The 56521-nt window shown below is 66.2% G+C and carries 51 protein-coding genes and 2 tRNA genes (1 of these 53 cut by a window edge); 24 read left to right on the top strand and 29 right to left on the bottom strand.

Going from position 1 to position 56521, the window contains the following annotated elements; all coding sequences use genetic code 11:
• The 5 genes from ACW177_RS09690 to udk all read right to left on the bottom strand — a co-directional run.
• Positions 1–61, bottom strand: the 5' end (the start) of a protein-coding gene (locus ACW177_RS09690) for a dihydrofolate reductase (protein WP_492025518.1). The gene continues 467 nt to the left of window position 1, outside the view; 61 of the gene's 528 nt are visible here — the first part of the coding sequence; it begins with the start codon at positions 59–61; its stop codon lies off the left edge, out of view.
• Positions 58–369, bottom strand: a complete 312-nt coding sequence (locus ACW177_RS09685; RefSeq protein WP_492025517.1) for a phosphoribosyl-ATP pyrophosphohydrolase — start codon at positions 367–369, stop codon at positions 58–60. Before ACW177_RS09685 ends, ACW177_RS09690 begins: the two co-directional genes overlap by 4 nt.
• Positions 366–1193: a nucleotide-binding protein gene (locus ACW177_RS09680; protein ID WP_492025516.1), complete on the bottom strand. Its 828-nt coding sequence runs from the start codon at positions 1191–1193 to the stop codon at positions 366–368. The genes ACW177_RS09685 and ACW177_RS09680 overlap by 4 nt, the downstream gene beginning before the upstream one ends.
• A 44-nt stretch (positions 1194–1237) precedes the next feature.
• Positions 1238–2098: a thymidylate synthase gene (locus ACW177_RS09675; RefSeq protein WP_492025515.1), complete on the bottom strand. Its 861-nt coding sequence runs from the start codon at positions 2096–2098 to the stop codon at positions 1238–1240.
• Positions 2099–2201: 103 nt separating this feature from the next.
• Positions 2202–2849 carry a uridine kinase gene (gene udk / locus ACW177_RS09670; protein ID WP_492025514.1) on the bottom strand — a complete coding sequence of 216 codons (648 nt, stop codon included), beginning with the start codon at positions 2847–2849 and terminating at the stop codon, positions 2202–2204.
• Positions 2850–3008: 159 nt separating this feature from the next.
• On the opposite strand from udk, the gene ACW177_RS09665 reads away from it, so the two are divergent.
• Both ACW177_RS09665 and ACW177_RS09660 read left to right on the top strand, forming a co-directional pair.
• Positions 3009–4643 carry a long-chain-fatty-acid--CoA ligase gene (locus ACW177_RS09665; protein ID WP_492025513.1) on the top strand — a complete coding sequence of 545 codons (1635 nt, stop codon included), beginning with the start codon at positions 3009–3011 and terminating at the stop codon, positions 4641–4643.
• 31 nt (positions 4644–4674) lie between these two features.
• Positions 4675–5361 carry a DUF1499 domain-containing protein gene (locus ACW177_RS09660; protein WP_492025512.1) on the top strand — a complete coding sequence of 229 codons (687 nt, stop codon included), beginning with the start codon at positions 4675–4677 and terminating at the stop codon, positions 5359–5361.
• On the opposite strand, the gene ACW177_RS09655 is transcribed toward ACW177_RS09660, so the two are convergent.
• Positions 5358–6260 carry an MBL fold metallo-hydrolase gene (locus ACW177_RS09655; protein ID WP_492025511.1) on the bottom strand — a complete coding sequence of 301 codons (903 nt, stop codon included), beginning with the start codon at positions 6258–6260 and terminating at the stop codon, positions 5358–5360. The two genes, ACW177_RS09660 and ACW177_RS09655, sit on opposite strands and share 4 nt — an antisense overlap.
• Positions 6261–6659: 399 nt before the next feature.
• Here ACW177_RS09655 and ACW177_RS09650 point away from each other — a divergent pair, with 399 nt between their 5' ends.
• Positions 6660–9530 (top strand): TonB-dependent receptor plug domain-containing protein, encoded by a 2871-nt coding sequence (locus ACW177_RS09650; RefSeq protein WP_492025510.1) that lies wholly within the window; start codon positions 6660–6662, stop codon positions 9528–9530.
• A gap of 139 nt (positions 9531–9669) precedes the next feature.
• Positions 9670–10242, top strand: coding sequence for a hypothetical protein (locus ACW177_RS09645; RefSeq protein ID WP_492025509.1), 573 nt, complete (start codon positions 9670–9672; stop codon positions 10240–10242).
• 41 nt (positions 10243–10283) lie between these two features.
• On the opposite strand, the gene metH is transcribed toward ACW177_RS09645, so the two are convergent.
• The 4 genes from metH to ACW177_RS09625 all read right to left on the bottom strand — a co-directional run bounded on the left by metH (position 10284) and on the right by ACW177_RS09625 (position 16302).
• On the bottom strand, positions 10284–12950 hold the full coding sequence (gene metH, locus ACW177_RS09640) for a methionine synthase (RefSeq protein WP_492025508.1): 2667 nt from the start codon (positions 12948–12950) through the stop codon (positions 10284–10286).
• A 151-nt stretch (positions 12951–13101) separates the two neighbouring features.
• Entirely contained in the window at positions 13102–14184 is a 1083-nt protein-coding gene (locus ACW177_RS09635) for a homocysteine S-methyltransferase family protein (RefSeq protein WP_492025507.1), read from the bottom strand.
• A gap of 172 nt (positions 14185–14356) precedes the next feature.
• Complete coding sequence (gene metF / locus ACW177_RS09630; protein ID WP_492025506.1) at positions 14357–15328, bottom strand: methylenetetrahydrofolate reductase [NAD(P)H]; 972 nt, start codon at positions 15326–15328, stop codon at positions 14357–14359.
• Positions 15328–16302: an ArsR/SmtB family transcription factor gene (locus tag ACW177_RS09625; protein ID WP_492025505.1), complete on the bottom strand. Its 975-nt coding sequence runs from the start codon at positions 16300–16302 to the stop codon at positions 15328–15330. The genes metF and ACW177_RS09625 overlap by 1 nt, the downstream gene beginning before the upstream one ends.
• Positions 16303–16419: 117 nt before the next feature.
• Between ACW177_RS09625 and ACW177_RS09620 the strand changes: the two genes are divergently transcribed.
• Positions 16420–16821: an EF-hand domain-containing protein gene (locus ACW177_RS09620; protein ID WP_492025504.1), complete on the top strand. Its 402-nt coding sequence runs from the start codon at positions 16420–16422 to the stop codon at positions 16819–16821.
• Here the strand turns inward: ACW177_RS09620 and ACW177_RS09615 are convergent, their stop codons facing one another.
• The 8 genes from ACW177_RS09615 to metC form a co-directional block, all read right to left on the bottom strand.
• The gene (locus ACW177_RS09615; protein ID WP_492025503.1) at positions 16822–17748 is read right to left on the bottom strand and encodes a 2-hydroxyacid dehydrogenase; all 927 of its coding nucleotides are present in this window, start codon (positions 17746–17748) and stop codon (positions 16822–16824) included.
• Positions 17745–18077 (bottom strand): DUF5615 family PIN-like protein, encoded by a 333-nt coding sequence (locus ACW177_RS09610; RefSeq protein WP_492025502.1) that lies wholly within the window; start codon positions 18075–18077, stop codon positions 17745–17747. The genes ACW177_RS09615 and ACW177_RS09610 overlap by 4 nt, the downstream gene beginning before the upstream one ends.
• Complete coding sequence (locus tag ACW177_RS09605; protein WP_492025501.1) at positions 18074–18304, bottom strand: DUF433 domain-containing protein; 231 nt, start codon at positions 18302–18304, stop codon at positions 18074–18076. The genes ACW177_RS09610 and ACW177_RS09605 overlap by 4 nt, the downstream gene beginning before the upstream one ends.
• A gap of 24 nt (positions 18305–18328) precedes the next feature.
• On the bottom strand, positions 18329–19996 hold the full coding sequence (gene ettA, locus ACW177_RS09600; protein WP_492025500.1) for an energy-dependent translational throttle protein EttA: 1668 nt from the start codon (positions 19994–19996) through the stop codon (positions 18329–18331).
• A 951-nt stretch (positions 19997–20947) separates the two neighbouring features.
• The gene (locus ACW177_RS09595; protein ID WP_492025499.1) at positions 20948–22360 is read right to left on the bottom strand and encodes an FAD-binding oxidoreductase; all 1413 of its coding nucleotides are present in this window, start codon (positions 22358–22360) and stop codon (positions 20948–20950) included.
• Between the two features lie 213 nt (positions 22361–22573).
• Entirely contained in the window at positions 22574–24670 is a 2097-nt protein-coding gene (locus tag ACW177_RS09590) for a DNA topoisomerase IV subunit B (protein WP_492025498.1), read from the bottom strand.
• Positions 24645–25994, bottom strand: coding sequence for an O-antigen ligase family protein (locus ACW177_RS09585; protein ID WP_492025497.1), 1350 nt, complete (start codon positions 25992–25994; stop codon positions 24645–24647). The genes ACW177_RS09590 and ACW177_RS09585 overlap by 26 nt, the downstream gene beginning before the upstream one ends.
• Before the next feature lie 23 nt (positions 25995–26017).
• Positions 26018–27196 carry a cystathionine beta-lyase gene (gene metC, locus ACW177_RS09580; protein WP_492025496.1) on the bottom strand — a complete coding sequence of 393 codons (1179 nt, stop codon included), beginning with the start codon at positions 27194–27196 and terminating at the stop codon, positions 26018–26020.
• A gap of 81 nt (positions 27197–27277) precedes the next feature.
• Here metC and ACW177_RS09575 point away from each other — a divergent pair, with 81 nt between their 5' ends.
• Positions 27278–28372 carry an amino acid ABC transporter substrate-binding protein gene (locus tag ACW177_RS09575; protein ID WP_492025495.1) on the top strand — a complete coding sequence of 365 codons (1095 nt, stop codon included), beginning with the start codon at positions 27278–27280 and terminating at the stop codon, positions 28370–28372.
• A gap of 33 nt (positions 28373–28405) precedes the next feature.
• Positions 28406–29734, top strand: a complete 1329-nt coding sequence (locus ACW177_RS09570; RefSeq protein WP_492025494.1) for a dicarboxylate/amino acid:cation symporter — start codon at positions 28406–28408, stop codon at positions 29732–29734.
• Positions 29735–29740: 6 nt separating this feature from the next.
• Here the strand turns inward: ACW177_RS09570 and sseA are convergent, their stop codons facing one another.
• The 3 genes from sseA to ACW177_RS09555 are packed head-to-tail and all read right to left on the bottom strand — an operon-like array spanning position 29741 to position 33296.
• On the bottom strand, positions 29741–30580 hold the full coding sequence (gene sseA, locus ACW177_RS09565; RefSeq protein WP_492025493.1) for a 3-mercaptopyruvate sulfurtransferase: 840 nt from the start codon (positions 30578–30580) through the stop codon (positions 29741–29743).
• A gap of 15 nt (positions 30581–30595) precedes the next feature.
• Positions 30596–31816: a class I SAM-dependent methyltransferase gene (locus ACW177_RS09560; protein WP_492025492.1), complete on the bottom strand. Its 1221-nt coding sequence runs from the start codon at positions 31814–31816 to the stop codon at positions 30596–30598.
• 22 nt (positions 31817–31838) lie between these two features.
• The gene (locus ACW177_RS09555) at positions 31839–33296 is read right to left on the bottom strand and encodes a cryptochrome/photolyase family protein (protein ID WP_492025491.1); all 1458 of its coding nucleotides are present in this window, start codon (positions 33294–33296) and stop codon (positions 31839–31841) included.
• Between the two features lie 97 nt (positions 33297–33393).
• Here ACW177_RS09555 and kdsA point away from each other — a divergent pair, with 97 nt between their 5' ends.
• The 7 genes from kdsA to ACW177_RS09520 all read left to right on the top strand — a co-directional run bounded on the left by kdsA (position 33394) and on the right by ACW177_RS09520 (position 40825).
• Positions 33394–34272, top strand: coding sequence for a 3-deoxy-8-phosphooctulonate synthase (gene kdsA, locus ACW177_RS09550; RefSeq protein WP_492025490.1), 879 nt, complete (start codon positions 33394–33396; stop codon positions 34270–34272).
• Between the two features lie 18 nt (positions 34273–34290).
• Positions 34291–35745 (top strand): D-glycero-beta-D-manno-heptose 1-phosphate adenylyltransferase, encoded by a 1455-nt coding sequence (gene rfaE2 / locus ACW177_RS09545; RefSeq protein WP_492025489.1) that lies wholly within the window; start codon positions 34291–34293, stop codon positions 35743–35745.
• 8 nt (positions 35746–35753) lie between these two features.
• Positions 35754–36743, top strand: a complete 990-nt coding sequence (gene rfaD, locus ACW177_RS09540) for an ADP-glyceromanno-heptose 6-epimerase (protein ID WP_492025488.1) — start codon at positions 35754–35756, stop codon at positions 36741–36743.
• Entirely contained in the window at positions 36740–37837 is a 1098-nt protein-coding gene (locus tag ACW177_RS09535) for a DUF3089 domain-containing protein (protein ID WP_492025487.1), read from the top strand. The genes rfaD and ACW177_RS09535 overlap by 4 nt, the downstream gene beginning before the upstream one ends.
• 77 nt (positions 37838–37914) lie before the next feature.
• Complete coding sequence (locus ACW177_RS09530) at positions 37915–38895, top strand: SPFH domain-containing protein (RefSeq protein ID WP_492025486.1); 981 nt, start codon at positions 37915–37917, stop codon at positions 38893–38895.
• A gap of 15 nt (positions 38896–38910) precedes the next feature.
• Complete coding sequence (locus ACW177_RS09525) at positions 38911–39369, top strand: NfeD family protein (protein WP_492025485.1); 459 nt, start codon at positions 38911–38913, stop codon at positions 39367–39369.
• Positions 39370–39415: 46 nt separating this feature from the next.
• Positions 39416–40825, top strand: coding sequence for an MFS transporter (locus ACW177_RS09520; RefSeq protein WP_492025484.1), 1410 nt, complete (start codon positions 39416–39418; stop codon positions 40823–40825).
• On the opposite strand, the gene rnhA is transcribed toward ACW177_RS09520, so the two are convergent.
• Complete coding sequence (gene rnhA / locus ACW177_RS09515) at positions 40822–41274, bottom strand: ribonuclease HI (protein WP_492025483.1); 453 nt, start codon at positions 41272–41274, stop codon at positions 40822–40824. The two genes, ACW177_RS09520 and rnhA, sit on opposite strands and share 4 nt — an antisense overlap.
• Before the next feature lie 109 nt (positions 41275–41383).
• On the opposite strand from rnhA, the gene ACW177_RS09510 reads away from it, so the two are divergent.
• From ACW177_RS09510 to tatC, 3 genes are read left to right on the top strand one after another with little or no spacing between them, the layout of a single operon-like run.
• Positions 41384–41602: a twin-arginine translocase TatA/TatE family subunit gene (locus tag ACW177_RS09510; RefSeq protein WP_346495245.1), complete on the top strand. Its 219-nt coding sequence runs from the start codon at positions 41384–41386 to the stop codon at positions 41600–41602.
• A gap of 23 nt (positions 41603–41625) precedes the next feature.
• The gene (gene tatB, locus ACW177_RS09505) at positions 41626–42171 is read left to right on the top strand and encodes a Sec-independent protein translocase protein TatB (RefSeq protein WP_492025482.1); all 546 of its coding nucleotides are present in this window, start codon (positions 41626–41628) and stop codon (positions 42169–42171) included.
• The gene (gene tatC, locus ACW177_RS09500; RefSeq protein WP_492025481.1) at positions 42168–43055 is read left to right on the top strand and encodes a twin-arginine translocase subunit TatC; all 888 of its coding nucleotides are present in this window, start codon (positions 42168–42170) and stop codon (positions 43053–43055) included. The genes tatB and tatC overlap by 4 nt, the downstream gene beginning before the upstream one ends.
• Before the next feature lie 8 nt (positions 43056–43063).
• Here the strand turns inward: tatC and ACW177_RS09495 are convergent, their stop codons facing one another.
• The 3 genes from ACW177_RS09495 to ACW177_RS09485 all read right to left on the bottom strand — a co-directional run bounded on the left by ACW177_RS09495 (position 43064) and on the right by ACW177_RS09485 (position 45901).
• A complete protein-coding gene (locus ACW177_RS09495; protein ID WP_492025480.1) occupies positions 43064–43915 on the bottom strand; it encodes a DUF6065 family protein in 852 nt (283 codons plus the stop codon).
• 156 nt (positions 43916–44071) lie between these two features.
• Positions 44072–45478 carry a type I glutamate--ammonia ligase gene (glnA, locus tag ACW177_RS09490; protein WP_492025479.1) on the bottom strand — a complete coding sequence of 469 codons (1407 nt, stop codon included), beginning with the start codon at positions 45476–45478 and terminating at the stop codon, positions 44072–44074.
• 84 nt (positions 45479–45562) lie between these two features.
• A complete protein-coding gene (locus tag ACW177_RS09485) occupies positions 45563–45901 on the bottom strand; it encodes a P-II family nitrogen regulator (protein WP_008261682.1) in 339 nt (112 codons plus the stop codon).
• A 114-nt stretch (positions 45902–46015) separates the two neighbouring features.
• Between ACW177_RS09485 and ACW177_RS09480 the strand changes: the two genes are divergently transcribed.
• Entirely contained in the window at positions 46016–46855 is an 840-nt protein-coding gene (locus tag ACW177_RS09480) for an NAD(P)H-hydrate dehydratase (RefSeq protein ID WP_492025478.1), read from the top strand.
• Between the two features lie 101 nt (positions 46856–46956).
• Here the strand turns inward: ACW177_RS09480 and ACW177_RS09475 are convergent, their stop codons facing one another.
• The 3 genes from ACW177_RS09475 to ACW177_RS09465 all read right to left on the bottom strand — a co-directional run bounded on the left by ACW177_RS09475 (position 46957) and on the right by ACW177_RS09465 (position 48316).
• On the bottom strand, positions 46957–47595 hold the full coding sequence (locus ACW177_RS09475; protein WP_492025477.1) for a hypothetical protein: 639 nt from the start codon (positions 47593–47595) through the stop codon (positions 46957–46959).
• A gap of 45 nt (positions 47596–47640) precedes the next feature.
• Positions 47641–47988 (bottom strand): hypothetical protein, encoded by a 348-nt coding sequence (locus ACW177_RS09470; protein WP_492025476.1) that lies wholly within the window; start codon positions 47986–47988, stop codon positions 47641–47643.
• Between the two features lie 253 nt (positions 47989–48241).
• Positions 48242–48316: transfer RNA gene (locus ACW177_RS09465), tRNA-Asn, on the bottom strand.
• Positions 48317–48378: 62 nt separating this feature from the next.
• On the opposite strand from ACW177_RS09465, the gene ACW177_RS09460 reads away from it, so the two are divergent.
• On the top strand, positions 48379–49212 hold the full coding sequence (locus tag ACW177_RS09460; protein WP_492025475.1) for a TrmH family RNA methyltransferase: 834 nt from the start codon (positions 48379–48381) through the stop codon (positions 49210–49212).
• Positions 49213–49472: 260 nt separating this feature from the next.
• On the opposite strand, the gene ACW177_RS09455 is transcribed toward ACW177_RS09460, so the two are convergent.
• Positions 49473–49546: transfer RNA gene (locus tag ACW177_RS09455), tRNA-Cys, on the bottom strand.
• Positions 49547–49681: 135 nt separating this feature from the next.
• Here ACW177_RS09455 and ACW177_RS09450 point away from each other — a divergent pair.
• The 5 genes from ACW177_RS09450 to ACW177_RS09430 all read left to right on the top strand — a co-directional run bounded on the left by ACW177_RS09450 (position 49682) and on the right by ACW177_RS09430 (position 56418).
• Positions 49682–50311 (top strand): protein-L-isoaspartate O-methyltransferase family protein, encoded by a 630-nt coding sequence (locus ACW177_RS09450; RefSeq protein ID WP_492025474.1) that lies wholly within the window; start codon positions 49682–49684, stop codon positions 50309–50311.
• Positions 50312–50434: 123 nt separating this feature from the next.
• Positions 50435–51931: a TolC family outer membrane protein gene (locus ACW177_RS09445; protein ID WP_492025473.1), complete on the top strand. Its 1497-nt coding sequence runs from the start codon at positions 50435–50437 to the stop codon at positions 51929–51931.
• 170 nt (positions 51932–52101) lie between these two features.
• Positions 52102–52725, top strand: a complete 624-nt coding sequence (locus ACW177_RS09440) for a DUF2497 domain-containing protein (RefSeq protein ID WP_492025472.1) — start codon at positions 52102–52104, stop codon at positions 52723–52725.
• A 103-nt stretch (positions 52726–52828) separates the two neighbouring features.
• A complete protein-coding gene (locus ACW177_RS09435) occupies positions 52829–55654 on the top strand; it encodes a valine--tRNA ligase (protein WP_492025471.1) in 2826 nt (941 codons plus the stop codon).
• A gap of 32 nt (positions 55655–55686) precedes the next feature.
• The gene (locus ACW177_RS09430; protein ID WP_492025470.1) at positions 55687–56418 is read left to right on the top strand and encodes a TlyA family RNA methyltransferase; all 732 of its coding nucleotides are present in this window, start codon (positions 55687–55689) and stop codon (positions 56416–56418) included.
• Positions 56419–56521 lie beyond the last annotated feature (103 nt).

Below are 56521 nucleotides of genomic sequence, written 5' to 3'. Positions count from 1 at the left end.
CGCGGCCGATGACGCCGTTGCGTCCGCGCGCGACGACCAGGGAGATCAGGGGAATGCTCATGGCGTGTCTTCCGTCTGGGGTTCGAGCCATTTGAGCCATTTGCGCCGCATGGCCGTTTCCAGATCAACGCCTGCGCCCGCGCAATAGATCAGTAGCATGCCCAGAACATCGGCCGCCTCGTCGCCCAGGGCGTCAGCGTCGGGCGTTCCGCGCGCCCGTCCGGATAGACGCAGATGCTCGGCCGTCAGTTCGCCCAGCTCTTCCTGGAGCTTCAACAGAGCCCAGTCGCGGTCTCGGTCGATGCTGTGGGCTTCAGCGTAGATGTCGGAGATGCGCAGGACGGCGGTGGTTAGGTCTGAGAGGATCACAGCGTATCCTTCCGCCAGTGGCGGTCCAACTGCGCGATCGCCGGCAATGGATCCCATGCTTCGTCAGCGAGATTCAGCGGCGCAAGATAGGTGAAGGCCTGTGTCCAAATCTGGCGGACTGGTTTCTCAAAAATCGGACGAGCTTCATCTTCGACGATCCCGCCAGCCAACAAGGCTTCTGCCATTGTATTCAGGAAGTAGAAGATATTCCTGACCGCCTCTGTCGCCAAACCATCCTCGTCTTCAAGAAGATGCATTGGAATCGGGGAACTCAGACGTTTTCTAAAGGGCGCTAGCTCCACCCCGTTCCAGTCGTCAATAAAACGTCTGGTGAGGCGGTGGATGTCGAGGGTGACAGCAGACAGAGCGGGACGATCAGGTTCACGCTCGGCTGATCTTGCCCGAAGCCTCCCTGAACGACGCACAACCGACAGGATTTCATGGCTCGCTGGCCCTAAGGCTGCTCGTAGCCGACCGTCCCTACGATCTGCAGTGTAGCGAAGCGGCTCGAGTCCAAGGAGGTCGGTGGGCAGGTGGAAGTTGGCTGCATCGCGTGGAGCGACGATGAAGCAACGCTCCACGCCCAAGGCGCCGATAAAAAGCCCTAGCTCGAATAGGACGTTATCTCGCACAATGGCTTTGGTCTCACCTCGGATGTCGGCTACATCGTCGGGCGCGAAGACGAAAACGGCGAAATCAGTTTGTGTCGCCTCGTCGGTCAGGTCGACCAGTGTCTGACGCATGGGACGGAAAATTCCCTGATCCCAAACTGTTGGATCGGACTCATACTCAAGATTTTTCTGTAGCGCATAGGCGACGTCCATCGCCTCTCGCGAAGATCCGATAAAAAGAGACGGGCGCTCCACGCTTACTTGGACACTTTGGCAGCGATGTGCGGGTGAGCAAGATAACCTTCGATCTCGATATCTGAGATCTGGAATTCAAAGATGTCTCGTAGGCGGCGCTTGAACGCCAACTGTGGAAACGCCATCGGCTCACGTGTCAGTTGAAGCTCGGCCTGTGTCAGGTGGTCCAGATACAGGTGGGCGTCTCCGAACGTATGAACGAACTCGCCCGGCTCATAGCCCGTGACTTCGCACAGCATCATGGTCAGCAAGGCATAGGAGGCGATGTTGAAGGGCACGCCCAGGAAGACGTCGGCGCTGCGCTGATACAGCTGGCAGCTCAGCTTGCCGTCCGCGACAAAGAACTGGAACAGGCAGTGGCAGGGCGGCAGGGCCATGTCGTCGACGTCGGCCGGGTTCCAGGCGGTGACGATGTGGCGGCGGCTGTTGGGGTTGGTCTTCAGGCCGTGGACCAGTTTCTCGATCTGGTCGATGACGCGGCCGTCAGGCGCGGTCCAGGACCGCCATTGCTTGCCATAGACCGGGCCCAGCTCGCCCTCGGCGTCGGCCCATTCGTCCCAGATGCGGACGCCATTGTCCTTCAGCCAGCCGATATTGGTCTCGCCGCGCAGAAACCACAGCAGTTCGACGATGATCGAGCGCAGGTGCAGCTTCTTGGTCGTCAGGACCGGGAAACCCTTGGACAGGTCGAACCGCATCTGACGGCCAAAGACGCCCAGGGTTCCGGTGCCGGTGCGGTCGTCGCGGCGCACGCCATTGTCCAGAATGTCGCGCAGCAGGTTCAGATACTGCCGCTCCGGATGATCGGCGGCGGCCGTGGCGGTCCGGGCCTGAAGTTCGACGGTGGCGACCTGAGCGTTCATGCCGAGAGCTTGCCTCAGATTGGGTGATTCGAAACGAGGAACCCGCAGCGCCGCCGACGGCGTCCACAGAAAACGAATCGATCCGCTTTCGACGGGACTGTCGTCAGGCCTCCAGCAGCGAAAGCAGCAGGGGGTGGGCCAGGACGGGCGCCGCCAGACGCACCACGGCCTGAGGATCCTCCAGCCGAACCGCCGCCGTGGCGTCGGCGATGATAAAGTCGGCATGGGTGCGCGAGGGCTCGGTCAGCCGCTCGTGACCCGGCCGAACCGTGGCCAGATACTGGGCCACGACCGAATCCGCTGACCGCCCGCGCTCGGACTGATCGCGCAGCAGGCGGCGGATGAAGCGGATGTCGGCGGGGGTGTCCACAAAGACCCGGATGTCGAACAGGGCGGTCAGGTCGGCGGTGCACAGGACGTGGGTGCCCTCAACGATCACCACCTCGGCCGCCGGAATCGGCTCCCCGCCCGATTCGCGTCCGTGGTGGATGAAGGAATAGAGGGGCGCGGTGATCGAACGGCCCGCCTTCAGTTCCTTCAGGTCGGTGATCATCAGGTCGTGGTCACGCGCGGCGACGTCGTCGAAATCGAAGGTCGCAGCGTCGAAGCCGGGCAGGCTGGCGGCGTCCTTGTAGTAGGAGTCCTCGCGCATCAGCACGGCCTTGCCTTCAGGCAGGGCCGAGACCAGCGCCTCCGCCAGCGTGCTTTTGCCGGAGCCGGAGCCCCCCGTGATTGCGATCAATATGGCCATGAACCGGCTTCTAGGGCGCCTAATGTCTCAGCGCCACGGGGGACGATCCGTCGCGCGAGGATGACGTGACGTGACGTTGCTTATCACTGATCACCAATGATAGCCTCCGTCCAAGCGTCGCAGCCAAGCAGACGCACCAAGGGACAAGGAAGACGCACCATGCTGGGCTTGATGCAGGACTGGCCGCTGACGGTCGACAAGATCATCGACCATGCGAAGAACTGGCATGGGGACCACGAGGTCGTCACTCGCTCGGTCGAGGGGCCCATCGTCCGCACGACCTACGGCCAGGTCCACGACCGCGCCAAGCGGGTGTCCAACGCGCTGAAGGCGTGGGGCATACAGCCGGGCGACCGGGTCGCCACCCTGGCCTGGAATACGGACCGTCACATCGAGACCTGGTACGGCGTCATGGGCATGGGGGCGGTCTGCCACACGCTGAACCCCCGCCTGTTCCCGGAGCAGCTTGTCTATATCATCAACCATGCCGAGGATCGGGTCATCTTCACCGACCTGACCTTCGTGCCGTTGCTGGAAGCCATCCTGCCGCATATCCCCAAGGTCGAGCGGGTCATCATCATGACCGACGACGCCCATATGCCGCAGACCCGTCTGCCGCGCGCGCAATCCTATGAGCGGATCGTGGCGGAACAGTCTGCAGACGCCGTCTGGGGCGCGTTCGACGAGAGCACAGCCTGCGGCCTCTGCTACACCTCGGGTACGACGGGGAACCCCAAGGGGGTTCTGTATTCGCACCGCTCGAACTTCCTGCACACCTTCATGGCGCTCCAGTCCTCGGTGGTCGGCGGCAAGACCAGCGACGTCATTTTGCCGGTCGTGCCGATGTTCCACGCAAACGCCTGGGGCATCGCCTTCGTCGGTCCCGCATCGGGTTGCAAGCTGGTGATGCCGGGCGCCCGGATGGACGGCGAGAGCCTGTACGAACTGCTGGAAACCGAGGGCGTCACCTTCTCCGCCGCCGTGCCGACGGTCTGGCAGGGGTTGCTGGCCCATATGCGTCAGAACGGACTGAAGCTGTCGACCGTCAACCGGGTGCTGATCGGCGGATCGGCCGTGCCGGAGAGCCTGATCCGCGCCTTCCATGACGATTATGGCATCGAGGTGCTTCAGGGCTGGGGCATGACCGAGACCTCGCCCATCGGGACCCTGTCGAACATGACGCCCGAGACGGCGGCTTTGCCGTTCGAGGACCAGCTGAAATACCGCACCAAACAGGGGACGCCGCCGCTGGGGATAGAGCTGACGCTGAAGGACGACGCCGGCCGTGAACTGCCGCACGACGGCGCCACCTTCGGCCATCTGATGGTCAAGGGGCCGACCGTGGCCCGGGGCTATTTCCGCGAGGAAGGTTCGATCCTGGACGCCGGCGGCTTCTTCGACACCGGCGACGTGGCGACGGTGGACGAACTGGGCTTCATGCAGATCACCGACCGGTCCAAGGACGTAATCAAGTCCGGCGGGGAATGGATCAGCTCCATCGAGATCGAGAACATCGCCGTGGGCCACCCCAAGGTCGAACTGGCCGCCGTGATCGGCGCGGCCCACGCCAAATGGGATGAACGCCCGGTCCTGCTGGTCAAGCTGAAGGACGGCGAGACGCTTTACAAGCAGGAGCATCTCGACTTCCTGCACGGCAAGATCGCCAAATGGTGGATGCCCGACGATGTGGTGGCGGTGGATGAGATTCCGCTGGGCGCCACCGGCAAGATCGACAAGAAGCTTCTGCGCGAGCGGATGAAAGACTACCGTCTGCCCGACGTCCAGCCCGCCTGATCCCCAGCCCGCCTGACTCCATGGAGCGCCGATGCCGTCGAGCAAGCCTGTCCCCGCGCTGATCCCATGGCTGACCGCCTTGACGGCGGCGCCCGTGGTTCTGGTGGTGGCGGCAATGGCGGCGACCCTGTTTGGCGGGGTGGACCGGGCGATCACCTATGATCTGCTGACATGGACGGTAGCGCGAGGACTGGCCTGGCTCGGATGTGTCGGCGCCCTGGCCGTGGTGGTTCTGACGCTGCGGGATTTGCGGCGGCGTTGGGTCTTCGCCGCAATCGCCCTGATGCTGGCTGGCGCGACCCTGGGCGTTTTCTTGTATCAGGGGCGACGCCTGGCCGAGCCGACGCCGCGCGACATCAGCACTCATATTGCAGAACCTCCGGTTTATAGGCGTCTGGCGGCCATGCACCGCGACATCTCGGGTGTGACGGGGCCGGAAACCTGCCCTGCCGCCCGCTCGATCCCGACCCAGGTCCTGGCGCAACAAGCCGCCTCGGCCCTGGTGGACGCCGGATTCCCCGTCGTTCGCGCCGCCACCTTCGAGGTGGAAGGGGTTCATGAAGGCGCCTGGTTCGGCTTCGCCTATGACGCCGTGATCCGCATCCGGCCTGGTCGCACCGACATCCGCGTCGCTGCGCGCGATTCCAGACCCGACGGCGGCGCGACCTGCCGCCTGATGGGCAAGATCGTCGCGGCGCTGGAAGAGGAAGTTCGTTAGGCGGGACGGAATTCGGCGTGCAGTCCGGGTGCGCCCGCGACCGTCGCCGCGCCGTCTTCCACCAACTTGATCAGGTGGGCCAGGACAGACAGTGAAGCCGCGGGCCACAGCCGCTGGTCGGTCGCCGCATAGAGAACCGGCACCATCTCCGCCGTTGTTCGATCTCCGGCGAGAAGACGAGCGACTACCTGGGCTTCCCGCTCCAGTCGATGCGCCCGATAGGCCTTCAGGAAGGGCGCGGGATTCGTCACCGGCGCGCCGTGGGTCGGCCATAGAGTTGTGAAGTCCCGGGCGATCACCGCTTCCAGGCTGGCCATATAGTCCCGCATGTTTCCGTCCGGCGGCGCCACGACGCTGGTCGCCCAGCCCATCACGTGATCACCGCTGAACAGGGCGTTTTCCTCTTTCAGAGCGAAGGCCATGTGATTCGAGGCGTGGCCGGGCGTGAAGATGGCCTCCATGGTCCAGCCGTCTCCCTCGATCTGTTCACCGCCCGCCAAGACGACGTCCGGGGTGAATCCGTCGTCCTCGTCTTCGTCCAGCGCACCTGAAGCGTGGGTTTCGTGCGCCGGCGGGCGGGCCGCCAGAATCCTTGCGCCTGTTCGCTCGGCGAAGGGGCGGGCGAGGGGGGCGTGATCGCGATGGGTGTGGGTCACCAAGACATGGCTGACCCTCCGGCCCTCCACCGCCGCCAACAAGGCCGTCAAGTGCGTCTCGTCCAACGGTCCCGGATCGACCACCGCGACGGCCGACCCCGCCTGTGGCCGCCCCACGATGTAGGTCCCCGTGCCCGTGAAGGTGAAGGGCCCCGGATTGTCGGCGATCACCCGTTGCACCAGCGGCGACACCTGGTCCCGCCGCCCATAGGCGAAGTCGAAATCACGTAAGAAGGGAATCACGGTCGCTCGCTCCGAAGCTGGCCTGGGCCTTGCCTTAACGCCTCGGTAACCTGTCTCGGAGCGCCGGTCATGGCCCGTTCTATCGCCTTCGCTGTCTCGAATCGGCTCCAGCCCGTCGTGGCGGCTTTCATCTGTCTCATGGCGGCGCAACTGGTCACCGCGTCATGCACTCCGGAGCCGGCACCGTATGCGAGTCGGGTGGCGATAATGAGATGACGTACCGCAAGGTGTGTCATAACCGTGACATAGACGACGCCCTTGTGACCACATTGCGTCTTCCTGCTGGACTAACAAGTTGCTTTGGTGTGCTCTCGACACAACCAGCCGTCCGGTTGGGGGAATGGATATGGATTTGGCAACCCGCTGCGCGGGGCTGTGCCAATCACGGGAGAGCTATCCTTGAACAACGCCAAATATCGCCGCAGCTTGCTTGCGACCACCATGATTGGTGGCGCCGTGTTGGCCCTAGCAAGCAGCCCGGCCCTTGCCCAGTCGCAAGAAGGCGCCGCCGACGTTGGGGAAATCGTCGTCACCGGGTCCCGCATCGCGCGGCAGGACTATGTGGCTAACAGCCCAATAACAACGGTTACGGCCGAGCAGATTCAGGCGCGCGGCGATGTGAACGTGGAGCAGATACTTAATCAGTTGCCGCAAGTCGTGCCCGGCTTCTCTGCCAACTCCAACAACCCGGCAAATGGCTCGGCGACGGTCGATCTACGTGGTCTCGGCGCCAGCCGCACCTTGGTCTTGGTGAATGGACGCCGTTTCGTTCCGTTCGATAAGTCAAATGCCGTTGACCTCAACAGCATCCCGGCTGCGCTGATTGAGCGGGTCGAGGTCGTCAGTGGCGGTGCATCTGCGACCTATGGCTCTGACGCCTTGGCTGGCGTCGTGAACTTCATCTTTAAGGACGATTTTGAAGGGCTGGAGATCAGCACTCAATACGGCATCTCCGGTTTCGGAGACGGTGAACAGTTCAATGCTTCGGCGACGTTCGGCGCAAACAGCTCCGATGGTCGTGGCAATGTAACAGGCTTCGTTGGCTATGCTGATCGCGACGGATTCTTGCCAAACGAGGATCGTGATTGGGCGCTCGTTAGCAACGCGGGTGGATCCGGGACCGGTATTTACGGCGGGTTGAACAATCTCGGCACTAATCCGTATTCCGCTGCTGGTTGCGCGACGGCGACGCCCTGCCGTCGCTCCTTCCGTACGCCCGGCGTTCCTGGCCCGTTTAACAATGATTTTGGACTGAGCGCCGCCAGCGACCGCTACAACTTCTCAGCTGTTAATCTGCTTCAGTCGCCCTCGGAGCGCTACAACGCGGTTCTGATAGGCCATTATGATATCAATGAGACCCTGACGGCTTTCACTGAAGTCTTCTACACAAAGACTCAGAACAACATCCAGTTGGCTCCCACGCCCGCCACGGGCATCAGCATCCCCTATGGCAACTACTTCGTTCAGAACTCGCCAGCCTTGCTTGCCTATGCGAACACGCGCCCCAATCCAGCCTTGCCGCTGAACTTCGATCGCCGGATGGTTGAAGTTGGGGCTCGTGTCGAAACCCACGACACTAACGTGCTGCAGTTCAATAGCGGCTTGCGTGCCGACCTTGGCGGTGATTGGTCCGCCGAAGGCGTTTATGCCTATGGTCGGTCTGAGCTTCGCACCTCGATCCAAAACGACGTCTCGCGCTCACGCTTGGCGGCCGCTTTGGCTGCTGGGGGCACTGCGACAAGTTGCGCCGCCTCCTCCTTGCAAATCTTCCCGGGCTGTGTGCCGGTAAACATGTTCGGCGCCGGCACGATTACGCCCGCAGCGGCTAACTTCATTCGGCTGGACTTCGCTGACACCAGCATTTTTGAGCGTCAGAATCTGACCTTGAATGTCACCGGTACGGTGGTGGAACTTCCGGCCGGCCCGCTATCTGTCGCCTTCGGTGCCGAGTATCGGGAAGACAAGCTGAGCTTCACCCCGGACGCTGCAAAGGCGTCTGGCGACATCTTCGGCTTTAATGCGGAACGTCCTGTTGCTGGTCGCAGCTCATCTAAGGAAGTCTACGTTGAAGCGGCAGTGCCGGTGTTGCGAGACCTGCCATTCGTCAAGTCGCTGGACCTTGAACTCGGAGCCCGCATGTCGGATTACGACACTGTGGGTAAGGTGTACGCCTATAAGGCTGGTGGTTCATGGGAGCCGGTCGAAAGCCTGCGCTTGCGTGGTCTTTATCAGCGCGCCGTCCGCGCCCCGAACGTTTTCGAGCTGTTCCAAGCAAACGACCAGGGCTTCCCGGCCGTCCTCGATCCCTGCACGACCGTTAACCCCAGCTCGGGCGCTGCCCGGACCTTGTCCGCGGGCGTTCGGAACTTCTGCACGGCGCAACTCGGCTTCGATCCTGTCGCAAACAGCTTTGTCGCGCAGAACACGCAGACGGAATCGTTCTTCTATGGCAACCCAAACTTGAGCGAGGAAAAGTCTGATACGGTCACGCTTGGTGTGGTGTGGCAACCGACGTTCGTGTCCGGGCTGTCTATGTCGCTCGACTATTACGACATCTCGGTTGAAGACTATATCGGCACAATCAGCGGCGGCGTATCCGGCATCGTCGGCGCCTGTTTCGCAGCTGGTGCAGCCGCATCTGGCACGACCGGCGCTGCTGTTTCGTCGGTCGCAGAATGTAACGATGCCGGCATCGGTTTGCCGCTCATCTATCGCGATGCGGCTGGCAACCTGAAGGCCCGCGCTCCGCTGGGCAACGTCTCGGAACTGCAAACCAGCGGCATTGATTTCTCGACCCGTTATGGCTGGAATGTACCGTGGGCTGGTGGCTTCTGGGGTGAGCGACTGGATATCGCGCTGAACGTAACCTACCTCGACAGCTATGAGCTGGATGGTATCGAGTACAAGGGCACTGTCGGCGCCTACAACATCAGCGCGAGCCTGCCGGAATACAAAGCTAATGTGTCCCTAGGTTACGATTTGGGCCCTGTGCGCGTTAATTACTCCGGCACCTTCATCGACGCGATGGACAACCAAGGGAATATCCCTGCGTTCGAAGACGGAGGATATGTCGGTACCGACTCCTACTGGTACCATGACGTCAGCGCCTCCTATAACTTCAACGACAGCGTCGAAATCTTCGGCGGCGTACGCAACATCGCAGACAAGGAACCGCCGGTGTTCGATAACGCGAGCGACGGCAACACCGATCCGAACACGTTCGACGTGGTCGGCCGGTACTTCTTCGTCGGTGCACGCCTGAAATACTGATCTTTACGGATTGATGAAACTGAGGCGGCGGAGCAACGCTCCGCCGCCTTTTTTCGTTAAAGCGGCGCCGTAGAAAAACCATCCGTTAGGTTGAGCGTTTGTGATCGTCGCCTATTCGCGGCGCCTCTCAAGGAAGACCATGCTGAAAACGTTCGTCTCTGGAATAGCCGTCCTTTCGCTGTTGGCTTCAGGACCCGCCTTCGCTCAGGACCAGGACGGGCCCATCGTCACTGGAAACCGCGGCGCTGAAACCGCTGACGCTCTGAAGGTTCGCGAGGCGATCGCCTATGCGAATCCGCTGCCGCGTGGGGCGCCGACGGAGGATTATCCGCTGGTGGCATGGTGTGATGCGCTGGTGACGGGGCATGCGGATTTGGGCGAGACGCTGACGGATCGTGCGCCCGAGGACGTCGAACTGGTGCGGTTGGGGCGGCTTGAGGCGCAGGACTTCCGCAGCGCTCTGGCGGCGGCCGAGCCGCGCCAGACGGCGACGGCCAAGGCTGCCGCGCAACAGGCGGCAGCAGCCGCCAAGGCTCAATGGGCGCCCTTGCTGGCCAGCAAGGACGAGGCGGCGCGGAGCCAGTCGTTTGGGCTGTTCTATGGTCTGCCGGGGCGTTGCGAACATGCCGCCCGGCGCATCCGGAACAATATCACCACCCCGCCGGCGACCCCGGCCGAAGTCGGGCTTGAGGCGCCGGCGCCCGCTAACTGATTAGCGGAAGTTGATTGTGGAACGGCGGTCTGAGCCCGGGCTCAGGCCGCCGTTTCGCGTTTGGCGGCGTAGGGATCGTAGTTGAGGATGGGGGCCAGCCAGCGTTCGCAGGTCGCGACGTCCCAGCCCTTGCGCCGGGCGTAGTCCTCGACCTGGTCCAGATCGATCTTGCCGACGCCGAAATAGTGGCTGCCCGGATGGCCGAAATAGAGGCCCGAGACCGAGGCGGGGGGCGTCATGGCGAAGCTTTCGGTCAGGGCCATGCCTGCGTTGGCCTCGGCCTGAAGCAGGCGGAACAGGGTGGCCTTTTCCGTGTGGTCGGGCTGGGCCGGATAGCCGGGGGCAGGGCGGATGCCTTGATATTGTTCGGTGATCAGGTCGTCGATGCCGGTCGTCTCGTCGGCGGCGTAGCCCCAGAACTGGGTCCGGACTTCCTTGTGCAGGCGCTCGGCGAAGGCCTCGGCCAGACGGTCGGCCAGGGCGGTGGCCAGGATGGCGGAATAGTCGTCGCCCGCGTCCTTGAAACGCTTGGCGATCTCCAACTCGCCGTGGCCGGCGGTGACGGCGAAGGCGCCGATATAGTCGTCGCCCTCTTCGGCGATGAAGTCGGATAGAGCCAGGTTCGGCTTGCCGTTCGACTTCTTGATCTGCTGGCGCAGGGTGTGGAAGCGGGCGATTTCGGCGTCCCGGCTCTCGTCGGCGAAGACGATGACGTCGTCGCCGTCGGCGCGGGCGGGCCAGAAGCCGACCACGCCCTTGGCCGTGAACCACTTCTCGTCGATGATCCGCTTCAGCATGAGCTTGGCGTCCTCGAACAGGTCGCGCGCGGCCTCGCCGACGATCTCGTCGTCCAGGATCAGGGGATAGCGGCCGATCAGTTCCCAACTGGCGAAGAAGGGGGTCCAGTCGATGTGGTCGGCCAGATCCTGCAGGTCCCAGGCGTCGAAGGATTTCACGCCGATGAAGGACGGCTTGCCGGGCAGGGGCTGGGTCGGGTCGATGCGGAAGCGGTTCTCGCGCGCCTGGGCTAGGGTGGCGCGGGCCTTGACCTCCTGGCCGCGGGCGTACTGCTCGCGGATGCGGATATATTCGTCGCGGGTGGCGGCCTCGTTCTTGGCGCGCTCGGTCTTGGACAGCAGGCCCGAGACGACGCTGACGGCGCGCGAGGCGTCGACGACATAGGTGGTCGAGCCGCGGCGATATGCCGGTTCGATCTTGACCGCCGTGTGAGTGCGGCTGGTGGTGGCGCCGCCGATCAGCAGGGGGATGTCGAAGCCGCGCCGTTCCATCTCGGCGCCGACGAAGACCATCTCGTCCAGCGACGGGGTGATCAGGCCGGACAGGCCAATGATATCGACGTTGTGGGCCTTGGCCTCGTCCAGGATGCGGTCGGCCGGGACCATGACGCCCAGGTCGAGGACCTCGTAATTATTGCACTGAAGCACGACGCCGACGATGTTCTTGCCGATGTCATGGACATCGCCCTTGACCGTGGCCATCAGGATCCGGCCCGCCTGTTCGCGCGGCTTGCCGGCCTTTTCAGCCTCCATAAAGGGTTCAAGCCAAGCCACGGCTTGCTTCATGACGCGGGCGGACTTGACCACCTGGGGCAGGAACATCTTGCCCGAGCCGAACAGGTCTCCGACCACGTTCATCCCGTCCATCAGCGGACCTTCGATGACGTGCAGCGGGCGTTCGACGCCCAGGCGGGCCTCCTCGGTGTCGGCCTCGATGAACTCGGTGATGCCGTTGACCAGGGCGTGTTCGATCCGCTTGCCGACCGGCTGGTCGCGCCATTTGAGATCGACGACGCGGGCCTGACCCTTCTCGCCCTTGTAGCGAGGGGCCATGTCGACCAGCCGCTCGGTGTTCGAGACATTGGTCCGCTGGGGCCGGTTCAGGATCACGTCCTCGACCGCCTCGCGCAGCTCGGGGTCGATGTCGTCATAGACCGGCAGGTCGCCGGCGTTGACGATGCCCATGTCCATGCCCGCCGCGATGGCGTGATACAGGAAGACGCTGTGGATCGCGCGGCGCACCGGCTCGTTGCCGCGGAAGCTGAACGAGACGTTCGACACGCCGCCGCTGATCCGGGCGTAGGGCAGGGTGGTCTTGATGACCTTGACCGCCTCGATGAAGTCGACGGCGTAGTTGTCGTGCTCCTCGATCCCCGTCGCCACGGCGAAGATATTGGGGTCGAAGATGATGTCCTCGGGCGGGAAGCCGACCTCGTTGACCAGGATGTTGTAGGCGCGGGTGCAGATCTCGATCTTGCGGGCGGCGGTGTCGGCCTGGCCCACCTCGTCGAAGGCCATGACCACGACGGCGGCGCCGTAACGCAGGCATTTGATCGCATGATCGCGGAAGGCTTGCTCGCCCTCCTTCATGCTGATCGAGTTGACGATGGGCTTGCCCTGGACGCACTTCAGGCCCGCCTCGATCACCTCCCATTTGGAGCTGTCGATCATCACCGGCACGCGGGCGATGTCGGGCTCGGCCGCGATCAGGTTGAGGAAGGTCCGCATGGCGACGGCGCCGTCCAGCAGGCCCTCGTCCATATTGATGTCGATGATCTGGGCGCCGGCCTCGACCTGTTGGCGGGCGACGTCGAGGGCGGCCGAATAGTCGCCCTCGACCACCAGCTTGCGGAATTTGGCCGAGCCGGTGACGTTGGTCCGTTCGCCGACGTTGATGAAGGTGGGTCTCACGCAAAAACTCCGCTCATCCCGGCGAAAGCCGGGACCCAGTGCTTTTGGGAGGCACGGTGCTTGGGATTGGGGGCGATGACATGGCGTTGATGGCTAACGCCCAAAGAACTGGGTCCCGGCTTTCGCCGGGATGAGCGGAAGAGGGCAGCCATCACGCCACCATCTCGAACGGTTCCAGCCCCGAGAGCCGCAAGGCCACCGGCCGTTCCGGGATGGCGCGGGGCTTCAGCGGCGCGACCTCTTCGGCGACGTGCTTGATGTGGTCCGGCGTCGTGCCGCAGCAGCCGCCGACGATGTTGACCAGGCCGGATGCGGCCCATTCCTCGATGAAGTGGGCGGTCTCGTGCGGCTCCTCGTCGTACTGGCCCATGGCGTTGGGCAGGCCGGCGTTAGGATAGGCGGCGACCAGGGTGTCGGCGACGCGGCTGAGTTCGGCGATGAAGGGCCGCATCAGGTCGGCGCCCAGCGCGCAGTTGAAGCCGACGGCGAAGGGTTTGGCGTGGCGCACGCTGTTCCAGAAGGCCTCGGCCGTCTGGCCCGACAGGGTGCGGCCCGAACGGTCGGTGATGGTGCCGCTGATCCAGATGGGCAGGGCGTCCATGCCCTCGTCCTCCAGGTCCTTGATCGCCTTGATCGCGGCCTTGCAGTTCAGCGTGTCGGTGATGGTCTCGATCAGATACAGATCGACGCCGCCCTCGTTCAGCGCCTTCACCTGATGGCGATAGGCCTCATAGACCTGGTCGAAGGTCACGCTGCGGGCGCCGGGGTCGTTCACGTCGGACGACATCGACAGCATCTTGTTCAACGGGCCGATGGAGCCGGCGGCGAAGCGCGGCTTGTGCGGCTCCTTCTCGGTCCAGCGGTCGGCGGCGGCGCGGGCCAGTTTGGCGCCTTCCAGATTGATGTCCCAGACGGCTTGCGCGTCGAGGGCGTAGTCTTCCTGGGCGATGGTGGTGCCGGAGAAGGTGTTGGTTTCGGAGATGTCGGCCCCAGCGGCGTAATACTGGTCGTGCAGGTCCGAGATGATGTCGGGGCGGGTGATGCAGAGGATGTCGTTGTTCCCCTTCATCTGGTGCGCCTCGTCATAGCCATTGGCGGCGACGAACCGGTCGGCGCGGAAGTCGGCTTCGGACAGGCCCCGACGCTGGATCATGACGCCCCAGGATCCGTCGAGGACCAGGATGCGTTCCTTGGCGGCTTGATGCAGGGCGGCGATGCGTTCGGCGCGGGTCATGCTTGAACTCCGTGGGACGGCAAGAGCCCCTCCGTCACGGCGCAAGTGCGCCGCGCCACCTCCCCATCGCTGCGCGACGGGGAGGAGACAGGCGCCATTGCGTCTCCTCCCTGTTCGCCGCTTGGCGAATGGGGAGGTGGCTCGAAGCGAAGCGAAGAGACGGAGGGGTTCTTCACGCGGACACGGCCTTGGTTTCACGCACGCCCAGCACGCGGCAGATCGCATAGACCAGATCGGCGCGGTTCAGGGTGTAGAAGTGGAAGTCGGAGAAGCCTTCTTCGTGCAGCCGGGCGCAGGTTTCGGCGGCGACCGAAGCGGCGAGCAAGCGGCGGGTTTCCGGATCGTCGTCCAGTCCGTCGAAATGGGCTTTCAGCCAATCGGGGATGCTGGTCCCGCAGGCGCCGCACATGCGAGTCAGGCCGGCGAAGTTGGACACGGGCATGACGCCGGGGATCAGGGGAATGGTCACGCCCGCCGCCCGAACCCGGTCGCGGAAGCGCAGGAAGGCGTCGATGTCGAAGAAGAACTGGCTGACGGCGCGGGTGGCGCCGGCGTCCACCTTGGCCTTCAGCACATCGATGTCGTGGTCGATGGATGGGCTTTCCGGGTGTTTTTCGGGATAGGCGCCGACCGTGACGTCGAAGCCGCCGACGCGGCTGATGGCGGCGGTCAGTTCGGTGGCGTTGGCGTAGCCGTCAGCGCGGGGCTGGTAGACGCCGCCGATGCCGCCTCCGCCCATCCCTCCCGAATTGGGTGGGTCGCCGCGCAGGGCGACGATGTGATCGACGCCGATGGTCTTGTAGCCGGCGATGACCTCATCGACTTCGTCGCGGCTGGCGTCGACGCAGGTCAGGTGGGCGGCGGGACGCAGCGAGGTCTCGGCGATGATACGCTGGACGGTGCGGTGGGTGCGTTCGCGGGTCGAGCCACCGGCGCCATAGGTGACCGAGACGAAGGCCGGGTTCAGCGGCTCGAGGCGACGGATCGCCTTCCACAGATTGGCCTCGGCCTCGTCGGTCTTGGGCGGGAAGAATTCGAAGGAGACGCGCACGGCGTCGTGGTTCGAGCCGGCGCGGGCGACTGGCCCCAAGGGCGACAGCAGCAGGGCGCGGGCTTCGGCGAGATTGGTTGATGACGCAGCCATCATGCGGTCTTTCTGGCCTGGGCCAAGGATGGGGCGGCGGGTCGTTCCGCCGTCCAGATCGTCACGGTCAGCCCCTCATTGTCGGGCGGCAGGGCGACGGGGGGAGAGGGCGTCAGACCGCTGTCGCTCATCCAGCCGTTGATCTCCTGATCCGCGAAGCCGAGGCGGCGATGCTGGTGCGCCTCGCGCATATGTTCAAAGTCGTGCGGGGCGAAATCGACGATCACCAGACGGCCGCCGGGGCAGACCAGGCGCGCGGCCTCGGCGACGGCGGCGAAGGGGTCGGCCAGATAGTGCAGGACCTGGTGCACGATCACCAGATCGGCGCTGGCGGCGGGCAGTCGGGTGGCGAAGATGTCGCCGTGGCGCAGTTCGACCTTGTTCAGCCCGGCCTTGGAGACATTGGCGCGGGCGATGTTGAGCATGTTCTGGCTGAGATCCAGCCCGACCGACATCTTGGCCTTCTTGCCGAACAGGGTCAGCATTCGGCCGGAACCGGTGCCCAGATCGACGACGCGCTTGAACGGGCCGGGGCCGACGGCCTCTTCCAGGGCGGCCTCGACGGCGCTCTCGCTGACATAGAGGGAGCGCAGCCGGTCCCACTGGGGGGCGATCTGTTCGAAATAGGATTCGGCGGCCTGCTGGCGATCCTTCTGGACCTCGCTCAGCCGACGATGATCGGCTTCTCCGGCGTCATCGGCGAGGATGTCCAGAACCGTGTCGATCAGGCGGCGGGCCTGGGCGTCGTGCGAAAGGCGGTAATAGACGCGAGCGCCGTCCGGAAACCGTTCGATCAGGCCGGAGTCGGTCATCAGCTTCAGATGGCGAGACACGCGCGGTTGGCTCTGATCGAGAATCCGCGACATCTCCATGACCGAAAGCTCTTCGCTGGCCAGCAGGGAGAGGATACGCAGCCGGGTGGGTTCGCCGGCGGCGCGAAGGGCTTCGACAGTCTGGTCGGCGGTCAGGCTCATAGGATCGTATAAAGATATCCTTATATGATTTGGCAAGCAAAATCCGCCTTTGAATTGGCGCGACGGGAAATCACCTGTCGTCCGTTCAAGCCCATGCAATCCCTTTGGAGTGTTTCCATGCGCAGTCTTCTCATCTCCACCCTCGCCCTCGTCGCCGCCGGTCCGGCCCTGGCGCAGAGCGATTTCCCCGAGCCGCCGATGGGCGGGCAGATGTCCGGTCCGCCGCTGATGGGCGGGATGCGTCCGCCTGAGCGCGAGACCCTGGCCGACATGAAGGCCCGGATGATGATGATGTTCGATCACATCGACGCCAATAAGGACGGCGTCATCGACGCTCCCGAGCTGTCGGCTTCGCCCGGCGGCCGGATGCTCTCTCGCGCCGATGGCGACGGAAACGGCCGTATCACCAAGACCGAGATGGAAGCCGGCGCCGAAGTCATGTTCAAGGTCATGGACAAGAATGGCGACGGCGTCGTCACGGCCGATGAACGCCCGCAGCCGCCTCGGCGCCCCGGTTGATCACGCGACCGGCGTCTTCAGCGGCTGGCCCGCGAAATGCGCCTGAAGATTCTGCATCAGCAGCATCAGCATGCCCTGCACCCCGGCGGTCGTTGCGCCGGCGGTGTGGGGCGTCACGACGAGGTTCGGCACGTGGGCCCAGCGTGAAGGGTCGGTCGGCTCCTCTATGAAGACGTCCAGGGCCGCCTGGCCCAGGGCGCCGGATTTCAGCGCGGCGATCAGGGCGTCCTCGTCGATCACCTGGCCGCGCGAGACATTGACCAGCAGGCCGTCGGGGCCCAGCGCTTCGAGCACCACGCGCGAGATCAGGCCGCGATTGGTTTCGTCGGCCCGACAGGCGATGACGAGGATGTCGCTGGCCTTGGCCAGGGCCAGCAGGCTGTCGGCGCGGGGCCATTCGGCGTCGTGGGGGCGGGGTCCCCACCAGGCGACCTCCATGCGGAAGGCCTCGGCGCGGTCGGCGACCGCCTTGCCGATGGCGCCCAGGCCGACGACGCCCAGTTTCTGGCCGCCGATGGAGGCGGTGATGGTGCGGGTCTCTGCGGTCCAGCCGCCCGACCGGACCTGACGGTCCCCCGCGACGATCTGGCGACGCGCAGCCAGGATCAGGCCCAGGGCGTGATCGGCCACGTCTTCATGATTGACGCCTGGCGCATGGGTGACGCGCAGGCCGCGTTCACGGCACCAGTCGACGTCGATCCCGTCGTAGCCGGAGGTGAAACAGGCGATCAGGTCGAGGGCGGGGAGTTGTTCGATCAGCGCCTTGTCCAGCGGCGCCTCGCCCGTGACGATCAGGGCGCGGATATCATGGGCGGCCTCGATCGGCGGGCCTTCCCAGAAGCGATAGACGTCATAGGCGCTCTCAAGGAGGGGAGAGAGTGGGGCGAGATGCCGTTGCATGATCAGGACGGCGGGGCGTTGGGTCATGGTCGGACCTCGATCAGATGGAGGCCGTCAAGGAGGCCTTGTTCGATCCTGGCCCATCGAGGTTGAAGCCAGTCGATCAGAACATGCCGGGTCGCGTTGCCGAGACGGAGCCAGACGATCTGAGGCCCGAGCCGACGGTCCGCCGCCCAGATGGCGAAGTCGCGATCCTTGGTGATGATGACGCACGATTCAGCTCGCGCCAAATCCCAGATGTCCTGGTCACGCGCATTGACGGTCAGAAGCGTAAAAACATGGTCGGCCTCGTGCCCTTTCGCTCTCAGCCATTCGGTAAGAGCGATGGGGAGTTGGGCGTCCACGATGAATTTCACGCGGCGATCACGCCGGTGTCGCCGATGCTTGCGGCCGCATAGGCAAGGCTAGCCCGGATGTCGTCAGCCTCCAGGTATGGGAAGTCCGCGAGGATTTCCTCCGGGCTCGCGCCGCCCGCCAGCATGTCCAGGATGTCCTGCACCCGGATTCGCATGCCGCGAATGCACGGACGGCCCCCGCACTGGCTGGGATCGATAGTGATGCGGAACAGAAGATCGTCGCTCATGTCCCGCATCCTATCACAGATCAATCAGCGCCCGAACTTCTGGTGCTGGATGCGTTTGGGGATGATGCTGTCGGCGCCCAGGCGGCGCATCTTGTCCTGTTCGTAGGCTTCGAAGTTTCCTTCGAACCATTCCACATGGCCGTCGCCTTCGAAGGCGAGGATGTGGGTGGCCAGACGGTCGAGGAACCAGCGGTCGTGGGATATGACCACGGCGCAGCCGGCGAACTCTTCCAGGGCCTCTTCGAGGTTCTGCAGGGTTTCGATGTCCAGGTCGTTGGTCGGTTCGTCGAGCAGGATCAGATTGCCGCCCGAGGCCAGGGTCTTGGCCAGGTGGACGCGATTTCGTTCACCGCCGGACAGCTGCCCCACCTTCTTCTGCTGGTCGCCGCCCTTGAAGTTGAAGCTGCCGACATAGGCGCGGGTGTTGATCTCGCGCTTGCCGACCATCATCACATCGGTGCCGCCCGAGATGGCCTGCCAGATGGTCTCGTCGGGCTTCAGGTCGTCACGCGACTGATCGACATAGGCCAGTTTGACCGTCTCGCCGACCTTGATCGTGCCGCCGTCTGGGGTTTCCTGACCGGTGATCAGCTTGAACATGGTCGATTTGCCGGCGCCGTTGGGGCCGATGACGCCGACGATGCCGTTGGGCGGAAGCTTGAAGGTCAGATTGTCGAACAGGGTCTTGTCGCCATAGGTCTTGGCCAGGCCTTCGACTTCCAGCACGACATTGCCCAGGCGCGGGCCGGGCGGGATCTGGATGTGGGCGTGGGTCTGGGCGCCGCGCATCGATTCCTGTTCCTCGACCATCCGCTCGTAGGCGGCCAGACGAGCCTTGGACTTGGCCTGACGGGCCTTGGCGCCCGAACGGACCCATTCCAGTTCGCGGGTGAGGGCGCGCTGGCGGGCTTCGGATTCCGACTGTTCCTGGATGACGCGCTTGGTCTTGGCTTCCAGCCACGAGGAATAGTTGCCCTCGTGCGGATGGCCCTTGCCGCGGTCCAGCTCCAGCGTCCACTTGGTGACGAGGTCCAGGAAGTAGCGGTCGTGGGTCACCAGGATGACGCAGCCGGGGAAGTTTTCCAGGTGGTGCTGGAGCCAGGCGACGGATTCGGCGTCCAGGTGGTTGGTCGGTTCGTCGAGCAGCAGCATGTCGGGCTTGGACAGCAGCAGACGGGCCAGGGCCACGCGGCGCTTCTCACCGCCGGACAGGTTGGTGACTTCCCAGTCGTCGGGCGGGCAGCGCAGGGCGCCCATGGCCATTTCGATACGGCTGTCGATGTCCCAGACGTCGCCGGCGTCGATCTTCTCCTGGAGAGAGGTCATCTCCTCCATCAGCTCGTCGGTGTAGTTCTCGCCCAGTTCGGCGGCGACGGCGTTGAAGCGGTTGACCCACTGTTTCTCTTCGCACCAGGCCTCGACGTTCTCGCGAACGTTCAGGGCGGGGTCCAGCTGGGGCTCCTGCTCCAGATAGCCGCGCTTGATGCCGTCGGCGGCGCGGGCCTCGCCCGAGAACTCGTTGTCCAGGCCGGCCATGATCTTCAGCAGGGTGGATTTACCCGAGCCGTTGACCCCGACGACGCCGATCTTGGCGTCGTTATAGAAGCTGAGCCAGATGTTCTCGAAGATCTTGCGGCCGCCGGGGAAGGTCTTGGTCAGACCCTGCATCTGGAAAATATATTGCTGCGCCATGAGGTGCGGTTTCGCCCTTCGGGTTTCGTCGGATTGGGAGGTTTGGGCGGATGTAGCGATCCTGAGGCGAGAGAGCAAATGAGGCGAAGACATGCGCAAGCGCCTTCGCCGTTTTCGCGGCGAAGTTTGGGGAGGGCGTGGGACGCCGGGTCTGCACCCGGGGTTTGGAGTTTTAAGTACCGTTTCGGCGCAGTCGTCGTCCCACGCGGTCGTTTTCCACACGCACTCCGGCTGGCGGCCCTCCTTTTAGAGCCTTGCCGGATCGGCGGGCCGCCTTGCGACGGCTTCGCCGGGGCGGACATGCCGACGAAGGTCGACAGCGGTCCGCTTTCCTAGGCGTGCGGCGAGCAGGAGACGGCATCCATCGCCGCCCCTAAGGACCCCGGCGGTCTCCTCCCCACCGGCTTCATCGCTCGACCACAGCCCCGCCGCCGTCAGGGCGCTGGATCCGACGCCCTCCCCATCGGCGGGGATGAGAGGATTATGCGGGAGGTTTGAGGGGTGATTAGAAGCGGGGGGTGAGATTCTGTTAGGGCGTTGAAAAGGTTGGGGTGGAGGCAGCGTCATTGTGCGCGCTGGCCGCTCTTTTCTTCCGTCATTCCGGGCGAAGGGCCGCTTGGCCCGCAGACCCGGAACCCAGCGGCGCCGAAGGCGATGGCGCCGCCGCGCGATGTTGAAGATCAGAGTCCGCGACAGGTTCGCGCTCTCGCGCGCCGCTGGGTTCCGGGTCTCCGCTGCGCTGCGCCCGGAATGACGAAAGAGGGAGAAAGGCGTCACCTCTCCGCGCGCGAAGGCGCGGGGGGAGGACAGGTCGCGCTTGCGACCAGGCGGGGGCGACTCTGGCGGTGGGGGTGACCGGGCCAGCGTCTGACACCGAGTCGCCCCCTCCTGGCGTTCGCTGACGCTCCCGCCTGTCCTCCCCGTCGGCCTTCGCCGACGGGGAGGTGGAAGTTAGAATAGGACTGCGGGGTTCATGATCCGCTTGGGGTCGATGGCGCGGCGGAGGGCGGCCATGGTTTCGATTTCGAGGGGGGATTTGTAGCGTTTGACCTCTTCGGTCTTTAGCCGGCCCAGGCCGTGTTCGGCGGAGATGGAGCCGTCATAGGTTCGGACGACGTCGTGAACCACTTGCGAGCCTTCCTTCCAGCGGCCGATGAAGGCGGGGATGTCCTGACCCACGCCCGGCAGGATGTCGTAGTGCAGATTGCCGTCGCCGACGTGGCCGAAGACCGAGATGCGGGCGCCGGGGTGGAAGCGTTCGACGGCGGCCGAGGCTTCGTCGATGAATTCGGCGATGCGGCTGATGGGGACGGAGACGTCGTGTTTCCAGCCGCCGCCCTCGGGCTTGAGGGCCGCAGAATGTTCTTCGCGCAGACGCCAGAAGGCGGCGCGCTGGGCGTCGTTCTGGGCGATGGCGGCGTCGGTAATCAGGCCTTGTTCGAAGGCGACCTCCAGCAGGGCCTCCATCTGGGCCTCGGCGCCGCCCGGAGTGCCCGAGGCGATCTCGATCAGGACGTACCAGTCGGGCGTCGAGTCCAGCGGTTCGCGGGTGTCGGGGATGTTCTTGAGCACCAGTTCCATGCCCAGACGCTTCATCAGCTCGAAGGCCTCGACCCCGCCGCCGGTCTCGGCCTTGGCGCGGGCGAGCAGCTCGACCGAAGCGGCGGCGGTCTCCAGACCGACGACGGCGACGGCGCGCGAGCGCATGATGGGGAAGAGTTTCAGGGTGGCGGCGGTGACGACGCCCAGGGTGCCCTCGGCGCCGATCAGCAGCTGTTTCAGGTCGTAGCCGGTGTTGTCCTTGCGTAGGCGCTTCAGGCCCCGGAAGATCTCGCCATTGGGCATGACGGCCTCAAGGCCCAGCACCAGGTCGCGCATCATGCCGTAGCGGAGCACCTGGGTGCCGCCGGCGTTGGTGGAGATGACGCCGCCGACGGTGGCCGAACCCTCAGCCGCGAGGCTGAGCGGGAAATAGCGGCCGGCGGCCGTCGCCGCCTGTTGTGCCTCCAGCAGGGTCAGGCCGGCCTCGACCGTCATGGCGTCGTCCAGGGGGGTGACGTCGCGGACGGCGCGCATCTTGCGGGTGGACAGCAGGACCTCACCAAAGGGGATCTGGCCGCCGACCAGGCCGGTGCCGCCGCCCTGGGGCGTGATGGCGACGCCTTCGCGGGCGCAAAGGGTCACGGCCCTGGCCGTTTCCTCGGTCGAGCGCGGGGTCAGCAGGATCGGCGTGTCGCCGGTCCAACGGTTGCGCCATTCGGTCAGGTGGGGGGCGACGACCTCGGGATCCTGGGTCCAGCCGCCCGGACCGAGGGCGGCCTTCAGTTCGTCGAGAAAAGCTGGGGAGGGGGCGGGCGTGCTCATGGCCCCCCTTTTGTCAGGGGGCGCGGGACGTGGGAAGGCGTTTTCGGGCGGGAAGGGCCTGTCGCGGCCCGCCAATTCATCGTCATTCTCGCCCTTGTGGCGAGAATTCATACTCACGGTTTATGGGGGTGCGTCCCTTCGAAGACCGAGAGTATGGATCCTAGGCACAAGGCCTAGGATGACGGGCTTAGGGTTGGAAGGCTCGCGAACGCCTCAGACGTCCAGGTCTTCCTTCACGAACTGGGCGTTTTCCTGGATGAACTGGAAGCGGGCGTCGGCGCGCTTGCCCATCAGGCGTTCGACCAGGTCTTCGACGCTGGTCTCGGCGTCGGGGACGGTGATCCGGGCCAGGGTGCGCTTCTTGGGGTCCATGGTGGTCTCCTTCAGCTGGGAGGCCATCATTTCGCCCAGGCCCTTGAACCGGCCGATCTCGGTCTTCTTGCCCTTGAAGACAGTGGCCAGCAGCTCGTCGCGGTGGGCGTCGTCGCGGGCGTATTCGCTCAAGGGGCCGGCGGAGATCCGATAGAGCGGCGGCAGGGCCATGAAGACCCGGCCCTGGCGAATCGTCTCGGGCATGACCCGGTAGAAGAAGGTGATCAGCAGGGCCGCGATATGGGCGCCGTCCACGTCGGCGTCGGTCATGATGACGATCCGCTCGTAGCGCAGGTCGTCGATATTGAACCGGTTGCCGGGCTGGACGCCCAGGGCCAGGGCGAGGTCGGACAGTTCGATATTCTGGCGCAGCTTGTCGGCGGTGGCTGACGCGACGTTCAGGATCTTGCCGCGCAGGGGCAGGATGGCCTGGGTGGTGCGGTCGCGCGCCTGTTTAGCCGAGCCGCCGGCCGAATCGCCTTCGACGATGAACAGTTCGGTGCCCTGGGCCGACTGGCGGCTGCAGTCCGACAGCTTGCCCGGCAGGCGCAGCTTGCGGGTGGCGGCGGCGCGCTGGACCTCCTTGTCCTTGCGGCGGCGCAGACGGTCCTCGGCGCGATCGACGACGAAGCCGAGCAGGGCGTTGGCCTGTTTGGGGCTTTCGGTCAGCCAGTGGTCCAGCGGGTCGCGCAGCAGCTGTTCGACCAGGCGGGCGCCCTCGGGCGAGGACAGGCGGTCCTTGGTCTGGCCCTGAAATTCGGGATTGCGGATGAAGACGCTGATCAGGGCGCCGGCGTTGGCGGTGACGTCCTCGGCCGTGATGATGGCGGCGCGCTTTTCGTTGGTCAGTTCGCCGTAGGATTTCAGACCCTTGACCAGGGCGGCGCGGAAGCCGGCCTCATGGGTGCCGCCGTCGGGGGTGGAGACGGTGTTGCAATAGGACTGGATGAAGCCGTCGGCCTCGCCGAAGCCGATGGGCGACCAGGTGACGGCCCATTCGAAGGCGCCCGCCTCGCCCTGACGCTCGGCGCGGCCGGCGAAGGTGGGGGTGACGGTCTCCAGCTCGCCGATCCGGTCGGCCAGGGCGTCGGCCAGACCGCCGGGGAAGTGGAGCAGGGCCTGGGCCGGAGTCGTGTCGGTGATCCGCTCGGGCGCGCAGGTCCATCTGATTTCCACTCCCCGGAACAGATAGGCCTTGGAGCGGGCCATGCGGAACAGGCGGGCGGGCTTGAAGGCCGCGCCCATGCCGAAGATCTCGTCGTCGGGCTTGAAGCGGATCAGGGTGCCGCGCTTCTTGGACGGCTGGACCTGCTGAATCGGGCCCAGGACATTGCCGCGCGAGAAGGACTGTTTCCACTCGAAGCCGTCGCGCCAGACGGTGACGTCCAGGTGCTCGGACAGGGCGTTGACGACCGAGACGCCGACGCCGTGCAGGCCGCCCGAGGTCTCATAGGCCTTGCCCGAGAATTTGCCGCCCGAGTGGAGGACGGTCATCACCACCTCCAGCGCCGACTTGCCCGGGTGTTTGGGGTGGGGATCGACGGGGATGCCGCGGCCGTCGTCGCGGACGGCCAGATAGCCGTCGGCGTCCAACTCGACCGTGATCAGCTTGGCGTGGCGGGCCACGGCCTCGTCCATCGCATTGTCGAGGACTTCGGCGAACAGGTGGTGCAGGGCGCGTTCGTCGGTGCCGCCGATATACATGCCGGGGCGTTTGCGGACGGGCTCGAGCCCTTCCAGCACCTCGATGGAGGAGGCGGAATAGGCGTTCTGGGCGCCGGCGGTCGGCGCAGGCGTTGCGGCTACGGGCGTCGGGCCAGGCGCTGTGGCGGGCGCAGGGGCGGGCGCGGCCTGGGGCGGGGTCGCCGCGACAGGTTTGGGAGCCTCGGGCTTGGGAGCGTCGGGCGTGTCGTCAAAAGCGAAGAGGTCTGCGGCCATTCACATAGTCTGAGGCGATTCGGAGCCGGTTCTGGTAGGCGCGTGTCGCCGGTCGAGCAAGCGGCGGTCGCACCGGAACCGGATCGAAGGTCACGGCGCGGGCCAGAATCGCCAGCATCAGCACCCAGGGCAGGTTGGCGTGGGTCAGCAGGACGCTCTCGGACAGGCTGAGGACAAAGAAGCCCGCCATATAGCCGAGGCTCCAGAACCCCTCGCGGGCGCCCATGCCGTTCAGGCGGATGAGAATCAGGATCGCCGCCGTCAGCATCAGGGCGCCGACCGCCACCGCGCCGGGCCAGCCCAGCTGAACCAGCAGGTCGATCCAGCCGTTGTGGGCGCTGGGGACGGGCCACTGGGTCTCAAGCCGGATCTCGCGCGCCGGGATGGAGTCCTTGCCCCAGAAGGCGCTGAAGCCGTAGCCGGTCCAGGGGCGGTCGGCGACCTTGCGCATCAGGGCCTCCCAGATCAGGGTCCGGCCGGTCAGGGAGGGGTCCTTGCCCAGGGCTTCGAGAATGGCGGCGGAATTGGTGTTCCAGACCCAGGCGGCGGCGGCGGCGGTGACCACCCCAAGCCAGACGGCCGCGACGGTGACGGCCGCGCCGCCCTGTTTCAGCGTCCACCAGCCGCCGACCATGCCGACGCCCAGCATCCAGCACAGCAGCGAGGTCTTGGACTGGGTGGCCACGACCAGGAGGGTGGTCAGGGCGAAGGTCACGACGGCGACCCAGGGCTTGCGGCCGTTCTGGGCCAGATGATCGGCGGCCAGGCAGGCGGCGGCGGAGACCGCGCCTACGACCATGACCAGGCCCATCTGGTTCTTCTCGTACCAGAGGCCGCGCCACAGGCCGGCGTTGTCGAACTGATGAACCCCGATGCGGGGAAAGGCGAAGACCATGATCAGGCTGCCGACCGCCATGACCAGACAGGTGTGCATCAGGACACGCGGCAGAGCGGCGCCCCGGAAGACGGCGCCCAGATAGACGGCGAAGGCGCTGTTGATCGCCAGGGCGATGACGCGCCGGTCTGTGACGCCGGGATCGATGGACCAGTATTGAGAGACATAGGCCAGGCCGACCAGGCCGCCGACCATCAGCCAGGCCGGCCAGGCGCGGACGACCTTTTCGAAACGGTACAGGATCAGGCCCAGGGTGATGGCGTAGACCGGCAACCAGAGCAGGCGAAGGACGGGGTTTTCGCCCTGGTCGGGGGCGATGACGGGGGCGAACAGGGCGCCGGTCAGCATGAAGACGACAAAGCCCGCCGCCCCCTGTTCCCAGGCGGGCGGGGCGTCCGAATCATCGATCTGGACGAGCGAGGCGTGCACGGGGCGACTGTCGCCCCGGCCGCTTAAGGAAGGGTGAGCGCCGCGCGGAAGGCGGCAAAGCCCTGTTCCAGGTCGGCGATCAGGTCCGCGGGGTCTTCAAGGCCGATGTGGAAGCGGATCAGTTCACCCTCCAGCACCGGGGGCTGGACACGATAGGCCATCTGGTGGGTTTCGTGGGTGGTCAGGCTTTCGAACCCGCCCCAGGAATAGCCGATGCCGAACAGGGTGAGGGCGTCGAGGAGGGCGCGGGCGGCGGCCTCGCTCCCGCCGTTCAGCACCACGCCCATCAGGGAGGCGGCGCCGGTGAAATCCCGCTTCCACAGGTCATGGCCGACCGAGCCGGGCAGGGGCGGATAGAGGACGCGCGACACCTCAGGCCGGGACTGCAGCCATTCGGCGACCATCAGGCCCGAACGTCCCTGTTCGGCATAGCGCAGCGGCAGGGTGCGCAGGCCCCGCAGGGCCAGCCAGGCGTCGTCGGGTGAGACGTGCCAGCCCAGATCCTCGATCGTGTCGGCGACGGCGCGCAGGCAGGCGGGGGCGCTGGCGGCGATCCCGCCCATCAGGACGTCGGAGTGGCCCGAGACATATTTGGTCAGGGCCTGAACGCTGAGATCGACGCCGTGGGCCAGGGGCTTGAAGGCCAGGCCCGCGCCCCAGGTGTTGTCGAGCATCGTCAGGACGCCGCGTTCGCGACAGGCCGACGCCACGGCGGCCACGTCGATCATCTCGAAGGTGAGCGAGGCGGGCGATTCCATCAGGACCATGCGGGTGCGCTCGCCGAGGGCGGCGATCAGGCCGGCTGCATCCGTATCGGCGGGCAGGAAGCGGGTCGTGACGCCGCGCGCGGCCTGGTAGCGGGCCAGGAAGCGGCGGGACGGTCCATAGACGGCGTCGGTGGCGATCACCTCGTCGCCCGGCCGGGTCAAGGCCAGCAGGGGCACGGTTACGGCGGCGAGGCCGGAGGGGAAGATGAAACAGTCGCTCGCGCCTTCCAGATCGGCCAGGGCGGCGCGCAGCTGACGCGCGGCTGAGCCGCCGTCCAGACCGTAGGTAGGGCCGTCGGCGTCGTCCCGAATGGCCTCGGCCCGGTCGCTGAGCATGGTCGAGGCGCGTTCGATGGGCGGATTGACCGGGCGGCGGCCCTGCCCCCGGCGGGTGGCGGACGAGATCAGGCGGGTGCGGTCCGAATGCGGCGACATGGCCTCTCCGATGGGTTGCGGATCAGGGCCTAAAGGCCTCTAAAGTCAGCGGGGCGCAAGCGGCGAGGGATGTGAAACGCGATGCGGATCTTGACAATCGGAGCCTTGGCGGCGGCGCTGCTGCTGACGGCGGCGTGCGGACGCCGGGATGCGGGTCCGGCCCCCGAGGCCGAGACGCCGGTTCCGGTCGCGACCACGGCGACGGAACGCCCCGACAGTCCGACCCTGGCCGCCGTGAAGCGACGCGGCCGCCTGAACTGCGGCGTGCATCAGGGGCTGGTCGGCTTCGCCTATACGGACAATCGCGGGCAGTGGCGGGGGTTTGACGCCGACTTCTGCCGCGCCATGGCGGCCGCGATTTTCGGCGACGCGAACGCGGTGCGGTTCGTGCCCCTGTCGGCGTCGGACCGGTTTGCGGCCCTGAACGAGGGGCGGGTGGATGTGCTGTGGCGCAACTCGTCCTGGACGATGAGCCGGGATGCGGGCGAGGGCTTCGTCTTCGCCGGGATCAACTATTACGACGGCCAGGGCTTTCTGGTGCGGCGATCGCTGAGCCTGGCCAGCGCCACGGAGCTGAACGGCGCCCGGATCTGCGTCCAGGCCGGATCGACGGCCCAGGCCAACGCCGACGACTTCTTCCGCTCGCGCGGCATCGCCTATCGCCCCGTCGTCCTGCCGACCGAGGAGGCGGCGCGCGACGCCTATGGCCGTGAAGACTGCGACGCCTTCAGCGCCGACATTTCGGCCCTGGCGGCAGCCCGCACCGTTCTGGCCGATTCGCAGGCGCACACGATATTGTCAGACGTCATCTCGAAAGAGCCGCTGGGGCCGGTCGTCAAGGCCGGGGACGAACGCTGGGTCTCGGTGGTTCGCTGGACCCTGAACGCCGTCATTCTGGCCGAAGAACTGGGCGTGACCCGCGAGAACGCCGAGGCCCTGTCCGAAAGCGCCAACGACCCGCGCATCAAACGTTTGCTGGGCGCCGAGGGCGAGTATGGCGCCATGCTGGGACTGTCGGACGACTGGGCCAAGGACGCCATCCTGGCGGTCGGCAACTATGGTCAGATTTTCGACCGGAACCTGGGCTCGCAATCGCCGCTCGACCTGGCCCGCGGTTTGAACGCACAGTGGAACGCGCGGCCGGGCGGCTTGATCTATGGTCTGCCGATCCGATAAGCGGCGCAGCTTGTGTCTTTTCCTGGGGGATAGATGACCGAGACCAAACGCGGGGGCATCGCCCTTCACTGGCTGATGCTGATCGGCTTCGCCGTCGGCCTGGGCGGAGGGCTGTGGGTCAACCTGACCCTGGGCGCAGACACGGCCTGGGTGATCTGGGTCACCGACAATATCACCGGACCGGCGGGGCAGATCTTCCTGCGCCTGCTGTTCATGATGGTCATCCCGCTGCTGTTCTCGGCCCTGGTGATCGGCGTCGCCGAGATGGGCGACCTGAATTCGCTGGGCCGGGCGGGGATCAAGACCCTGCTGCTGACCATACTGGTGTCCGGCATCGCGGTGGTGATCGGCCTGGCCATGGTCAATCTGTTGCAGCCCGGCCGGGGCGTCGATCCCGCCATGGCGCAGCAACTGCTGGAACAGGGACGCGACGGCGCCGCCGGCATCGTCGAAAAGGCGCCGGAGAGCATCCAACTGGGCGACTTCTTCCTTGACCTGGTGCCGTCCAACGCCGTGACGGCGGCGGCGGAGAACCAGATCCTGCCGTTGATGGTCTTTGCGCTGTTCTTCGGCATCGGCCTGGTCATGGCCAAGAGCCCCGCGACTGATCGCCTGCAAGAGGTGATCGAGGGGATCTTCGAAGTGACGATGAAGCTGATCAACCTGTTCATCAAACTGGCGCCCTTCGCCATCGCCTGCCTGATGTTCAACCTGGCGGCCCTGTTCGGCTGGGATCTGCTGGTGCGTCTGGCGGCCTTCGTCGGCGTGGCCGTCGGAGCCATGGCGATCCATATGTTCGTGGTCTATCCGCTGGTCATCTGGCTGTTGGGCGGTCGTTCGCCGATCACCTTCTTCAGGGCCGTGCGCGAGCCCATGGTGGTGGCCTTCTCCACCGCCTCGTCCAACGCCTCGCTGCCGGTGTCGCTGAAGGCGGCGGAGCAGAACCTGAAACTGCCCAAGAAGATCGCCCGTTTCGTGCTGACGGTCGGCGCCACCGCCAACCAGAACGGCACGGCCCTGTTCGAGGGGGTGACGGTGCTGTTCCTGGCCCAGTTCTTCAACATCGAGCTGAGCCTGACCCAGCAGGTCATCGTCATGCTGGTCTGTATCCTGGGCGGGATCGGCACGGCCGGGGTGCCGGCGGGGTCGCTGCCGGTGGTGGCCATGATCCTGGTCATGGTGAAGGTGCCGCCGGAAGGGATCGGCCTGATCTTGGGCGTCGACCGCTTCCTGGACATGTGCCGCACGACGCTGAACGTCACCGGCGACCTGGTGCTGGCCACCGTCGTGTCACGCGGCGAGAAGGACGATGAAGTTGAGCCGGTCGTGGAAGACACGACGACGCCGCCGATCCTGGCTTGATCTAGGTCAGGCTTCGCTGACGACGGGGGTGTCAGTCCGAGACCCCCATTCGGCCCATGAACCGTCGTAGAGGCGGGACGGCACGTCGAGCGTGGCCAAGGCCAGGGTGAGGATGGCGGCGGTGACGCCCGAGCCGCAGCTGGTGATGATCGGCTGGTCGAAGGTCACCCCGGCGTCGCTGAACCGGGCGCGCAGGGTCTCGGGCGCCAGAAGTCGGCCGTCTTCGCCGATCACGGAGGGGAAGGGCAGGTTCAGCGCCCCAGGCATATGGCCGGCGCGCAGGCCGGCGCGGGGTTCCGCCGCCTGGCCCGCGAATCGGGCTGCTGCCCGAGCGTCCAGAATCTGCGCCTCGCCGGTCAGGGCCGCCAGGACGGTCGGCAGGTCGGCGACGGCGTCGCTGCGCCGCGATGCGGTGAACGACGCCGGGGTCGGGGTCTGCGCCGGACCCGAGACCAGAGGCCGCCCTTCGGCGCGCCAGAGCGGCAGCCCCCCGTCCAGCACCCGAACATTGGTCGCGCCCATCAGCTGGAAGGTCCACCAGACGCGCGGGGCGGAGCGCAGGCCGACCGTGTCATAGATGACGATGGTGTCGGTCGCGGCGATGCCGAGCGCCCCGACGGCCTCGGCGAAGGCCTCGGCGGTCGGCAGCATGTGCGGAAGGTCCGAACTGTGGTCCGAGACCGCCTCGAGGTCGAAGAAGACCGCGCCGGGCAGCCGGGCCTGGTCGAAGTCCGCCTTGGCGTCCCGGCCATCGAGATGCCACGACCCATCGACGATCCGCAGTGTCGGATCCTCCATCAGTGCGGCGAGGGAGTCTGTGGAGATCAGGGGGGAGGACTGGGTCATGCCCCCAGCCTAATGTCAGGCGCGGTCCAGCACCAGTTGCACCACGTCTGTCCGACGCGACCGGAAGCCCGCTTCACAATAGGCCAGATAGAAGCGCCACAGACGGCGGAACCGCTCGTCGAAGCCGGCGATGCGGCGGATGTCGCCCCAGGCCGCCTGGAACCGGTCGTCCCAGAGTTTCAGCGTCTCGGCATAGTCCAGGCCGAACCGTTCGATAGGGCCCCAGTTCAGGCCGGCGGCGGCGACGACGGGCTTCAGCCGCTCCTCCGACGGCAGCATCCCGCCGGGGAAGACGTATTTCTGAATGAAGTCGGTGCGGGCGTTATATTCCTCGAACAGGGGCTCCTGGATGGTGATGATCTGAAGCCCTGCGCGGCCGCCGGGGTTCAGGACGTCGTGGATCTTCTCGAAATAGGTCGGCCAGTATTCCATGCCGACGGCCTCGAACATCTCGATGGAGGCGACGCGGTCGAACCGGCCCTGGACGTCGCGATAGTCCATCAGCTCGATCGACGCGCGCTCGGAAAGGCCGGCGTTGAACAGACGCTGGCGGGCGAAGTCGTGCTGTTCTCTGGAAATGGTCAGGCCGGTGACTTGAGCGCCGATCTCGCGGGCGGCGAACTCGGCGAAACCGCCCCAGCCGCAGCCGATCTCCAGCACCGACATGCCCGGCTTCAGGTCCATCATCCGGGCCAGGGCGGCGTATTTGGCCTTCTGGGCGGCGTCCAGCGGCGCATCCACCCGCTCGAACCGGGCCGACGAATAGGTCATCGAGGGGTCGAGCCAGGTCTGGTAGAAGGCGTTGCCCAGGTCGTAATGGGCGTGGATGTTCTTCTTCGACCCGGTCCTGCTGTTGCGGTTGCGGCGGTGAGCCAGCCAGTTGACCGCCATCATCAGCCAGTTGCCGTCGAACAGGCGGCGGATGTGGTCGTAGTTCTCGACCAGGGTCTCCAGCAGGGCGGCCAGATGCGGGCTGTCCCATTCGCCGGCCATATAGGCCTCGGCGAAACCGATATCCCCGGCGGCCAGGACACGGCGGGCGAAGCCGTAGTCCTTGATGTCGAGCACGCCGCTGGGGCCCGGGCGTTCGCCGTCCAGCACATGGGTCTCGCCATTGGGCAGGTGGACGGTCAGGCGACCGAAGGTCCAGTTCGAGGCCAGCAGACGCAGCAGCATGGCGAACATGCGCGGCGTGCGGGCGGCGGCGGCCTCGATATCGATTGTGGCGACACTCATGCGGGAACCTCTTCGTGCGTCGTCAGTCATGGCCGGCCTGGGCGTCTCGGCCGCTGACGGCCTTCAGGGCGTCGAGGGCGCGGGCGCGGGCTTGGGCATGATCCAAGATGGGGTGGGGATAGTCTTTGCCAAGCTGCACGCCGGCGTCGCGCAGCACCTCGGGCGGGGCGGTCCAGGGCGACTGGAGCCAGCGGTCGGGCAGGCGACGCAGCTCGGGAACCCAGCGGCGGACATAGCCGCCTTCGGCGTCGAACTTCTCGCCCTGAGTGATGGGGTTGAAGATGCGGAAATAGGGGGCGGCGTCGGCGCCGGAACCGGCGACCCACTGCCAGTTCTGCACATTGCTGGCCAGGTCGGCGTCGACCAGGGTGTCCCAGAACCAGGCCTCGCCCTCGCGCCAGTCGATCAGCAGATGTTTGACCAGGAAGGAGGCCACGACCATCCGCACCCGGTTGTGCATCCAGCCGGTCGTCCACAGTTGACGCATCCCCGCGTCAATCAGCGGATACCCGGTGCGGCCGCGTTTCCACGCCTCCAGCCCTTCGGGATCGTCGCGCCAGGGCATGGATTCGTATTCCGGGCGGAAGGCCCGGTCGGTGAGGGTCGGGAAATGGTGGAGCAGGTGGGCCGAGAAGTCGCGCCAGCCCAGTTCGGACACGAACTTGTCCGCCTCGCCCGGCGAGACCGCGCCGGCGTCGCGGGCCTGCTGGGCCGCGCGCCACGGACTGATCTCGCCCCAGTGCAGATGGGGGGACAGGCGGCTGGTGGTGGGAAGAGCGGGATGGTCGCGGCCCTGGGCATAGGTCTTGAGGCCCTGTGTGAGGAAGTCGGACAGGGCGGCCTCGGCGCCGGCCTCGCCCGGCGTCCAGTCGAAGCCCTGGGACCAGTCGGGCCGGGTCGGGTGGAGACCCCAGTCGTTGGTCGACTCGGTCTGGACGGCTTCTGGCGTGTCGATACGGCGGGGGGCGGGCGTGTGCGGCGGCGGCTCGGCGGCGGCCAGCAGGGCCTTCATGAAAGGGGTGAAGACCTTGTAGGGCGCGTCCGATCCATTCAGCACGGCGCCCGGCCGCGCCAGCAGCGACCCGTTGAAGCCCCGACAATCGACACCGGCCGATTTCAGCTCATGGGCGATCTCGGCGTCGCGGGCGAAGGCGGCGGGTTCGAACAGCCGGTTCATAAACAGGGCGTCGGCCCCGGATTCCTGAACGAGACTCTGAAGCTGGGTCAGCGAATCGCCGCGGCGCAGGATCAGCCGCGAGCCGCGTTCCTGAAGCGAGGCGTCCAGGGCGCGCAGGGACTTGTCCAGCCACCACAGCGAGGCGGCGCCGGCCGGACGATCCGGATCGCGGTCCAGAATGAAGACCGGCAGGATCGGGCGGCCGGTCGCGGCGGCGTGATACAGGGCGGGATTGTCGTTCAGGCGCAGGTCGCGGCGAAACCAAAGGACGACAGGCTTGGTGGCCACGCAGGCGAACTCCATGATAACTTGCGCTCATAGAAAACAAGCGCCACCTGATGGCCTCATAGCTGCGGCAAACGCCGCTCCCATAACGCCCGAACTTCGAAAGAGCCGCCTCGTGAGCCGACCCAACGCTGTCATTACGTTGTCCGAAGGTCTTCGGACGCCTGTCGTCATCGGCGGCGGCGCACGAATCGCCTTCATCGCCGGTCCCTGCCAGATGGAGAGCCGTCAGCACGCGCTGGAAACGGCCCATGCGCTGAAGGAAATCGGCGAGCGGCTGAATGTCGGCATCATCTACAAGACCAGTTTCGACAAGGCGAACCGCACCAGCGCCAGCGCCGCGCGCGGCATCGGCCTGAAGGACGCCATGCCGATCTTCGCCGAGATCCGCGAGGTCACCGGCCTGCCGACCCTGACCGACGTCCACTCCGAGGCCCAGTGCGGACCGGTGGGCGAGGTGGTCGATGTGCTGCAGATCCCGGCCTTCCTGAGCCGCCAGACCGACCTGCTGCTGGCCGCCGCCGCGACCGGCAAGGCGATCAACATCAAGAAGGGCCAGTTCCTGGCGCCCTGGGACATGAAGAATGTCGTGGCCAAGGTGGTCGGGGCCGGCAATCCGAACGTCATGGCCTGCGAGCGGGGCGCCAGCTTCGGCTACAATACCCTGGTCAGCGACATGCGCGCCCTGCCGGTGCTGCGCGACATCGGCTGCCCGGTCGTGTTCGACGCGACCCACAGCGTGCAGCAGCCGGGCGGGCAGGGCACGTCTTCGGGCGGCCAGCGCGAGTTCGTGCCGGTTCTGGCCCGCGCCGCCGTCTCGGTCGGCGTGGACGCGGTCTTCATGGAGACCCACCAGGATCCCGACAACGCCCCGTCGGACGGCCCCAACATGGTGCCGCTGGATCAGTTCGAGGCCCTGGCCGCACAGCTGATCGCCTTCGACGACCTGGCCATCAAGATCGGGGCCAAGGCGCCGGTGGCGCAGGCCGCCTGAATACTCTAGGTCGGGCGCATGTCTGACACCCTTGATCTGGGCGCCCTGCAAAAGCTGCTGGAGCGCGTGCGCGACCTGAAGACGGCCTGCGTCGGCGACCTGATGCTGGACCGCTACGTCTATGGCGAGGTCAACCGCATCTCGCCCGAGGCGCCGATCCCGGTGCTGCGCACCCGCCGCACGACCGCCATGCCCGGCGGCGTGGGCAATGTGGCGCGCAATGTCGCGGCCCTGGGCGGGGTGGCGCATCTGGGCGCCGTGACGGGCGAGGATGCGGCCGGCGCGGAACTGCGCGACCTGATCGCCGCCGAGGAGCGGATCGTCGATTTCATCGACAGGCCGGCCGGCGCGGCGACCATCGTCAAGACGCGGTTCGTGGCGGCGGGCCAGCAGCTGTTGCGGCTCGACGAGGAGGCGGCGGCTTCACCCCTGGCCGAAACCGACGCGTTTTCAGGCGTCTCCGCCATTCTGCTGTCGGACTACGCCAAGGGGGTGGTCGGCGACGCCCTGATCGCATTCGCCCTGAAGGCCGCCCGCGAGACGCAAGCGCCCATCATCGTCGATCCCAAGGGGCGCGACTTCGCCCGTTATGGCGCGGTCGATGTGATCAAGCCCAACGCATCGGAACTGGCGGGAGCCACGGGCTTGCCGGTCGAGACGGACGCCGAGGTCGAGGCGGCGCTGGCGGCCCTGCTGGCGGGGACGACGGCCAAGGCCATCATCGTCACCCGCGCCGGCAAGGGCATGAGCCTGGCGCGGCGCGAGGGGCCGGTGCGGCATTTCCCCGGCCGGGCCCGCGAAGTGTTTGATGTGTCCGGCGCCGGGGACACGGTGCTGGCATCGCTGGGTCTGGCCCTGGGCGCCGGAGCCTCGCTGGAGACGGCGGTGCAGTTCGCCATCCTGGCCTCGGGCGTGGTGGTCGGAAAGGCCGGGACGGCCGTGGTGACGCCCGCAGACCTGATCGAGGCCGAGCTGAGCCAGCACGCCGTCGCGGCCCAAGCCAAGGTGACGCCGCTGGACGAGCTGGCGGCCGAGGTCGAGGCCTGGCGGCGGCAGGGGCTGAAGGTCGGCTTCACCAACGGCTGTTTCGATATTCTGCATCGTGGCCACGTGGCTTATCTGGCCCAGGCGCGCTCATGGTGCGACCGTCTGGTGGTGGCGCTGAACACCGACGCCTCGGTAAAGCGGCTGAAGGGCGAGGGGCGGCCGGTCAATGATCTGGACAGTCGCGCCGTGGTGATCGGCGGCCTGACCAGCGTGGATCGGGTCACTTCGTTTGACGACCCGACGCCCATCGCCCTGATCGAACGGCTGCGGCCGGACGTGCTGATCAAGGGGGCGGACTATACGCGCGAGGGCGTGGTCGGCGGCGACCTGGTGGAGAGCTGGGGCGGCGTGGTTCGTCTGGCGGAATTCAAGGATGGGTATTCGACGACCCGGACGATCGAGAAGATGACGGGAAGCGCGCAATGACGCCCAGAATGATTGTTGTGACGGGCGGAGCCGGCTTCATCGGCTCCAATATCGTGGCGCGGCTGACGGCCGAGACGGCCTATGATGTGGTGGTCTGCGACCGGCTGGAGACGGCCGACCTGGCCAAGTGGAAGAACCTGGCCAAACATTCCATCGCCGATTTCTGGGCGCCGGAAGAACTGTTCGAACAACTGGAGCGCCATGCGGACCGGATCGAGGCCGTGGTGCATATGGGCGCCATCTCCTCCACGACCGAGCCGGACGCGGACCTGATCCTGCGCACCAACTTCACCCTGTCGCGCGATCTGTGGGACTGGTGCGCGATCCGGGACGCGCGGATGATCTACGCCTCGTCGGCGGCGACCTATGGCGACGGCGAGACGGGATTCAATGACGACGATGATGCGGAGTCGCTGTCGAAGTTGAGGCCGCTAAACGCCTATGGCTATTCGAAAATGCTGTTCGACCAGTATGCGGTGCGCCAGTCGGATCGCGGCCAGGCGCCGCGCCAGTGGGCGGGGCTGAAGTTCTTCAACGTCTATGGGCCGAACGAGGGGCACAAGGGCGGGATGAAGTCCGTCGTGGCCCAGATCTGGCCCAAGGTGGCGGCGGGCGAGACCGTCAGCCTGTTCCGGTCGCACAATCCCAACTATGCCGACGGGGGCCAGCTGCGCGACTTCGTCTATGTGGACGACGTGGTCGACATCATCGAATTCCTGCTGCAATCGCCGGAAGTCTCGGGCGTATTCAACGCGGGATCGGGCCAGGCGCGGTCGTTCGACGATCTGGCCAAGGCGACCTTCGCCGCCGCCGGGAAGGAGCCGTCGATCCAGTATGTCGACATGCCCGAGGCGATCCGCGATCGGTACCAGTATTTCACCGAGGCCCGTATGGACCGCATCCGCGCCGCCGGGTTCGAGGGCCAGTCCACACCGCTGGAAGAGGGCGTACGTCGCTACGTCCAGAACTTCCTGGCCCAGCCCGATCAGTACAGATGAGACGCCTGACGACCCGGCAATGGATCGGCTACATCGGGTTCTTCCTGGTGTTCTTGCTGACCGCTGCGGTCGCGGTGTGGCGGGGCGACATCCTGCGGGCCGGGTTGGATCCCCAGGTGCCGTTCCAGACCTACAAGCCCCCGCCGGCGCCGGACTATGCTGATCCGCACGCCTGGGCCCTGCTGGACGCCCGCGTGCCGGGGGCCGGGGCGGCGAACGTCTTCTTCGTTCATTCGACGACCTTTGACGGGGGGCGCGACTGGAACGGGAGCATCGGCGACCGCAAGGCCGACGCCTATCTGTACCGGGTCGTGCTGCCGAACTACGCTGGGCCGTTCGCGCGGGCCGGGGCGGTCAGCGCGCCGCGCTATCGCCAGGCCAGCCTCTATACCCGCCTGACCCTGCGCGACGACGCGCGCGAGGCGCGGGCCTTCGCCTATGAGGACGTGCTGGCCGCCTTCGACGCCTGGGTGGGGCGCCATCCGACCGGCCCGATCGTTCTGGCCGGGGTGGAGCAGGGCGCCGATCTGCTGGACCGGCTGGTCCGCGAGCGGATCGCGCCGGATGCGGCGGTTCGGGATCGTCTGGTCGCGGCCTATCTGATGGACACGATCATCGCCGCCGAGAACCTGCCCGCCTCCACCCCCGCCTGCGCCGACCGGAAGCATATCCATTGCGTCGTCGCCTGGTCCCAGGTCGGCGACCGGGACGACGGCGCCGCCCACCGCCGGCTGCGCCGCGCGACGGTGTGGGACGAGCGGGGGCAATTGGTCAATCTGGCCGACCGGCCGGCGGTCTGCGTCAATCCCGTTACGGGGGGCGTCGGCGAAGAACGGGTTCCCGCCCGGCTGCACCGCGGCGCGACCAACGCCACCGGGCTGGAATGGGGCGCCCGGCCGGCCTTGATGGCGCGCGAGGTCGAGACCCAGTGCCGCAACGGCCTGTTGCGCCACACCTGGCCCGACCTGGAGTCCTTCCGCGAGACCGGCAACTGGGCGGATAGACGAAAGGCCAGACCTTACAACCTGTTCTACGGTGATCTGGAAGCCGATGTTGCGGAACGGCTGGCGATCTACGCCAAGGCGGTCGGCTGAAATCGGACGAACGGCGTCCGGTTTCGGTGGCGCAACTCGCGCCCCGCGCGTAACCTCCTCGCATACGGAGGATCCCTATGGACGTTCTGACTATCTTCGCCGGCGTGTTGGTGTTCCTGGCGATCGCGCTCTTGTTCAGCGTGATCAAGATCGTGCCGCAAGGCCGTGAATTCACAGTCGAACGTTTCGGCAAATACACCAAGACCCTGAGCCCCGGCATCGGCTTCCTGACCCCGTTCGTGGAACGGGTCGGAAAGCGGATGAACATGATGGAGCAGGTTCTTGATGTGCCGACGCAGGAAGTCATCACCAAGGACAACGCCATGGTCCGGGTGGACGGCATCGTCTTCATCCAGGTGATGGACGCCGCCCGCGCCGCCTACCGTGTCGATGATCTGCCCTACGCCATTTCCCAGCTGTGCATGACCAATCTGCGGACCGTGGTCGGGTCGATGGAACTGGACGAGGTGCTGAGCCAGCGCGACAGCATCAACACCCGGTTGCTGCACGTCATCGACGCGGCGACCGAGCCGTGGGGCGTCAAGGTCAACCGGATCGAGATCAAGGATCTGACGCCGCCGACCGACGTGACCAACGCCATGGCCCGTCAGATGAAGGCCGAGCGCGAGCGCCGGGCCGTGGTCACCGAGGCGGACGGCGAGAAACAGGCCGCCATCACCCGGGCCGAGGGCGCCAAACAGGCGGCCATTCTGGAGTCCGAAGGCCGCAAGGAGGCCGCCTTCCGCGACGCCGAGGCGCGCGAACGCGAAGCCGAGGCTGAGGCCCGCGCCACCGCCATGGTGTCCGAAGCCATCGCCCGCGGCGACGTCAACGCCATCAACTATTTCGTGGCGCAGAAATACGTCGAGGCCTTCGCCGAACTGGCCCGCAGCCCGCAACAGCGAACCGTCATCGTGCCCGCCGAAATGGGCGCCCTGGTCGGCACCATCGCCGGCATCGGCGAGATGGTGAACCTGGCCAAGGGGCAGCAGCAGGACCCGACCCCGGCCAAGCCCGCCGCCGCGCCGCGCCGCCCGTCCGTTCCGCCCACCGCCTGATCTGGAGCGCAAGTCATGAGCCTCGTCGCCGATCTGTACGCCGCCCAGCCGTTCTGGATCTGGCTGGCCGTCGGGGTCTTGCTGCTGGCCGTGGAGGCCATGTTCTCGACCGAATGGCTGTTGTGGCCGGCGGTCGCGGCGGGGCTGGTGGCCGTGATGACGGCGGTCGGGGTGAGGCTGGGCCTGCCGGGCGAGGTGGCGGTCTTCGCCGTCCTGACGGTCATCGCCACCCTGTTGTCGCGACGCCTGGTCCAGAAGGCCAATCCGGACGGCGTAGACATCAACGACCGTGACAGTCGACTGATCGACCAGCGCGCCCGCGTGGTCGAGGCCTTCGTCGGCGGACGAGGCCGAGTCTTCATCTCCGGCGCCGAATGGCCCGCCGTGATCGAGGGCGAGGCGCCGGACGTGGGCCAGGATGTGGTGGTGCGCGGGGTCAGCGGCTCGCTGTTGACCGTGAAACCCGCGATCTGAGCCGGCGGCGTCGGCAACCTTCGCCGTGACACGACGTTCGAAGGCGATGCCCGCTCGTCCGATCCCCGCCGTCGCTCCCTCTCCGGATGGATTGCCGGTTCCGAGGCGGTACTGGGCCATCGTCTCCATCGGGCTAGGGATCACCCTGGCGGTGCTGGACGGGGCCATCGCCAATGTCGCCCTGCCGTCCATCGCCGAGGACTTGAGGGCGTCCGAGGCGGCCTCGATCTGGATCGTCAACGCCTATCAGATCGCCATAGTGGTTGCGCTTCTGCCGCTGGCGTCGCTGGGCGAGATCGTCGGCTATCGACGGGTGTCGCAGGCGGGGCTGGCGGTCTTCACCCTGGCTTCGCTGGCCTGCGCCCTGTCTGATTCGATCCTGACCCTGAGCCTGGCGCGGGTGCTGCAAGGGTTCGGGGCTGCGGGGATCATGAGCGTCAACGGCGCCCTGGTGCGGTTCACCTATCCGCAGCGGCTGCTGGGCCGGGCGGTCGGGATCAATGCGGTGATCGTCTCCATGGCCGCCGCCGCCGGCCCGACCATCGCCAGCGCGGTGTTGAGCCTGGGTGAATGGCGCTGGCTGTTCGCGCTGAACATTCCGCTGGGGGTGCTGGCGGTGTCGATGGCGGGCTTCACCCTGCCGCACAATCCGTTGCAGAAGCGCAAGCTGAATTGGGTCGGCGCGGCGCTGAGCGCGGCGGCCTTTGGGCTCGTCATCACCGGGATGCAGGCCCTGGCCCACGGCGAGGCCTCGATTCTCGGTTTTGGGCTGACCGGTCTGGGCCTCGCGGCCGGGGTGCTGCTGGTGCGGCATGAGAGGCCCAGCAAGACGCCGCTGATCCCGCTCGATCTGCTGGCCCGGCCGATGTTCGCCCTGTCGGTGGCGACCTCGATCATCTCCTTCATCGCCCAGATGATGGCTTTCGTCTCCCTGCCATTCTTCCTGCAAGGTCCGCTGGGGCTGAGCGCCGTGGAGACCGGGCTCTTGATGACGCCCTGGCCGCTGGCGACCATGTTCGCCGCGCCGCTGGCGGGGTGGCTGTCGGATCGGTATTCGGCCGGGATCCTGGGGGCGATAGGTCTGAGCCTGTTCGCCTGCGGGCTGATGGGGCTGAGCTTCCTCGACGGTGATTCGTCAAAGTTCGACATCATCTGGCGGATGGCCCTGTGCGGGGCCGGGTTCGGCTTCTTCCAGTCGCCCAACAACCGCGCCCTGCTGTCGGAGGCTCCGCGCGAGCGAGCCGGGGCGGCAGGCGGCGCCCTGGGCACGGCGCGCGTGCTGGGCCAGTCCCTGGGGGCGGTCGTGGTGGCCTTCCTGCTGTCGGCGGCGCCGACGACCGGCGTGCGTCACGGCTTCGAGCTGGCCGCCGTTGCGGCCCTGTTCGGCGCGGTGATGAGCGGGTCGCGCATCCGACGTCGGACGGTCGAGCCGGAAAAGGAGGTCGAGGCGGTCTAGCGCGCCTTCAGGTCCGCGACGCCGCGATTCGCCAGCTGGTCGGCGCGTTCGTTCAGTTCATGGCCGGCGTGACCCTTGACCCAGCGCCATTTCACGTCGTGCTTCAGCCGGGCGGCGTCCAGGCGTTGCCACAGGTCGGCGTTCTTGACCGGCTTCTTGTCGGCGGTCAGCCAGCCGCGCGCCTTCCAGCCCCGCATCCATTCGGTGATGCCCTGCATGACGTATTTGCTGTCGGTGTGAAGCTCGACCTTGCACGGGCGTTTCAGGGCCTCCAGCGCCATGATGGCGGCCATCAGCTCCATGCGGTTGTTGGTCGTATTGGCCTCGCCGCCCCACAATTCCTTTTCGTGACCGCCGCCGGCCTGGAGCAAAGCGCCCCAGCCGCCGGGGCCGGGATTGCCCTTGCAGGCGCCGTCGGTGTGGATGATGACGTGATCGGAGAGACTCATGGTCGCGCAGACCTACAGCCTCCCTTGGCGTGGGGCCATCACTGCGCCTATATGCGGGTCGAAGAATAGTGGACGGGATCGATCATCGGTCCCTTCAAGGAGATTACCCATGGGCTCCATGAGCATCTGGCATTGGGCCATCGTCATCGTCGTGATCGCCCTGCTGTTCGGCGGTCGCGGCAAGCTGTCCGGCATCATGGGCGACGCCGCCAAGGGCATCCGCGCCTTCAAGGACGGCCTGAAGGATGACGACAAGAAGGACGGCCCGCACGACGGCGTCAGCTCGCTGCCGCGCACCGAGGCGGAAAAGGAAGAGCTGAAGCGCTAGTCGTCGTCTGTAAGGGCTGACGCATGGGCGGGCTCGGCCCCGGTATCGGGGGTTTCGAATTAGTGGTGATCGGCCTGGTGGCCCTGCTTGTGGTGGGGCCAAAGGATCTGCCTGTTCTGATGCGTCGCGTCGGTCAGATGGTCGCCAAGGCGCGCGCCATGGCCAACGAGTTCCGCTCGAGCTTCGACGAGATGGCGCGTCAGTCCGAGCTGGACGACCTGCGCAAGGAGGTCGAGGCGCTGCGGACCGGGCAGGGGGGCATGTATCCCCTGGGTGCAGAGGCCGATGCGGCGTTCAAGGAAATCAATGCGGGCCTGACCGCGCCGGCGACGTCGGCGGCCCTGCCGGCGCCTGAAGAGCCGGCGGTGACGCCGGCCGTCGATGAATGGCCGGACACGCCGCCTGCGGTCGATACGCAAGCGGCGGAGGCCAAGCCGAAGCGCGCACCGAGCAAGACCACAGCGAAGAAGCGCGCGCCGGCCAAGGCCAAGACTGAGGCTGCCCCGGCCGCCGTCGCCAAGACGCCCGCCAAGCCCCGGACCCCGCGCAAGAAGGCCGTCGAGCTTTGACTTTCTCCGATCGTGACGAGGCCGAGATCGAGGCGTCGCGTGCGCCCCTGATGGATCACCTGATCGAGCTGCGCGGGCGGTTGCTGGTCTGCGTGATCGCCTTCGCCCTGGGCTTCATCCTGTGCTTCGCCTTCGCCAACCAGATCCAGATCGCCCTGATCAAACCCTATCAGGCGGCGGCGGCCATCCACGCGGCGGCCCTGGCCTCGGGCGGACACGCCAATCCGCTGGAGCTGATCGCGACCATGATGGGGCTGAAGCCCTATCCGCCCGGTACGGCGGCCGTGGTTCAGCTGATCGCCACTGCGCCGCTGGAACAGCTGTTCACCAAGATGAAGATCGCGGCCTTCGGCGCGGCGGTCCTGACCTTCCCGGTCATCGCCTGGCAGCTGTACCGGTTTGTCGCCCCGGGGCTGTACCGGAATGAACGCGGGGCCTTCCTGCCCTTCCTGATCGCGGCGCCGGTGATGTTCTGCCTGGGCGGGGCGCTGGTCTATTATGTCATGCTGCCCTTCGTCATGCTGTTCTCGCTGGGACAACAGGTGGTCAGCGACGGGATTTCCGTGGCCCAGACGACGAAGATCTCTGACTATCTGAGCCTGGTGACCTCGCTGCTGCTGGCGTTTGGGCTCTGCTTCCAACTGCCGGTCGTGACGACCCTGCTGGGGTTGGCCGGACTGATCAGCTCTAAGGCCATGGCCGCCGGTCGCCGCTACGCCATCGTGGCCGTGGTGGTCGTCGCCGCCGTGGTCACGCCGCCCGATCCGATCAGCCAGCTGATGCTCGCCGTGCCCCTGGTCATCCTCTACGAGGTATCGATCTGGTGCGTGCGGCTGATCGAGCTGCGCCGCAAGAAGGCGGACGAGGCCGAGGGCCTGGCTTAGTTCAGGGATCAGCCGCGCTTCTTATCCGTGTGATCGACGGGACAGACCCGCCGCGAGCCTGTCTGGCGGAAGGGCGACAGTCTGAGCTTGGACTGATGGTCGTCGGGGCCGGGGTGACCCTCGGGGTGCAGGCCGCGATAATAGAGTTTCTGCCACTGATCGGCCGGCGCCGTCGGCTTGGTCCGCTTGACCCAGTCCTGGAAGGCCAGTCGTGAAGCCCGCCAGGCGTCGAAGGTCTGCAACATCTCGGGCTGGTCCTCCATCGGCCGCAGCTCCGGCTTTAGCCGGTCCAGCGCTCCGCGCGGCGTGGGGAAGAAGAAGCAGAAGGGCTCGTTCTCCTCGAACCGGATCCAGACGTCGGGTCGGGTGAAGCGCCAGTTCATGGTGAAGGTATAGGGCGACCAGTCCGTCTCGATCACGCCGCCCATCGGGGCGATTCCGTCCTTCATGGCGTTGGGCGGGCCGCCGACCCAAAGGTTCCAGCCTTCCGAGGTGCGCATGATGCCATCGACGTGGAAGGTCAGGGTTCCGCTGCCGAACAGGGAAACCGGACCCCGCTTTGGGTCGGAGCCGGGATCCAGCACGATCTCGACCGAACTGGGGTTGACGCCGCCGTGCCAGCGGGCCTTGAAGCCGGAGGGGCTGAGCATTTCCCAACCGTGGGTGTTGGCGATGGCGAGGGGCAGGCAGCGATAGGCGAAACTGTCGGGTGTTTCGGTCATCCAGTCGCGCTTGGGCGAGGCCGGGGCCACGCGCGGGGCCCAGCCCTCGCGCACATAGCAGACCAGTTCGGTTTCAGCCGCGCGAACCGGGGCGCCCTTGGGACGCGCTGGAACAGACCCCTTCAAACGTTTGACCATTTCCGAGCCTCGTATGCCGCCAACCTCGCCCTATGGAGCGGGCGTTTTAAGCCTTTAGGACAGGCGCATGTCCAACCCGTGACGGTTACGCGCGGAAAGGAAAAGCCCCGGATGGTGACCATCCGGGGCTCTCCTTAAGTCGGACTGCCGGGTCGATCAGCAGCTGTAGTACATGTCGAATTCGACCGGGTGCGGGTGCAGTTGCAGGCGCATCACCTCTTCCATCTTCAGCTCGATGTAGCTGTCGATGAAGTCGTCATCCATGACGCCGCCCTTCTTGAGGAAGGCGCGGTCCTTGTCGAGATTCTCGAGGGCTTCACGCAGCGAGCCGCAGACCTCCGGGATCGAGCCGCGCTCTTCCGGCGGCAGATCGTACAGGTTCTTGTCGGCGGGCGCGCCCGGATCGATACGGTTCTCGATTCCGTCCAGGCCGGCCATCAGCAGGGCGACGAAGGTCAGATAGGGGTTGCCCATCGGGTCGGGGAAGCGGGCTTCCAGACGCTTGGCCTTCGGCGACGAGACGTGCGGGATACGGATCGAGGCCGAACGGTTGCGGGCCGAATAGGCCAGCTTCACCGGGGCTTCGTAGCCGGGCACCAGACGCTTGTAGCTGTTGGTGGTCGAGTTGGCGAAGGCGTTGATGGCCTTGGCGTGCTTGATGATGCCGCCGATGTACCAGAGGCATTCCTGCGACAGGCCGGCGTATTTGTCGCCGGCGAACTGGGGCTTGCCGTCCTTCCAGATCGACATGTGGACGTGCATGCCCGAGCCGTTGTCCGCGAACATGGGCTTGGCCATGAAGGTCGCCGACTTGCCATAGGCGGCGGCGACGTTGTGGATCACGTACTTATAGAGCTGCAGCCGGTCGGCCATGGTCAGCAGGTCCGAGAACTTCAGACCCAGTTCGTGCTGGGCCGGGGCCACCTCGTGGTGGTGCTTCTCGGGCTGGAGGCCCAGGTCGCGCATGACGCCCAGCATTTCGCCGCGCAGGTCCTGGCCGGAATCGACCGGGTTGACCGGGAAATAGCCGCCCTTGGGCCCAGGGCGGTGGCCCATATTGCCCTCGGTGTATTCGGCGCCGGTGTTGGCCGGCAGCTCGGTCGAATCATACGAGTAGGAGGTGTTGTGCGGCTGGGTCGACCAGCGCACGTCGTCGAAGATGAAGAACTCGGCTTCCGGGCCGAAATAGACGATGTCGCCGATGCCCGACGACTGGACATAGGACAGGGCCTTCTTGGCCATCGAGCGGCTGTCGCGGTTGTAGGGCTCGCCGGTGTCGGGGTTCAGCACGTCGCAGAACAGGAACATCGTCGTCTGCTGGTAGAACGGATCGATGTAGGCGGTCGTCAGGTCCGGCTTCAGCAGCATGTCGGACTCGTTGATGGCCTTCCAGCCGGCGATGGACGAGCCGTCGAACATCGTGCCTTCGTTCAGGAAATCCTCATCGACCAGGTCGATGTCGAAGGTGACGTGCTGCAGCTTGCCGCGGGTGTCGGTGAAGCGAACGTCGACGTATTTGACGTCCTTCTCCTTGATCTCCTTAAGGATCTTGCTGGCGCTCATTCTCGGAAGTCCTATTTTTTAGTCGTTGGGGAGGAACCGAACACCCGACCCTAGGAGACGAGCGACGGAGGAGGGTACGCGAACTCAGACGGCCTGGGCCCCGGTCTCGCCGGTGCGGATACGGATCACTTCGGCGACGTCGGACACGAATATCTTGCCGTCGCCGATCTTGCCGGTGCGGGCCGAGGTCTGAATGGCCTCGACCACGGCGGGCGCGAGATCATCGGCGACGACGACCTCGATCTTGATCTTGGGCAGGAAGTCGATGACGTATTCCGCGCCTCGATACAGTTCGGAATGGCCTTTCTGGCGGCCATATCCCTTGGCCTCCAGCACGGTCATGCCTTGCACGCCGACATCCTGGAGCGCCTCTTTGACGTCATCCAGCTTGAAGGGCTTGATGATGGCTTCAATCTTCTTCATGGCGACCCCTGAGCGGCGCGCGGAATGCCACGGCGCTCGGGCGGGAATGGGACACATCAAGGCCGCTCAAAGCAAGCGGTTTTCGCAGAAAAGTCACGGATATTCGGAGCCCGGATGATAGAAACCAACGACCCGGCCTTATGGCGCAATTTTCTTCCGTGGCCGGGCGCGGAAACGCACAAGCATGCGCGGGGCCGTCTAGGCATTGTCTCCGGGCGTGCGCATCAGACCGGGGCGGCGCGGCTGGCGGCGCGGGCGGGCCTGCGGATCGGGGCCGGGGTGGTGCGCATATTCTGTCCGCCCGATGCGGTCGCCGTGATCGCTCCGGCCATTGAAGCCATCATGCTGACCCCCTTCGCCACCGCCGACGGCCTGGCCCGCGAGGTCGAGGAGATGGACGCCGTCGTGGTGGGGCCGGCCGCCGGTCTGGACGAGACGACCGTGAACAATGTTCAGGCCCTGGCCTTGAGCGGCGCGGCCCTGGTGATCGACGCCGACGGGCTGTCGGTGTTCAAGGGGCGAAGCGCCGAACTGTTCGCCGTGCTGGACCGCGACGACGTGCTGACGCCGCATGAGGGCGAGTTTGAACGCCTGTTTCCGGGTCTTCTGCGCAAAGGCCGTGCGCCCGCCGCCGTCGAAGCGGCTCGACGCGCCCAGGCCATCGTCGTGCTGAAGGGCGCCGAAACCGTCATCGCGGCGCCCGACGGCCGCGTGCGCGTCAATCGGAACGGCTCGCCCTGGCTGGCGACGGCGGGAACCGGCGACGTGCTGTCCGGCATGATCGGCGGACTGATCGCCCAGAGGATGGACAGTTTCGACGCCGCCTGCGCCGCGGTCTGGATCCACGCCGATGCGGCGGACCGGTTTGGGCCGGGCTTGATTGCGGAAGACCTGAGCGAGGTCATGCCGCAGTCCTTGAAGGCGCTGTGGTCGGGCCGACCGGGCCTCGGTTGAGGCGTCGCCTCATCTTCGATGCCTGCATGACCTATGACAACGACCCGACGCTGGAGGCGCCGGGTCGTTGCTTCTTACGAGGGTCTTAGTGGCGGGAAAGCCTAGCGATACCGCGCGCGTTCCTCGTTGATCTGGTCGGCGGTATAGGGTTGAGCCCCGGCGTCGAAGCTGGACCAGCCCGATTGACGGTAGGACTCGCCCCGTGTCGTCGCATCATAGCCGCGGCTGCCGTCCAGGATCGACTGGATCTGATGGGGCTCGTCTCCGTCGGCCTTGACGCTGACGAGGGTTCCGCCGCGACGCACGCCTTCTGAATAGACGTTCGCCTCTTCATCGCTGTGACCGGCTTCCTTCAATGCGCCGAGCAGACCGCCCGTCGCGCCGCCGGCTGCTGCGCCGACCGCAGCGCCGACCGCTGTCGAGGCCAGCCAGCCCGCGGCCACGACCGGACCGAGGCCGGGAATGGCGAGCATGCCGAGGCCGGCGAGCACGCCTGCGCCGGCGCCGAGCAGGCCGCCGGTGGCTGCGCCCTTGCCGGCGCCGTCCGCGACGTCGTTTTCACCGTCGCCGTTCCGGTCGCCCAGGGGGCCGGCTTTATGGTCGCCGTCGCCGCTGTGCCAGTTTTCGGCATTGTTGGAGACGATGCTGATCTTGTCGTGCGAGACGCCGGAGGCTTCGAGTTTCGAAACGGCGTCGAGAGCTTCGGTGTGGCTGTCGAACAGCCGAGTGACGGTCGCCATGATTGGCTCCTTGAAAAATTTGAGGGGGGGGGAGGCGGGCGAGCCTTACTGAGGCGTCACGACGCCCTTGTAATCGACCGAGACAGTCGTGGTTTCACCGCCAGCGCGCGCGGCCTGGGCTTTCCAGATACCTTGTTCGTCTTGGGTCAGAGCGCCGGAGACGACATAGCCCTGCTTCTCGATCGCTTCTCGGGCCTGGCCTTCGGTGAAGGAGTTGGCGCCCGGCGTCAGGCCGGCTTGGCCCGTGGTGTCCTGAGTGTCGACGGCAGGATTCATCGGCGATTCTGCAGTGGACATGGCAGGGCCCTCGACGGGGGCGTCAGTCTGTTCGCCGTTTCCGCAGGCGGTCAGGAGGGCGGCGGTCGCCGAGAGGGCAAGAGCGGCTCTTAACATGGTGGCTTTCCTTTCAGGGTTGCCACCAAAAAGGGAACGCCGCGCGTGTTCGTTCCTAAGGCTAAGGTTTATTGGACGAAATTTCTGGTCGGAAGTGCCGCGCCAAAGCTCATCGGAAGCTTCTCCGGCCAGCCGGAAACGCGCGAAGCCCGGACAGACAAATGTCGTCCGTTTGCGCGCTCAAATGTAAGAAGGGGCTGTCTGGGCCATGCCCGTCAGAACGCGTCTTATAGAGACGCTGTTCTGGCCCGAGTGGCTCCGCGGGTAGGATTCGAACCTACGACCAGCCGATTAACAGTCGGCTGCTCTACCACTGAGCTACCGCGGAACTGCTCGGGAGGCGGGCCTATAGCAGCGGCCATTCGATTCGTGCAATGGGAAAAACGACGAATGCGCACGATCTCGATCAATGACCCCGAAGACCCCCGGATCGCCGGGTTTCGCGACATTCGCGAACGCGACCTGACGGGCCGCGAAGGCCTGTTCATCGCCGAAGGCGAGGTGGTGGTGCGGGTGTTGGCGTCGTCGGCGTCGCTGTGCCGGCCGCGGGCCCTGCTTCTGGCCGAGAAGCGTGCCGAAGCGCTGGCGGACGTGATCGAAGCCCTGCCGGAGGCGACGCCTGTCTATGTGGCCGGACAAGCGGTGCTGGATCGGATCGCGGGCTTTCCGTTGCACCGGGGCATTCTGGCCTTGGGCGAGAAGCCGGCCGCTCCGCCCTTGTCGGAGATACTGGAGGCAGTGGCGGATGACGACGTCTTCGTCATCGCCAGCGGCATAGGCAATCATGACAATATGGGCGGCCTGTTCCGAAATGCGGCGGCCTTCGGCGCCCGCGCCGTTCTGCTGGACCAGTCCTGCTGCGATCCCTTCTATCGCAAATCCATCCGGGTCTCGGTCGGAGCGGTGTTGAGGACGCCGTTGTCCGTCACGGGATCCGCCGAGGCGCTGGTGGAAGGAATGCAGGCGAGGGGCGTCGAGGTGGTGGCTCTGACGCCGTCGGCGACGGAGCGACTGGCGGACTATCGGCGACGGGGGCCGGTCGCCTTGATGGTCGGGTCAGAGGGGCCGGGCCTGCCGCGCGCGGTGATCGAGCGTTGCCGCGCCGTGGGCGTGCCCATGGCGGGCGGATTCGATTCGCTGAATGTCGCGGTCGCCAGCGCCCTGGCTCTGCATCATGTGACCAGCAGCGCCTCGGCATCGGACGGCGGCTCACCAGGTTGTTAGCGCGTTAAGGATTTGTACACCTTGCGGCCAAGCTGAAACTGTGACGCCATGGCTTCCATTGGTGTGGGGGCGCGCAATGAACATTCTGTATTTTCTGAACCGGAACCTTCGGGCCGCGATCGTTGTCACGGTCGCCGCCGCCGGACTGGGCGCGGCAGGGGTGATCGGCTGGATCACCGCGCCCGTCAGTTGATGGGCGAGGGCTGAAACGAAAGGAGGCGCGGATCCAGCGATCCGCGCCTCTTGTTCTATTGTCGCGATGGAGGCCTGACCGGGAATCGAACCCGGGTGCAAGGATTTGCAGTCCTCTGCGTCACCACTCCGCCATCAGGCCGCTTTTTGTCCCGATTTCTCGGGGGCGGTCATCGCGAGGGGCGTTCGCTATCAGATCGGATTGTCCGCTGCAACGCACGGAACTATAAGCGCGCGAGATTTCCTCCCCTGACTATCGATTGAAGGCTGCCCAAAGATGGATTTCACCGCCGAGCGCAAGGCCATGGTCGACTCGCAGGTCCGCGTGAACGACGTCACAAGTCACGAAATCCACATGGCCATGATGGACGTGCCTCGCGAGCGTTACTGCGCGCCTGAGCGGGTCTTCGCCGCCTATTCGGACGCGGCGATCGAGATCGCAGGCGACCGCAGGCTGATGCCGGCGCGCGACGTGTCCAAGCTGCTTCAGGCGGCGGATCCGCGCGAGGGCGAGAAGGCTCTGGCCATCGCCGCCCCCTATGCCGCCGCTGTTCTGGCCAGCATGGGTCTGACGGTGACGGCGCAGGAAGCCGATTCGGCCGTATTCGAGGTCGCGGGCGAAGCCTTGGCAGAGGCGCGGGTGACCACGGCGGTAGAGCCTCTGGACGCACCGGTCGGCGAAGGCTGGGACCTGATCGTCTGCGAAGGCGGCGTGGCGGCTCTGCCCGAGGCCTGGGGCAAGGCCCTGCGTGCCGGCGGGCGTATGGTCCTGGTCGAGCGTCGCGGCGCCATCGGCAAGGCCGCCATCTATGTGAAGGGCCGCGAGGGCCTGTCGCGTCGCGAACTGTTCGATTCGTCGCCGGCCCTTCTTGCGGATCTGACGCCGGCGCCGACATTCGCGCTGTGAGGCCAAACGCGCCGGCGCTCGTCGTCAGCGTGAAAAAAACTTAACTGGCGTTAGATCGACTGAGGTCGCAGTTACGCTTGATGACATCGGGCGCTCCCGGGGGGCGTCAGGCAAGGACGGACAATGTTGAAACGCTCGCGTGTGCTGGCTTCGGCCGCTATGGTGGCTCTTGTGACGGGACTGGGCGCGCCGGCCTGGGCCGAGACGCTGCAGGAAGCGATCGCCCTGGCCTATCAGACCAACCCCAGCCTGCTGGGCCAACGGGCGAATCAGCGCGCGTTGGACGAAACCATAGTCCAGGCCCGCTCGGGCCTGCGCCCGACGCTGAGCGCCTCGGCCGGTGTCGACTACACCCGCAGCGACTTCCCGGCCGCAACGCCGGGCGCCAGCACGTCGTCGGACAGCGACACGGCCAACCTGGGCGTCAGCCTGTCCCAGAACATCTGGACCGCCGGTCGCACCTCCCTGGCCATCGATCAGGCCCGGGCCAACGTGATGGCGGGGCGTGAAAACCTGCGCGAGATCGAACAGTCGATCATGCTGTCGGTTATCCAGGCCTATGTGAACGTCACCCGCGACATGGAAATCCTGGCCATCCGCCAGGAAAATCTCGCCGTGCTGCAACGGCAGCTGGAAGAGACCAACGCCCGATTCGAAGTCGGCGAGATCACCCGGACGGACGTGGCCCAGGCCGAATCCTCGCTGGCCCAGTCCGAGGCCGATCTGGCCAGCGCCCGGGCCCAGCTGTCGACCACCCGCGCCGCATACGCCGCCGTTGTGGGGCAGGCGCCCAGCGATCTGGAGACCGCGCCGGTTCTGCCGCTGGTCCCGACCGATTTCGACGCCGCCATGGACACCGCCCTGGCGCGCAATCCGGGCGTGCTGTCGGCCGGCTATTCCTTGCAGGCGGCCGAGGCGGCCGTCGCCGCCGCCCGGGCGGAATATCTGCCTTCGGTGCGCGCCACCGCCTCCTACGGCGGTTCGGCGACGGATCTGGGCAATCTGGACGAGCTGGCGGATCGCCGCAGCTTTACCGCCGGCGCCACCCTGTCGGTGCCCCTGTTCACCGGCGGTCTGAACCGGTCGCGGGTGGCCCAGGCCCTGGAACAGGCGAACGCCGCCCAGATCGCCGTCGAGGGCGAGCGCCGCACCGTGCTGCAAAACGTCAGTTCGGCCTACGCCCAGGTTCTTTCGACGCGCTCGAACGTCGCGGCCGGCGAACAGGCCGTCCGCGCCGCCTCGGTGGCCGCAGAGGGCGTTCGGCAGGAAGCTCAGGTCGGTCTGCGCACCACCCTGGATGTGCTGAACCAGGAAGTGACCTTGCGGTCGGCCCAGACCTCGCTGGCCACCGCCCGGGCCGCCGAATATGTGGCGCGCGCTTCCCTGCTGTCGGCCATGGGTCAGCTTGACGGGCCGAGCCTCAACGCCAACCTCGACGTCTATGACGCCAAGACCAATTATGATCGCGTCCGCAATCGTGGCGGCCTGCCGTGGGATGGGGTGGTCGAGGCGCTGGACCGCGTCGCTTCGCCGGCTGTTGTCGACGCCGACGACGCGCCTGACGCGCCGATCGACACCCAGTTGAAGAGCGACGTCATCCGGACCGCACCCGGCGCCTGACTTCGGTTGGGGGATGTGTGCTCCAAAACGCCCGTTGATTCTGGCGGGCGTTGATGCGACGACACTAAGCGGGGCCGGAAAGACTTGATCTTTCCAGCTCCAACCCCGTGAATGGTGTCGGGGGCGACCTCGACACCCCCGTTTCATCCCAGGCCTCTCCCAGGTTACCCATGTCCGATCAGTCCGCCCAGGAACCCACCATGGAGGAGATCCTGGCGTCGATTCGCCGGATCATCTCCGAAGACGATGCACCGGCGGAGACACCGCCGGCAGCAGCCGCCCCGACGCCCGAGCCTGAGCCGGAACCGGAGCCCGAACCCGCCGCAGCGGAGACGGTCTTTGCGGCGCCGGCCGAACCCGAGGCCGAGCCTGAAGCCGTCGAGGAAGACGTGCTCGAGCTGACCGAGCTGTATGAGGCGCCGGCGGAAGAGGCGTCGTCGTCCGAGACCATCGGCGATCTCGACATCGTCGAGACTGCGCCCGAGCCGGAGCCTGAAGCCGAGCCGGTCGAAACCGCCGACGCGGCGCCCGAACCGGCCTATGATGCTCTGGTCGGAGAAAGCGCCGCCGCCAGCGCCGCCTCGGCCTTCGCCGGCCTGGCCGCCTCGTTCAAGAAGCCGCAAGCCCCGGCCGCCGCTTCGGGCGACCTGCCGTTCGTCAGCGGCAATACGGTCGAGGCCATGGTCGCCGAGATGCTGCGGCCGCTGCTGAAGGACTGGCTGGACAACAATCTGCCCGGCATCGTCCAGGCGGCGGTACAAAAGGAAGTCGAACGCATCGCGCGCAGCGCCTAGCCCTTCGCTTCACCGCAGACTATCGAGGGGCGGCTCCTGCTGGGGCCGCCCTTTGTCATTCAAGGCCGCCCCCCGGCCGCAAGACAACGATCAAAGAAGACCCATGCTCGAGAAGACCTTCGAACCCCAGGCCGCCGAACCCCGCCTGTACGCCCAGTGGGAAGAGAGCGGCCTGTTCGCGCCGCGCGCCGCTGCGGCCACGGACGGCGCCGCCGACGCCTATTCGATCGTCATTCCGCCGCCGAACGTGACGGGCAGCCTACACATCGGCCACGCCTTGAACAATACGCTGCAGGACATCCTGGCCCGCTATCACCGGATGAAGGGCAAGGCGGTGCTGTGGCTGCCGGGCACGGACCACGCGGGCATCGCTACCCAGATGGTGGTCGAGCGGCAGCTGGCGGCGGCCGGGAACGTCGGGCGGCGCGACATGGGCCGCGACGCCTTCATCGACAAGGTCTGGGAGTGGAAGGCCGAGAGCGGCGGGACCATTGTGCGCCAGCTGCGCCGGTTGGGCGCCTCGTGCGACTGGTCGCGCGAACGGTTCACCCTGGACGAGGGCCTGAACGCGGCCGTGCGTAAGGTCTTCGTGCAACTGCACAAGGAAGGCCTGATCTATCGCGACAAGCGGCTGGTGAACTGGGATCCGCATTTCCAGACCGCCATCTCGGACCTGGAGGTCGAGCAGCGCGAGGTGGACGGGGCCTATTGGCATTTCGCCTATCCGCTGGCGGACGGCGTGACCTACGAACACCCTGTCGCCTTCGACGAGGACGGCAAGGCCACGGAATGGGAGACGCGCGACTTCATCGTCGTCGCCACGACCCGGCCCGAGACCATGCTGGGCGACACCGGCGTGGCGGTGCATCCGGAGGATGAGCGGTATGCCTCGATTGTGGGCGCAGAGGTCGTCCTTCCGATTACGGGGCGCCGCATCCCGATCATCGCTGACGACTACGCCGATCCGACCAAGGGCTCGGGTGCGGTGAAAATCACGCCGGCTCACGACTTCAACGACTTCCAAGTCGGGAAGCGGGGGGGGCTCCGCACGATCAACGTTATGGATCGCTACGGACGCATCCTCGGTCTGGCTCAGACCGACATGCGCTACGATCAAGGTCGGGACGGGTACGTGGAGGATGGCGCAAATCCCGAGATTCCGCCGGCGGACTACGAGGCGATCGCCGCCATTCCGCATGAACTGCACTATCTCGACCGCTTCGCTGCGCGCAAGGCCATCGTCGCCCGTGCTGAAGAAGAGGGCTGGCTGCGCGAGATCGAGAAGACCAAGCACGTCGTGCCGCACGGCGACCGTTCCGGCGTGGTCATCGAACCGTGGCTGACGGACCAGTGGTACGTCGACGCAAAGGTCCTGGCCCAGCCCGCGCTGAAGGCGGTGGAGCAGGGCGACACGGTGTTCGAGCCGAAGTCGTACGAGAAGATCTATTTCGAATGGCTGAGGAACATTGAGCCCTGGTGCATCAGCCGCCAGCTGTGGTGGGGCCACCGCATCCCGGCCTGGTACGGGCCGGGCGGCGAGATCTATGTCGCCGAGACGGAAGAGGACGCCCGCGAACTGGCGATGGCGGACTATGAGTCCGAGGTCGCCCTGACCCAGGACGAAGACGTCCTCGACACCTGGTTCAGCTCGGCCCTGTGGCCGTTCTCGACCATGGGCTGGCCCGAGAAGACCGAGGATCTGGAGCGGTTCTATCCGACCAGCGACCTGGTCACGGCGGCGGACATCATCTTCTTCTGGGTCGCCCGGATGATGATGATGGGCCAGCACTTCATGGGCGAGGTCCCGTTCAAACGGGTGATCATCAATGGCCTGGTCCGCGACGAGAAGGGCCAGAAGATGAGCAAGTCCAAGGGGAACGTCATCGATCCCCTGGGCATCATCGACGAGCTGGGCGCCGATCCGCTGCGCTTCACCATGGCCATCCTGTCGGGCACGCGCGACATCAAGCTGTCGAAACAGCGGATCGAGGGCTATCGCAACTTCGGCACCAAGCTGTGGAACGCCGCCCGCTTCAGCCAGATGAACGAGGCGCGCCGCGTCGAGGGCTTCGATCCGGCGACGGTCGAGCAGACGATCAACCGCTGGATCCGGGGCGAGCTGACTAAGGCCGAGCGGGCCGTGTCCGAAGCCATCGAGGGCGGGCGGTTCGATGATGCGGCGGGCGCGCTGTACCGGTTCGTCTGGAACGTCTTCTGCGACTGGTATCTGGAACTGGCCAAGCCAGTGTTCAACGGCGCCGATGAGGCCGCCAAGGCCGAGACGCGGGCCATGACGGCCTGGACCCTGGACCAGACGCTGAAACTGCTGCACCCGGTCATGCCCTTCATCACCGAGGAGCTTTGGGCCGAACTGGGCAAGGAGGGGCCGGCGCGGGACAGCCTGCTGATCGGCGCGGAATGGCCCGTGCTGCCCGACGCCTTCATTGACGCCTCGGCCGAGGCCGAGATCGGCTGGCTGGTCGATCTGGTCGGGGAGATCCGGGGCCTGCGGGCCGAGATGAACGTGCCGCCGGCGGCCAAGCCGCCGCTGGCCTTTGTCGCGCCGGACGCCGTGACGGCCGAGCGGATCGCGCGCCATCGCGACCTGATCCTGACCCTGGGCCGGGTGTCCGAGGTCGGATCGGCGCAGGCCGCGCCGACGGGGGCCGTGACCTTTGTCTCGGGCGGTTCGACGGTCGCCCTGTCGCTGGCCGGGATCATCGACCTGACCGCCGAACGGGCGCGGTTGGAGAAGGAGATCGCCGTGTTCGAGAGCGATATTGGCCATGTGAACAAGAAGCTGGGCAATCCCAACTTCGTGTCGCGGGCCGCGCCGGAAGTGGTTGATGAACAGCGGGCCAAACTGGCCGAGGCCGAGGCGGGCAAGGTCAAGTTGCAGGCGGCGCTCAAGCGATTGGAAACCCTGTGACGGCTCCTTCTCCCGCAAGGGGAGAAGGGAGGTTGAAGTCGCGTATAGACCAACTCCTCGTCGCACGGGGCCTGTTCGACAGTCGGTCGCAAGCGTGCGCGGCGATCGACGCGGGGCTGGTCCTCGCCAATGGCGCAGTTGTGCGAAAGCCGTCCGAACAGTTTGCGGATGACGTTGTTCTGGACGCGCGGCCGGCCCATCGCTGGGTCGGGCGGGGGGCGTTGAAGCTGGACCATGCTCTGACCGTCTGGCCGGTGGCGGTCGAGGGACGGGTGGTGCTGGACGTCGGGGCCTCGACCGGCGGCTTCACCGAGGTCTGTCTGGATCGCAGGGCGGCCAAGGTGTTCGCGGTGGATGTCGGGTTTGGCCAGATGCACGACCGGGTCGCGGCTGATCCTCGGGTGGTCAATCTGGAGCGAACGGATGCGCGGGATCTGACGCCGGACCTGATCCCGGAGGCGCCGTCGCTGATCGTGTGTGACGCCAGCTTCATCAGCCTGATCAAGGTGCTGCCCGCCGCCCTGGATCTGGCGGCGCAGGGGGCGCATCTGGTGACCCTGGTCAAGCCGCAGTTCGAGGCCGATGGGCCAGGCGGCGGCAAGAAGGGGGTCGTCAAGGATCCCGCCGCCCACGCCGCTGCTGTCGAACGTGTGCGGGACTGGCTGGAGGCGATGGGCTGGGCCGTGCAGGCGACGACCGAGAGCCCCATCACCGGCGGCGACGGCAACGTCGAGTTCCTGCTCTGGGCCAAGAAGCCCCACTGATCGGGCTCAAGCAGATCGTGAGCCTCCCCCCAACAACGGGCTCAAGTAGCGCGAAGCGCGGTAGCCCCCTCAAAATAAGAAACCGCCGGAGGACAAGTCCTCC

It is taken from the genome of Brevundimonas sp. AVps23W (assembly GCF_058681395.1).
Note: the sequence above shows the minus strand (reverse complement) of the source record. Positions and strands in the feature narration are given on the sequence as shown.

Coding starts and splice junctions, on each gene's coding strand:
- ACW177_RS09680 (WP_492025516.1), bottom strand. CDS start 1,193: ATGGACGTCGCCTATGCGCTACAGAAAAATCTTGAGTATGAGTCCGAT.
- ACW177_RS09675 (WP_492025515.1), bottom strand. CDS start 2,098: ATGAACGCTCAGGTCGCCACCGTCGAACTTCAGGCCCGGACCGCCACG.
- udk (WP_492025514.1), bottom strand. CDS start 2,849: ATGGCCATATTGATCGCAATCACGGGGGGCTCCGGCTCCGGCAAAAGC.
- ACW177_RS09665 (WP_492025513.1), top strand. CDS start 3,009: ATGCTGGGCTTGATGCAGGACTGGCCGCTGACGGTCGACAAGATCATC.
- ACW177_RS09660 (WP_492025512.1), top strand. CDS start 4,675: ATGCCGTCGAGCAAGCCTGTCCCCGCGCTGATCCCATGGCTGACCGCC.
- ACW177_RS09645 (WP_492025509.1), top strand. CDS start 9,670: ATGCTGAAAACGTTCGTCTCTGGAATAGCCGTCCTTTCGCTGTTGGCT.
- ACW177_RS09635 (WP_492025507.1), bottom strand. CDS start 14,184: ATGACCCGCGCCGAACGCATCGCCGCCCTGCATCAAGCCGCCAAGGAA.
- metF (WP_492025506.1), bottom strand. CDS start 15,328: ATGGCTGCGTCATCAACCAATCTCGCCGAAGCCCGCGCCCTGCTGCTG.
- ACW177_RS09625 (WP_492025505.1), bottom strand. CDS start 16,302: ATGAGCCTGACCGCCGACCAGACTGTCGAAGCCCTTCGCGCCGCCGGC.
- ACW177_RS09620 (WP_492025504.1), top strand. CDS start 16,420: ATGCGCAGTCTTCTCATCTCCACCCTCGCCCTCGTCGCCGCCGGTCCG.
- ACW177_RS09615 (WP_492025503.1), bottom strand. CDS start 17,748: ATGACCCAACGCCCCGCCGTCCTGATCATGCAACGGCATCTCGCCCCA.
- ACW177_RS09605 (WP_492025501.1), bottom strand. CDS start 18,304: ATGAGCGACGATCTTCTGTTCCGCATCACTATCGATCCCAGCCAGTGC.
- ettA (WP_492025500.1), bottom strand. CDS start 19,996: ATGGCGCAGCAATATATTTTCCAGATGCAGGGTCTGACCAAGACCTTC.
- ACW177_RS09595 (WP_492025499.1), bottom strand. CDS start 22,360: ATGAGCACGCCCGCCCCCTCCCCAGCTTTTCTCGACGAACTGAAGGCC.
- ACW177_RS09590 (WP_492025498.1), bottom strand. CDS start 24,670: ATGGCCGCAGACCTCTTCGCTTTTGACGACACGCCCGACGCTCCCAAG.
- metC (WP_492025496.1), bottom strand. CDS start 27,196: ATGTCGCCGCATTCGGACCGCACCCGCCTGATCTCGTCCGCCACCCGC.
- ACW177_RS09575 (WP_492025495.1), top strand. CDS start 27,278: ATGCGGATCTTGACAATCGGAGCCTTGGCGGCGGCGCTGCTGCTGACG.
- ACW177_RS09570 (WP_492025494.1), top strand. CDS start 28,406: ATGACCGAGACCAAACGCGGGGGCATCGCCCTTCACTGGCTGATGCTG.
- sseA (WP_492025493.1), bottom strand. CDS start 30,580: ATGACCCAGTCCTCCCCCCTGATCTCCACAGACTCCCTCGCCGCACTG.
- ACW177_RS09560 (WP_492025492.1), bottom strand. CDS start 31,816: ATGAGTGTCGCCACAATCGATATCGAGGCCGCCGCCGCCCGCACGCCG.
- ACW177_RS09555 (WP_492025491.1), bottom strand. CDS start 33,296: ATGGAGTTCGCCTGCGTGGCCACCAAGCCTGTCGTCCTTTGGTTTCGC.
- rfaE2 (WP_492025489.1), top strand. CDS start 34,291: ATGTCTGACACCCTTGATCTGGGCGCCCTGCAAAAGCTGCTGGAGCGC.
- rfaD (WP_492025488.1), top strand. CDS start 35,754: ATGATTGTTGTGACGGGCGGAGCCGGCTTCATCGGCTCCAATATCGTG.
- ACW177_RS09535 (WP_492025487.1), top strand. CDS start 36,740: ATGAGACGCCTGACGACCCGGCAATGGATCGGCTACATCGGGTTCTTC.
- ACW177_RS09530 (WP_492025486.1), top strand. CDS start 37,915: ATGGACGTTCTGACTATCTTCGCCGGCGTGTTGGTGTTCCTGGCGATC.
- ACW177_RS09525 (WP_492025485.1), top strand. CDS start 38,911: ATGAGCCTCGTCGCCGATCTGTACGCCGCCCAGCCGTTCTGGATCTGG.
- ACW177_RS09520 (WP_492025484.1), top strand. CDS start 39,416: ATGCCCGCTCGTCCGATCCCCGCCGTCGCTCCCTCTCCGGATGGATTG.
- rnhA (WP_492025483.1), bottom strand. CDS start 41,274: ATGAGTCTCTCCGATCACGTCATCATCCACACCGACGGCGCCTGCAAG.
- ACW177_RS09510 (WP_346495245.1), top strand. CDS start 41,384: ATGGGCTCCATGAGCATCTGGCATTGGGCCATCGTCATCGTCGTGATC.
- tatB (WP_492025482.1), top strand. CDS start 41,626: ATGGGCGGGCTCGGCCCCGGTATCGGGGGTTTCGAATTAGTGGTGATC.
- ACW177_RS09495 (WP_492025480.1), bottom strand. CDS start 43,915: ATGGTCAAACGTTTGAAGGGGTCTGTTCCAGCGCGTCCCAAGGGCGCC.
- glnA (WP_492025479.1), bottom strand. CDS start 45,478: ATGAGCGCCAGCAAGATCCTTAAGGAGATCAAGGAGAAGGACGTCAAA.
- ACW177_RS09485 (WP_008261682.1), bottom strand. CDS start 45,901: ATGAAGAAGATTGAAGCCATCATCAAGCCCTTCAAGCTGGATGACGTC.
- ACW177_RS09480 (WP_492025478.1), top strand. CDS start 46,016: ATGATAGAAACCAACGACCCGGCCTTATGGCGCAATTTTCTTCCGTGG.
- ACW177_RS09475 (WP_492025477.1), bottom strand. CDS start 47,595: ATGGCGACCGTCACTCGGCTGTTCGACAGCCACACCGAAGCTCTCGAC.
- ACW177_RS09470 (WP_492025476.1), bottom strand. CDS start 47,988: ATGTTAAGAGCCGCTCTTGCCCTCTCGGCGACCGCCGCCCTCCTGACC.
- ACW177_RS09460 (WP_492025475.1), top strand. CDS start 48,379: ATGCGCACGATCTCGATCAATGACCCCGAAGACCCCCGGATCGCCGGG.
- ACW177_RS09450 (WP_492025474.1), top strand. CDS start 49,682: ATGGATTTCACCGCCGAGCGCAAGGCCATGGTCGACTCGCAGGTCCGC.
- ACW177_RS09445 (WP_492025473.1), top strand. CDS start 50,435: ATGTTGAAACGCTCGCGTGTGCTGGCTTCGGCCGCTATGGTGGCTCTT.
- ACW177_RS09440 (WP_492025472.1), top strand. CDS start 52,102: ATGTCCGATCAGTCCGCCCAGGAACCCACCATGGAGGAGATCCTGGCG.
- ACW177_RS09435 (WP_492025471.1), top strand. CDS start 52,829: ATGCTCGAGAAGACCTTCGAACCCCAGGCCGCCGAACCCCGCCTGTAC.